Here is a 57,671-nt window from a genome sequence, read left to right as displayed (position 1 = left end):
ACAGCTAATTCATCGGCAATGAAAAACACCGCGAATGCCTGGGGCATCGCGGTGTTTTTCTTCACGCGGGCTTCTAGTGCCGGCGATGCTTGTGCTTATGTTTGTGCTTCTTGCCGGGGTGGCCGCTGCGTTTGCCGTCGCTGCCACCGGCGTATTCATTGGCCAGTGCGCCACCGGCGGCACCGCCCAGGCCGGCGCCGATGGTTGAGCCGGTACTACCACCCAACTGGCCGCCGAGCACCGAGCCGCCGGCTGCACCCAGGCCACCGCCGAGTGCGGCTTCGGTCTTGTTGCGGTCACTGGCGGTGATCACTCCGCCAGCGGCACCGCCCAGGCCAGCTCCGATGGCAGCGCCGGTGCTGCCGCCCACCTGTTGGCCAACGATATTTCCCAGCACACCGCCCAGACCGCTGCCGACCGCGACTTTGCCACTGTCGGCGAAGGCGAATGGGCTAAGGGCCGTCAGGGCCAGCGCAGAAAGAAATGTACGCATACTGCAAACCTCGAAAAAGTCCGGTGCGGACGGGTATTGGCGGTGCCCTCCCGTTGCCGGGCAGGCTACCGACGTAACCTTAGAGCCTGATTTTTCGAGAAATTCCGCACGCTAAGGGTTTTTATCGCGTTTAGAAGACGCGGCTGGCCTCGAAGCTGAGTTCGCCTTCACAGCGGCTGTTCTGCCCGCTGTAGGCAGTACAGGCCTCTTCGTCGAGGCTGGAGTCGGAATACGAGAGGTTGAGGTCGATACCCAGCCAGGGCCGCGACAGGCTCAGGCTCCAGTCGTTGAACAGACGCACCTGGCTTCCGTCATCCAGCGTCGTCGGGCTGTCGAGCAGGTGGTTGGCATAACGCAGGCGTACGGCCAGCCCCAGCGGGGTAAGCCGGCCGAAGTCGGCGAGCAGGGTGGCGTCGCGGCGGCTGGGTTCGTCGCTGAAGGCCAGACCAAGGTGCCGTTCACCCAGGGTCAGACCGGCGTACAGGTCCTGGCTGTCAAGGTGACTGTAGCCCGGATGGCTGTAGCGCATGGTGCCAAGTTCGACCCCAAGCTGTTCGCTCAAGGTGCTGCGGTAGCCCAGGTAGTGATTCAGTTCGGTACGTTTACCCGGCAGCACGCCAATGCTCGGTGACCATTGGCCCAGGTACCAGCCGCTGGGGTGGCTGAGGTCGAAACCGCCGTGCAGGCTGCTGCTGTGCTGGGGCTGCACCAACCCTTGCGCCATGCTGCGGCTGGGCGACGTGCCGAGGTTCAGTTGGTAAGGCCCAAGCTCGCGCTGCAGGGTGCTCGCCTCGACGGCGAAGGACAGCAGGCTGAGCAGGGCCAGGGGTGCAAGGCGCATGAGAAATCCAGTGGGTCGGCGCAGCCAGTCAGGCTGCGGCGAACGGTTTCGGGGTTCTGATGAGGCGATGCAGCCGATGGCTGATCAGGCGCGAGGGTAGCGCTGGGCTATGCAGGCAATGGGACATTAAACGACGAGCGGGCCTTGCCAGGCCTGGCTCTTGGGCCGGCGCCCAAGGACGCCGGTCCAAGCCATTTAGGCGATGCGTTGATCGTCCTGCGCGGCATGCACGCGGATGGCGATGAACTTGGAGGTGGGCGTGAAGCTGCGCGCGCCGTAGCTCTCCAGGGGTACCAGGGGGTTCGCTTCGGGGTAGTACGCCGCTGCCTGGCCCGCCGGAATATCGAACGCCAGCAGGGTGAAGCCGTAGACCTTGCGTTCCACTCCGTCATTCCACAGCGAGGTCAGGTCGACCTTCTGCCCCGGCTTGAAGCCCAGGCGGATGATGTCTGCCTCGTTGGCGAACAGCACCTGGCGTTGGCCGCGCACGCCGCGGTAGCGGTCGTCCAGGCCGTAGATGGTGGTGTTGTACTGGTCGTGGGAGCGCAGGGTCTGCAGGATCAGGTCCGGGGTCTGGCCGCTTTCGCGTACCTGGGGCGGTAACAGGTCGCCGAGCAGGGCATTGGCCTTGAAGCCGGCCTTGCCCGTGGCGGTCTTCCAGGTCCGCGCGCCCGCCGAGTTGCCCAGGTAGAACCCGCCCGGATGCTGCACACGCTGATTGAAGTCAGCGAAGCCGGGGATGGTGTCGGCGATCAGTTCGCGAATCTTGCTGTAATCGGCGATCAGCGCGTCCCAGTCCACCGGGTGGTTGCCCAGGGTGGCCTTGGCGATACCGGCAACGATGGCCGGTTCCGAGCGCATCTGCGCCGAAATCGGTTCGAGTTGACCAAAAGAGGCGTGGATCATGCTGAACGAATCTTCCACTGTCACCGCCTGTGGGCCGGTGGCCTGGTGGTCGATGTCGGTGCGGCCCAGGCACGGCAGGATCAGCGCGTCGGTGCCGGTGGTCAGGTGGCTGCGGTTGAGCTTGGTGCTGATCTGCACGGTCAGCGCGCAGCTCTGCAGGGCCTGGTGGGTACGCGGGCTGTCCGGCGTGGCTTGAGCGAAGTTGCCGCCCAGGCCGATAAACACCTTGGCCTCGCCGCGCACCATGGCGTTGATCGCCTCAATGGTGTTGTGGCCGTTGGCACGCGGCACGGCAAAGCTGAAGCGCTTTTCCATGGCATCGAGGAAGGCCACCGGCGGGCGATCATTGATGCCCATGGTGCGGTCGCCCTGCACGTTGCTGTGGCCGCGTACCGGGCACAGGCCCGCGCCCGGACGGCCGAGGTTGCCGCGCAGCAGTTGCAGATTGACGATTTCCTGAATGGTCGCCACCGAATGGTGGTGCTGGGTGATGCCCATGGCCCAGCAGATGATGACTTTTTCGGCACGCCGGTACATGCGCGCGGACTGTTCAATTTCAGTCAGGCTCAGGCCGGACTGGGCCACCAGGCTGTCCCAGCTGCTGGCGTCGAGCAGCGCCAGGTAGTCGTCCAGTCCGTCGGTGTGCTCGGCGATAAAGGCGTGGTCGAACACCGCCGGCTCGCCCTTGGCCTGGGCCTCGCGCTCCCACTGCAGGAGGAATTTGGCGATGCCGCGCAGGGCTGCCATGTCGCCACCCAGGGCAGGACGGAAGAACGCCGTGTTGAGCGGTTCGGAGCCGTTGGTGAGCATTTCCAGGGCGTGCTGCGGGTGCTGGAAGCGCTCCAGGCCGCGCTCTTTCAGCGGGTTGAAGCAGACCACCTGAGCGCCGCGTTTGACCGCTTCGCGCAGCGGTTCGAGCATGCGCGGGTGGTTGGTGCCGGGGTTCTGGCCAAGCACGAAGATCGCATCGGCGTGCTCGAAATCGTCGAAGGTCACGCTGCCCTTGCCGATGCCCACGCTTTGGCCGAGGGCAACGCCGCTGGCCTCGTGGCACATGTTCGAGCAGTCGGGGAAGTTGTTGGTGCCATAGGCACGCACGAACAACTGGTAGAGAAATGCGGCTTCGTTGCTGGCTCGGCCCGAGGTGTAGAACTCGGCCTGGTTAGGGCTTTCGAGACCCTTGAGGTGCTCGGCGATCAGGCTGAATGCGGCGTCCCAGCTGATTGGCAGGTAACGGTCGCTGGCGCTGTCGTAACGCATCGGCTCGGTCAGGCGGCCCTGGTATTCGAGCCAGTAGTCGCTCTGCTCGCGCAGTTGGCTGACGCTGTAGCGGGCGAAGAAGGCGGCATCCACGCGGCGCTTGGTGGCTTCCCAGTTGACCGCCTTGGCGCCGTTCTCGCAGAACTTGATGTGGCCGTCTTCCGGTGAGTCGCCCCAGGCACAACCTGGGCAGTCGAAGCCGCCATTCTGGTTGGTCTTGAGCAGCGCGCGCAGGTTCTTGAACGGCTGCTTACTGTCCAGCCAGAAATGCGCGACGCTGCGCAGCGCGCCCCAGCCGGCTGCGGCGCCACGGTAGGGTTTGTAGCGAGGGTTGACGGGTTGCAGGCTCATGGTCGTTGCTCTCTGGCAGGCGGCGCCGGGCTGTAGACCCGGGGGGCGCTGTGATGGGGCAGGTGGATCAGGTTGAGGTGATGCTGGCGCGCCCACTGTACGGTCAGGGCGGTGGGCGCGGACAGGCTGACCAGGGTGCCGATACGGGCACGCACGGCCTTGTGAATCAGTTCCAGGCTGCAGCGGCTGGTGACCACGGCAAAACCGGCAGACGCATGGCCGCTGCGCAGCAGCGCGCCGATCAGTTTGTCGAGGGCGTTATGCCGGCCGATGTCTTCGCGGCACAGCTCGATGGCGCCGTCGGCGTCGACGAACAGCGCCGCGTGCAGGGCACCGCTCTGGCGCGCCAGGCGCTGGGCTTCGTTGATGCGTTCGCGCAGGCCCTGCAGGTGCACGGCCGGTGGCAGCGGCGTCGGAGTCAGCGGCGTGAGGGTGGGCAGTGCCTGGTCCAGCGCCTCTACACCGCACAGGCCGCAACCGCTGGTGCCGGCCAGTTGCCGGCGCTGCTGCTTGAGTGCCCAGAACGCGCGGTTGCTGATCTGCACCTCGGCGCTGATGGCGGCACCAGCGCGGTGAATGACGATGTCATAAATCTCGTCGATGGACTGCACCAGGTCGCTGCTCAGGCTGAAGCCGGTGACAAAATCCTCAAGCGCGGAGGGCGAGACCATCATCACGGCATGGCTGATGCCGTTGTAGCTGATCGCCAGCGCACACTCTTCGGCCAGCACCGCTTCGGCAATGTCCGCCGGCTCATCCAGCTCGCGATAGGCGTAGCCGCTCACAGGCGGCGTTGGCAAGACCGCATCGACCGGGCTGAGGTGGGTGGCGCGTGGCATGGACGGTGTTCCCTGCGACGTATTGACTCATCAGATTAGGCGCCTGACGGGGGCGCGTCTAATCACTGTTGCCAATGTAGTCATCGATGCGCTCTATCGGCTGAGTTGCGCAGGGCTACTCAGCAGCAGGCTGGCCGCCTCGCTAAAGCAGGCTTCGGCCAGCGCTGAGCGTGGCGCACTACGGCGCATGATCAGGCCTAGAGGGGCGAGGGTGTGGGCGTCTTCGATCGGCGTCAGCGCCAGGTGCTCGGTAAAGTCCGCCAGGCCGCTGTTCAGCGGCATGATCGCGCAGCACAGGCCGGCGCTGGCGGCCTGCAGCAACTGGTGCACGGCATCGGTTTCCAGGCGCGGGCTGGGGGTCAGGCCGCGGGAGCGAAAGCTGTGGTCGATGGACTGGCGAAAGTGCATGCCGGCCGACAGCAGCCCCAGGGGCAGGTCGATCAGGCTTTCCCAGCGCAGTGCCGGGCTGGTGAACTGGAAGTGGCGGCGGTCATAGAGTAGGCCCATGCGCGTTTCGGCCAGCTCCAGGCTGTCGAAATGCTCGCGATCCAGTCGGTCGAGGTAGGACAGGCCGAGGTCCAGCTGATTGCGCGCGAGACGTTCGAGTACCTGCTCGCTGCTCAGGGCGAACAGTTGGAAACGCAGGTTCGGGTGTTGTTCGGCGAACAGCTGGACCAGGCGCATGGGGTCGAAGCCGGCCAGCGGCACCACGCCCAGGCGCAGGGTGCCGACCAGTTGCCCACGGCAGGCGGCGGCCTCGGCGTAGAGCCCATCATGGGCGGCCATCAGGCTGCGTGCCCAGGCCAGGATGCGCTCACCCTCTTCGCTGAACCCCTCGAAACGTTGACCGCGGCGTACCAGCTCCAGGCCCAGTTCTTCTTCGAGGTTGCGCAGGCGCATCGACAGGGTCGGCTGGGTGATATGGCAGCGCGCGGCCGCCTGGCCGAAGTGGCGGGTTTCGTCGAGGGCGATAAGGAACTTGAGCTGCTTGATGTCCATGATCACCTGTCGATAAAGAGGCGCGAGATGCGGCGGTGGGAAAGGCTCAGGGTGCGGGTGACAGGCCGTCGAGCAGGGCGCGGTAATCCTCTACCGCGGCGAACTCTTCGGTGTCCTTGGCACCTGCACGGCTATCCGGCTCACGCACGGCGAGCAGGTGGCCGACGCCGAAGTCGCGGGCGCTGCGCAGGATCGGCAGGCTGTCGTCGATAAACAGGCTGCGCGCCGGATCGAACGCCAGGTCTTGCTGCAGGGCATGCCAGAACTGCTGGTTTTCCTTGGGGTAGCCGTAGTCGTGGGAGCTGATCATGCGCTCGAAATAGGGCGCCAGTTCGATGCGCTCCAGTTTCAGCGACAGCGAATCGCGGTGCGCGTTGGTGATCATCACCACGCGCTTGCCGGCATCGCGCACGGCGGCGAGGAAGGTGTCGGCGTCGGGGCGCAGGGCGATCAGCTCGGCGACTTCGCGCTTGAGTTCGCGGATCGGCAGCGATAGCTCGCGGCTCCAGAAATCGGTGCAATACCAGGTCAATTGGCCGGCGTGCTCGCGAAACAGCGGCTGCAGTTCCGCCTCGGCCAGGGCCAGGCTGACGCCATGGTGCTCGGCATAACGACGGGGTAAATGATGCAGCCAGAAATGGTTGTCGAAATGCAGGTCGAGCAGGGTGCCGTCCATGTCCAGCAGGACGGTATCGATGGCATTCCAGGGTAGCAGCGGCATGGCGGACTCTTGAGCGGGTGCGAGATTTGTCACGATTGCGGGCCTTATATCGCACAATATCCTACGCAAATAATAGGACTAGCCGCGCTATGATAACCCGCTAAGTCTTGCCCGGGAGTCGCCCCATGCGTCAGAAGCCCACCGTGTTGGCCCGTGAGATCGTCGCCAGTAGCCGCCTGTTTTGTGTCGAGGAGCTGCAACTGCGCTTCAGCAATGGCGTGGAACGCACCTATGAACGCCTGGTTGGCCGTGGTGCCGGTTACGGTGCGGTGATGATCGTGGCGATGCGCGACGCTCAGCATGCGCTGCTGGTCGAGGAATACTGCGGCGGCACCGATGATTACCAGCTGTCGCTGCCCAAGGGCCTGATCGAGCCGGGGGAGGACGTGCTGCAGGCGGCCAACCGCGAGCTCAAGGAAGAAGCCGGCTTTGGCGCGCGGCAGCTGGAACACCTGGGCGAGTTGAGTTTGTCGCCGGGCTATATGAGCCAGAAAATCCAGGTGGTGTTGGCGCGTGACCTCTATGAGGAGCGGTTGCCGGGGGATGAACCCGAGCCGATGCGCGTCGACCAGGTCAACCTGAGCGAACTTTCGACCCTGATCCAACACCCGCTGTTCAGCGAAGGCCGCGCCCTGGCGGCGCTCTACCTGGCACGTGACCTGCTCACCGAACGCGGGGAGTTTCGCCCATGATGCATCCCTTGCTGCCGGCCGTGATCGGCCTGGTGCAACAGGCCGGTGAGGCGATTTTGCCGCACTGGCGAGCGGATGTGCATGTGCATGAAAAGGCCGATGCCTCGCCGGTTACGGCGGCGGATATGGCGGCCCATCACCTGCTCAATGACGGGTTGTTGGCCCTCGATGGACAGATTTCGGTGCTCTCCGAAGAGGCCGCCGATATCGCCCTGGCCGCTCGCGCCGGTTGGCAGCGTTGGTGGCTGGTCGATCCGCTGGACGGTACCAAGGAATTTATCGCTGGTAGCGAGGAGTTCACCGTCAACGTGGCGTTGATCGAGCGCGGGCGTGTGGTGTTTGGGGTGGTCGGTATACCGGCCACGGGCAGCTGTTACTACGGCGGTGCCGGGCTGGGTGCCGAGCGCCTGGATGCGGATCAGTCGGTGCGGCCGATCCAGGTGCGCGGTGCGCCTACCGAGGCGTTTACCGTGGTCGCCAGTCGGCGCCACAGCAGCCCGGCGCAGGAGCGTCTGCTGGCCGGCATGGCCGAGCGGTTTGGCGAGCTCGACTGCGTCAGCGTGGGCAGCTCCTTGAAGTTCTGCCAACTGGCTGAGGGCTTGGCCGACTGTTACCCGCGCCTGGCACCTACCTCGCAATGGGACACGGCGGCGGCCCAGGGCGTGCTCGAAGGGGCTGGCGGGGAAGTGCTGAACCTGGACGGCAGTACGCTGACCTATGAGGCCCGCGAGTCGTTGCTCAACCCCTCATTCCTGGCGTTACCCGGCACCGCCGCCTGGCGCGACGCGCTGATCGAGCTGGCGCGTGAGTTGGGTTGAGCACTAGTGTCGCAACACAGGTCATCTGTCGCTCTCTGTAGGAGCGAAGGGGGCGCCTAGCCTTTATTCGCGATAATCCTCGAAAGCGCTGAAATCGTCGCGGCTAAAGCCCCTCCCACAGTCTGTAGGGTGCGCTGTGTGCACCAGTCGTGCGCGCCGCCGCGAACGAAGCATTAGTCGAGCATGTCGCGGTAGCGCTGATCCTTGGCAAACACCAGCGGCTGGGCGAAGCCGGGCACCTGGATCTGCTCGGTGCCAATCTCGATGGCCTTGTCGTCGATCAGGTCGTTGCCGAAGTTGTAGATGATCTCCAGCTGACCCTGTAGCGCTTGCTGGTCGTAGGCGGCGGCAGCACAGCGGGTGGCGTCGCGGCGCTGCAGATAAGCATCGAAGGCTGCCTGGCCATGGCGTTTGCGCAGCATGCGTTCGGCCACATGGGGCGCCAGGATCACTGCGCTGGCGTTGTTACCGCCAAAACCCTTGGAGTTGATGATGCACAGGTCCAGCTGCTGCGGGTCGCGCTGGCGGTCTTCGGTGGCGATGCTCAGGTGGTCCTGGTGGACATCGGCGGCCACTTCATCAATGGTCTTGATGCCCGGGATGATGCCGTAGCGGAAGCTGCCCAATGCCGAGATCACCTGATCGCCACTGGCGGTGGCCAGGGAATGGCCGACAAAGGCCTTGGCGGCGGTCACCGGCCACTGCTCAATACCGAAGGTAGTGGCGATACGGTCGAGAATTTCCGACTCGGTGACGCGGTTGGCCGGCGTGCTGGAGCCGTGGGCATGGACGAAGCTGCGCTCGCGCACCGCTTCGGCGCCGAGCAGGTCGATGGCGCTGGCCACGGCCTTGGCCACCGTCAGGTAGTTGCCTGGGCCAGGTGCGGAAATGGACTTCTTGAAGCCGTCGGCGTTGATGAACACATCCGGCACCGCACCGTGGATGTCGGCGCCCAGTTGCAGGGCCAGTTCATCATCCATCAGCACCACGAACTGGCAGGCTTCGGCGAGGGTGAAACCGCAGTTCTGGCCGAACGGACGGCTGGCGCGGCGGAAGTCGACGTCGTCCTTGCCTTCGATCAGGCGCAGGCCTTCTTCGGTGGCCAGGGCACCCATGGCGCCGTAGCCCTCGATGCATTCCTGGTTGATCGGCGCTTCGCTGTTGCCGACGATCACCACCCGGGCCTTGCCGCTGGCGATCTGCTCAATACCTTTCTGCAGGTTGTAGAGAAAGGTGGCGCAGGCGCCGGTAACGCTGCCGGTGGTGCCGACGCTGCCGAGCACATAGGCGTTGATAAAGTCCGCCGGCATGGTGTTCAGACCCAGGGCCAGCTGCTTGGCGGTAACCCGGCCACCCTTGAGGCGCGACTGCATCAGGCCGCCGAAGCCGTTCTCATCGAGCTGGCTCATGATGCTACCGGCGAACACGGCGATCTCGTCCGGGGCGACCTGGTCGACGATCTGCTGCCAGGGCAGACCAACCGAGCGCAGGGCGTCAGTGACACCCACCACGGCCATCTGCAAACCGCGTGGGTGAAAGCGCGAGTTGTACAGCTCGCCCGGCTCGAAGCCAGTCGGCAACTGGCCGGCAGATTTAACCGGCAGGGCGCGGTAGCTGTCGACCTTGAATTCGCAGCTGTCATGCAGGGTGACGCGTACTTGCTGGGCATCCACGACCTCGACCGACCAGTTGGCCGGCAGCGGCTCGGGCAGTTGCCGGCGATTGGTCACAAAGCTCAAGGAAGCGCCGTTTTCGTTAGCGACCTGGATGGACTTGTGCCAATGGGCGGCGTCGACATCCAGGTGCTGCTTCTCGATGCGTCGCACCAGGGTGGAGGCCAGAATCTGCGCGGCGTAGCGGTCTTCGATCTGCGCCAGGTCGAGGGCCTGACCGGCTTCATCCAGATAAGCCCCGTTGACGGCGCGCAGCAGCTTCATCATCACCGCCAGGCCGGCCAGGGTTTCCTGACGGGCCTGGGCGTCCAGGGTCTCAAGCACGGTGCGGCGGAAGCCGTGGTGGAAGGAGCTACGGCCGGCTGCGTTGTAGCCGCCAAAACCAACGATCACGGGTAAGCGAGATTTCACGCACTAACTCCTTCATATACGGGGGCCGGGCTACGGACAAGCGCAGGTGACGCGGTAACTGCTTGTCGCTCGCCGTCCGACACCTGGCACAGAGATGTGGAACGGCCGAGGTTATGGCTCGACTGTTTCGAATGCCTATGCTGACGCGATTGATGACCCGTGAGTCACTGCTTCGACCAAGGTCGTGATGGTGTAAAGCCCTATGCCTGCTAGGGTTATGCCGTCATAACGCAATGCGTGGCGCGCCGCGCACGTACACAGCAGGTGCTGGAGAACAATAATGAACAGCGTCAATCCCTATGAATACGGCATGCCGCGCGATGCGGCAAATTTTCAGGCGCTCAGCCCGCTGAGCTTTCTCGAGCGCGCCGCCAGTGTCTACCCCGACCGCCTGGCGCTGATCAATGGCAGCCAGCGGCAGACCTGGGGGCAGAGCTACCAGCGCTGCATTCGCCTGGCCTCGGCCCTGGCCCAGCGTGGTTTCGGTGTGGGCGATACGGTGGCGGTGATCGCGCCGAACGGCCCGGCAATGTTCGAGGCGCACTTCGGCATCCCCATGTGCGGCGCGGTGATCAATGCGATCAATACCCGTCTGGATGCCGAGGCCATCGCTTTTATCCTGCAGCACGGCGAGGCCAAGGTGCTGCTGGTCGACAAGGAGTTCGGCGAACTGGTGCAGCGGGCCACCAGCCACTTGCCGAATCGGCCGCTGATCATCGGCATCGACGATCCTGAGTACCGCGATGGCCTGCTGATCGGCGAACTGGACTATGAGGCGCTGCTGGCCGAGGGCTATCCGAGCTACGCCTGGCAGCTGCCCGAGGATGAGTGGCAAGCCATTGCCCTGAACTACACCTCAGGCACCACCGGTAATCCCAAGGGCGTTGTCTACCACCACCGTGGCGCGCACCTCAATGCGCTGTCCAACGCCATGTGCTGGGACATGACACGCTTTCCGGTGTACCTGTGGACGTTGCCGATGTTCCACTGCAATGGCTGGTGCTTCCCCTGGGCGCTGGCCGCCTATGTCGGGGTCAACGTGTGCCTGCGCCATGTGCGGGCCGAGGCGATCTATCCGGCACTGGCCGAGCATGGCGTCGACCACTTCTGCGGTGCGCCCATCGTGCTGAATATGCTGGCCAATGCTGCTGCTGAGCTGAAGGCGCTGAAAACCCGCCCGGTCAAGGTGCTGACGGCCGGCGCCGCGCCGCCTGCCGCGGTGATCGAGGCCATGGAAGCCCTGGAGTTTCGCGTCACCCACGTCTACGGCCTGACCGAAACCTACGGCCCGAGTGTGGCCTGCGAGTGGAAGAGCGAGTGGGACAGCGAAGCACCAGAGCAGCGGGCGCGCCTGAAGTCCCGCCAGGGCGTGCGTGCGCCGCTGCTCGACGGCTTGATGGTCGCCGATCCGGACAGCCTGCAGCCGGTGCCCAAGGATGGTCAGACCATCGGCGAGATCATGATGCGCGGCAACGTGGTGATGAAGGGCTATCTGAAGAATCCCAGCGCCACCGCCGAAGCGTTCGCCGGCGGCTGGTTCCATTCCGGCGACCTGGCGGTCTGGCATGCCGATGGTTATGTGGAAATCAAGGACCGCTCCAAGGACATCATCATCTCCGGTGGTGAGAACATCTCCTCGATCGAGGTCGAGGACGTGCTCTATCGTCACCCGCTGATTCTGGAAGCGGCTGTGGTGGCCATGCCAAGTGCGAAGTGGGGCGAGAGTCCGTGCGCCTTCGTCACCCTCAAGCCTGAGGCCCTGCTGACCGAACAGGAGGTTATCGCCTTCTGCCAGCAGCGCATGGCGCGCTTCAAGGTGCCGGGGGCGGTGGTGTTTACGACCTTGCCCAAGACCTCCACCGGCAAGGTGCAGAAGTTCGTTCTGCGCGAGCAGGCGCGTGCTCTGGCCGAAGGTGGACAGGCTGTGGCCTGAGCGCATTGCCCATAAAAAAGGCTATGTCCCCGTTCTATGTTGCGGCGCTGCTGCTTTTAGTAGGAGCCGCGCCTCGCGGCGAATAGCGGCCATTCAGCGGTATAGCAGAGAGTCCAAAGGTTTCGCGCCGGGGCGACGCTCCCACGGGCGTTGCGCCTGCAACAGGCACTTGGGACAGAGCCATAAAAAAGCCCGGCGCTAAGGCCGGGCTTTTTTTGTGCGTGCAGCGGGGGGATCAGCTCACGCCTAGCCAGTTTGGCAGGGCCATGGACACCGCCGGCACGTAGGTGATGACCATCAGGAAGCTCAGCAGCAGCATCAGCCACGGCCAGGCAGCCTTGACCACGGCGGTCAGTGGCATGCCAGTCACCGCCGAGGTGACGAACAGGTTCAGCCCCACCGGTGGCGTGATCAATCCGATTTCCATGTTCACCACCATGATGATGCCCAGGTGGATCGGGTCGATGCCCAGTTGCACGGCAATCGGGAAGAGGATCGGCGCGAGGATCAGGATGATCGCCGACGGCTCCATAAAGGCACCGGCCACCAGCAGCACGATGTTCACCACCAGCAGGAACTGCCACGGCTGCAGGCCCATCTCGATCACCCAGGCGGTGATGGTCTGGGGGATCTGCTCAGTGGTCAGTACGTGGGCGAAGAGCATGGCGTTGGCGATGATGAACATCAGCATGATGGTCAGCTTGCCGGACTCCAGCAGCACCTTCGGGCACTCGCGGACGGTCATGTCCTTGTACACGAACAAGGCCACGAAGCCTGCGTACACAGCCGCTACGGCCGCAGCCTCGGTCGGAGTGAACATGCCGGTGTAGATACCGCCGAGGATGATCACCATCAACAGCAGGCCCCAGATCGCCTTGCGGGCGGCGCTCAGGAACTCGCGGAAGGTCGCGCGCGGCATGGCCGGCAGGTTCATCTTACGGGCGACTATGTAGATCGCCACCATCAGCGCCAGGCCAAGCAGCAGACCCGGCACCACGCCAGCCATAAACAGTTTGCCCACCGATTGCTCGGTCGCGGCGGCATAGACCACCATGACGATCGACGGCGGAATCAGGATGCCCAGGGTACCGGCGTTACACACGATGCCGGCGCCGAACGCCTGTGGGTAGCCCGAGCGCACCATGCCGGCAATGGCGATGGAGCCCACGGCCGCAACAGTGGCCGGCGACGAACCGGACAGGGCGGCGAACAGCATGCACGCCAGTACAGCGGAGATTGCCAGGCCGCCACGGATATGGCCGACACAGGCGTTGGCGAAGTCGATCAGGCGCTTGGCCACGCCACCGGTGGTCATAAACGCACCGGACAACAGGAAGAACGGGATCGCCAGCAGGGTGTAGTGTTCGGAGGTCTCAAACAGCTTGATCGCCAGCGAGCGTACCGAGTCCGGGCTGAACAGCATGATGGTGACCGAGCCGGCCAGGCCGAGCGAGGCGGCAATCGGCACACCGATAAACATCAGGGCGAACAGCAGTACGAACAGAAACAGAATGGTCATTACTTGCGCTCCTCGTGTTCATTCAGTTTCAGGGCATCGGCGGCTTCGTCAGCCAGGCCAAGACCGGTCTGCTGGTTGCGCAGGATGCGCACGAGGATTTCCAGGAAGCGAATAAATACCATGGCGTAACCGAATGGCACGATCAGGGTGATATGCCACTGCTTGATGCCGTAATGGCCCAGGTCTTCGGCGCCGATATCGGCGGTCAGCATGGTGCTCATCCAGTCGAAGCTGGCAACCGTGATCAGGCCGGCGTAGCCCAGGCAGCACAGGCAGGCAATGACGCCGATGATGCGCTGGGTGGGTTTGCTGGCCAGTTTGACCAGGGCGTCGACGCCGATATGGCCGGCAGTGCGCACGCCATAGGCCAGGCCGAAGAAGATCAGCCAGGCGAACAGGGCTTTGGTCAGGGCGTTGCTCCAGGTCATGGCTTGGGCCATATCGAGGATATGGTCGCCGATGGCCAGCAGGGCCTCGCTCTCGAAATAGTCACCCATTGCATAGAACAGGGTGTAGAAGTTGTTGAGGATGACATACACAAATGTCACCAGCGTCATGGCAGCGAGAAGGAAGGCGATAAAGCCTTCTTCGAAGTGCTCCCAGGCGCGCCGCAAGGCGTTCATCGATAAATTCTCCCGGTGAACCAAGAAAGACGTAGGGGCCAAGGGCGCAAGGCCCTGCCCACCATCAGGATGTGGGCTGTGCAGGCACAGTCCGGTGGGCCGCCAACGGCGTACCCACCCTACGATTCCTTTCGTTTACTGCTGGTTTGCGGCGTCTGCAGCTTTGATCAGGTCAGCGCCGATCTCAGCTTCGAACTTGCTCCACACCGGCTTCATGGCATCGCGCCATTCATTACGCTGCTCAGGGGTCAGGGTAATGATTTCGGTGGTTTTGGCGTCGATGATGCGCTGCTTGTCGCCGTCGTTCAGCGCGCCAGCCTGCTTGTTCACTTCAGCAGTCACTTCCACGATGATCTTGTCCAGCTCGCTGCGTACATCTTCAGGCAGGCCGTTCCAGAACTTGGTGTTGGTGATCAGCATGTAGTCCAGAACACCGTGGTTGGATTCGGTGATGAACTTCTGCACTTCGTGCATTTTCTGGCTGTAGATGTTCGAGTAGGGGTTCTCGGCACCGTTGACAACGCCAGTCTGCAGGCCCTGGTAAACCTCGGCGAAGCTCATTTTACGCGGGTTGGCGCGCACGGCCTTGAACTGCTCTTCCAGTACGGCAGAAGCCTGTACGCGGAACTTCAGACCACGGGCATCTTTCGGCTCGTACAGTGCCTTGTTGGCCGACAGCTGCTTGAGGCCGTTGTGCCAGTAAGCCAGACCGGTGATGTTCTTGTCTTCCATCGACTTCAGCAGGGCCTGACCTTCAGGGCTCTGCTGGAAACGGTCAACAGCAGCCATGTCCTGGAACAGGAACGGCAGGTCGAACACCTGGATTTGCTTGGTGTACTGCTCGAACTTGGCCAGCGATGGTGCGATCAGTTGCACGTCGCCGAGCAGCAGGGCTTCCATTTCCTTGCCGTCGCCAAACAGCGAGGAGTTCGGGTAGACCTCGACCTTGACCTTGTCGCCCAGACGCTCTTCAGCGAGCTTCTTGAACAGCACGGCACCTTGGCCTTTCGGCGTGTGGTCGGCAACGACGTGGGAGAATTTGATGACGATCGGGTCGGCCGCCTGGGCCATACCAGCGATGCTCAGCGACAGGGCGCAAGCCAGCGCCTTGGCAGTCAGTTTGAACATGCGATGCTTCCTCTTGTTGTGATTATGCGTTGGCGCAGGGCGCCGAATCGGGCGAACAAGAGCAAGTCTAGGCGGCCTGCCGAAAAACGGCGGGCGGAAACTGCGAGCGCCTTGACTTGTACTTGTTGGGGGTCGCCTGGCAGTCGATACAGCAACGCTCATGCCAGGTTGCCAGTAGGCCGGCCACTGTTGTCGATCAACCTATTAGACGGCCCTGGCAGTGCGGGCTGCGGCGTATTGGCGCAGCGCGGCAGGGGACACGATTAATGCGGGTTCCGTGCGAGCTTGATGCGGAGTGGCGATAGGTCGCCACTCAGTCGCTTTCTTCTGGCGGATTTCCGCCATAGTCGGCGAAGCTCAGGCCGTGTTTGCGCAATTTGTCATGCAGGGTTTTACGCGGCACGCCCAGGGCTTCGGCCAGGCTGCGCAGCGAGGTATGCGCGCGAGTCAACTCGGCGGCAATCAGGGCGCGCTCGAAGGCTTCGACCTGTTCGCTGAGGTTACCGCCCAGCGGTGCATTACTCAGGTGGCTGTCCAGGCTCAGTTCCAGGCCGAGATCGAGGCCCAGGGCGAAGCGCTCGGCGGCGTTCTGCAATTCGCGCACATTGCCTGGCCAGGGGTGACGCAGGAGCAGGGCGCGCTGCCCTGGCTGCAGTTCACGGGCTGGCAGGCCATGCCGGGTGCTGGCCGCAGCGGTGAAGTGCTGGAACAGCACCAGGGTGTCCTCGCCCCGTTCGCGTAGCGCGGGAATGCGCAGTGGCGCGACGTTGAGGCGGTAATACAGGTCGGCACGGAAGCGGCCCTGATCGGCGGCCTGGCGCAGGTCTTCCTTGGTCGCGGCGATCACGCGGATATCCAGTGGGATCAACTGATTGCCGCCCAGGCGCTCGACCACGCGTTCCTGCAGCAGGCGCAGCAGCTTGACCTGCACATCCAGGCTCATGCTTTCGATTTCATCGAGGAACAGCGTGCCGCCATTGGCGAACTCGAACTTGCCGATGCGGCGCTTTTGCGCGCCGGTGAAGGCGCCCGGCTCGTGGCCGAACAGCTCGCTTTCGACCACCGACTCGGCCAGCGCACCGGCGTTGATCGCGACAAAGGGGCCGTCGCGGCGGTTGGACAGATCATGCAGGGCGCGGGCGACCACCTCTTTGCCAGCGCCGGTCTCGCCGAGAATCAGTACGTCGGTGCTGATTCCGGCCAAAGCGCCGATCTGCTCGCGCAGGCGCTGCATGGGTGCGGATTGGCCGACCAGGCGCGCCGACAGTTCCTGACGGTCGGTCAGGGCCAGGCGCAGGCTGCGGTTGTCCAGCACCAGGCGGCGCAGGGCCAGGGCGCGACGCACGCTGTCGAGCAGGTCCTCGCTGGCGAAGGGTTTCTCAAGAAAGTCGTAGGCGCCGGCGCGCATGGCCTGCACCGCCAGCGGCACATCGCCGTGGCCGGTGATCAGCAGCACCGGTAAATCGGGGTCCTGTTCGTGCAGTTGCTGCAGCAGTTCCAGGCCGTCGACGCCGGGCATGCGGATGTCGCTGACCACCACGCCCGGCCAGTCACGCTCGATACGCCCGGCTACGTCCTGGGCATCGGCCAGGCTGGCGACCTTGAGCCCGGCGAGGTCCAGGGTCTGGCTGAGCGCCTGGCGCAGGTGGGGGTCGTCGTCGATCAGCAGCACGTGGGTGCGGGCATCGATAGCGGTCATTGGGCAAGGTCCTCGGATGGCTGCGTGTTGACGCCAGGGGCGCCGGCGCGCAGGCGCAGGGTAAGCAGGGCGCCGCCCTCGGGGTGATTGGCGAACAGCAGTTCGCCGCCCAGGGCGCGCATCAGAGCATCGCAGATCGCCAGGCCGAGGCCGAGGCCCTGGGCGCTGGTTTTGGTGGTGAAGAAGGGTTCGCGGGCGCGCATCAAGGCGTCCTGGCTGAAGCCTGGGCCGTTGTCGCGCAGGTGCAGGTCGACACCGTCGGCGGTCAGCTCGGTACTGATCCAGATGCGTCGTGGTTGGGGGCGCTCGGCCAGGGCGTCGAAGGCGTTGGCCAACAGGTTGCCGAGCACCTGGCGCAGGCGGGTTTCCCCGGCCTGGACCCAGAGATTGGCATCGGGCAGGTCGCGGATCAGCTCGACATCCAGAGTGCGGCGGCGCTTGACCAGCAGCGACAGCGCGTCATCGATGGCGGGCTGCAGGGCCACGCTCTCCGGCGCATGGCGGTCGCGACGGGCGAAGGCGCGCAGGTGGGCGATGATCGAGGCCATGCGCTCGGTCAGTTGGCTGATCAGCTTGAGGTTGCCGCGAGCGTCATCGGTGCGCCCATGGTCGAGCAACACGCCAGCGTTGTCGGCATAGCTGCGGATCGCTGCCAGGGGTTGGTTGAGCTCATGGCTGATGCTTGCGCTCATGGTACCGAGGGCCGAGAGTTTGCCAGCCTGAACCAGCTCATCCTGGGCGCGCACCAGCTCCTGCTGCGCGTGTTCACGCTCCAGCACTTCCTGTTTGAGGCGGCTGTTGAGCAGTTCCAGGTCCTGGGTGCGCGCCTGCACGCGCTGCTCCAGCTCTTGGCGCGCACGGGTGTCGAGTGCAATGCGTTCCAGGTAGTGACGCCGGCGCATCATCATCAGGCCGAGCAGCAACAGAAGCACCAGCAGGGCGCCGCCGCCGATGGCTACGGCGGTGCGTACCGGACGGTCGACCAGGGCGCGTGGGGCGAGGATGCTGACGGTCCAACCGGTTTCTTCGAGCGTGCGGTCCTGGCGGATCCAGGCGCTTTCTTCCAGGCGCAGCGGTGGTGGCGACTGGGTCGGGTAGGGGATGTTGGCGGCGATGGCGGCGCGCTCGGCGGCGTCCAGCGGGCGGCTGGCATGGAAGCGCCAGTCGCTGCGCGAGGTGAGGATCACCACGCCGTTGGCATCGGTCACCAGCAGTTGCTCGGGGGTGTTGCCCCACAGGGTTTCGGTGTGGTCAAGGTCGACCTTGACCACCAGCGCGCCGAGGTTGCGCTCGCCGTCGCGCACGGCTGCGGCGAAGTAATAGCCGCGCTTGCCTGACGTGGTGCCCAGGCCGAAGAAGCGCCCGACGCGCCCTGCGATGGCTTCGCGAAAATACGGGCGGAAGGCGAAATTGCGCGCCACGAAGCTGTCTTCCTGGTCCCAGTTGGAGGTGGCCAGAGTGTTGCCCGAAGGCGCCATCAGGTAAATGACGTCTGCCCCGGTCTGTTCGCGGATGCGCTGCAGCAGGCGATTGGCGCTGTTCAGCGCCTGGCCATCGTCGGGCGCTTCAAGCACGCGGCGCAGGTCGGGCAAGTCGCCGAGAATCTGCGGCAGAATTTCGTAGCGGCGCAGGGTGCCGAGCAGGTTGGCGACGTAGAGGTCGAGGGTCTGGCGGTTCTGCTCGGCCAGCACGCCGCTGTAGTAGCGCTGCGCGAGTTGTTGCAGGGGCCAGAGCAGTGGCGTCAGCAGCAGCGCGAGGATGACCAGGCTGCGCCAGCGTAGGCGTTTGGGAGTGCGGGTGGGTGAGGTCATGGAAACTGAGCGCCGGGGGAACCGGCGCATTATGCACGTTCGCTTTTTATCCGGCAGGAAAACCCGCCGGACTGGCGGTTGCTCACATCAGTCTGAGTGACTCAGACAGGCCGTCAGGCCCTCGCGCCAATGCGGCAACTGGATGCGCCAGTCGGCTTGCAGCTGGCTGCAGTCCAGGCGTGAGTTGAGCGGGCGCGGTGCTGCAGTCGGGTACTCGGCGCTGCTGATGGGCAGCAGGCGTGCGCAGGGCTGGCCGGCCTCGCGCAGCGTGTCGCCAATCGCTTCGGCAAAGCCGAACCATGAGGTCTCGCCCTGGGCGGTCAGGTGATGAATCCCCCAGCTGCCGGGCTGACCAGTCAACCATTGCTGGATCAACTCGGCGGTGGCCTGGGCGATGCTGCCGGCCCAGGTCGGCGCGCCGATCTGATCGCTGACCACGCTGACCTGCTCGCGGGTTTGCAGCAGGCGCTGCAGGGTCAGCAGGAAGTTGCGCCCATGGTTGGCGTAGACCCAACTGGTGCGCAGGATCAGGTGCGCACCGCCGACGCGGGCAATCGCCTGCTCGCCAGCGAGTTTGCTGCGACCATAGACGTTGAGTGGGTTGGGGGCGTCGGTCTCGCGGTAGGGGCGGTCAAGGCTGCCATCGAAGACGTAATCGGTGGAGTAGTGGATCAGCGGCGCATGCAGCTCGGCGGCCAGTTCGGCGAGTAGGCCGGGTGCTTCGGCGTTGATCGCAAAGGCCCGCTCCTGTTCGCTCTCAGCCAGATCGACGGCGGTATAGGCGGCTGCATTGATGATCAGCTGTGGGCGCAGCGCCTGCACCTGCTCGCGGATCTGCGCGCTGTTGCCCAGGTCGAGCTGGGCGCTGCCGCGCACTACCAGATCCGACATACCAGACAGGCAGCGTTGCAACTCACGGCTGACTTGGCCGTGCTCGCCGATCAGCAGGATGCTCATGGGAACAGCTCGGCAGCGGCCAGCGCAGCGCCTGCCTGGTCTTTGCCCGAGAGGATGGGTGCTGTTGTCAGCGGCCAGTCGATGGCCAGCTGCGGGTCGTCCCAGCGTATGCAGCGCTCGTGCTGCGGTGCATAGTAGTCAGTGGTCTTATAGAGGAACTCGGCGAACTCGCTGAGCACCAGAAAGCCGTGGGCGAAGCCTTCGGGAATCCACAGCTGACGTTTGTTCTCGGCAGACAGATGCACGCCGGCCCACTGGCCAAAGGTCGACGAGCTACGGCGAATATCCACCGCTATGTCGTATACCTCGCCCGCGGTGACCCGCACCAGCTTGCCCTGTGCTTGTTGCAGTTGGTAGTGCAGGCCGCGCAGGACACCGCGCTGCGAGCGCGAGTGGTTGTCTTGGACGAACTCGCGGTTCAGGCCGGTGGCCTCGGCAAAGGCGCGGGCGTTAAAACTCTCGTAGAAGAAACCACGTTCGTCGCCGAACAGCTGGGGTTCGAGGATCAGCACCTCCGGCAGTTCGCTGGCAATCACCTTCATGGATGCTCCTCCGAAAGCTTGTACAGGTATTGGCCGTAGCCGGTTTTGCCGAAGACCTCGGCCTGTTTAAGTAGCTGTTGCTTGCTGATCCAGCCATTGTTGAACGCAATTTCTTCAAGGCACGCAACTTTCAGGCCCTGGCGGTGTTCGATGGTCTGCACGTATTGCGAGGCATCCAGCAGGCTGTCGTGAGTGCCTGTATCGAGCCAGGCGAAGCCCCGACCGAAGCACTCAACATGTAGGTCGCCACGCTCAAGGTAGGCGTTGTTGATGTCAGTGATCTCGAGTTCGCCGCGTGGCGAGGGCTTGACCGCCTTGGCGATATTGATCACATCGTTGTCGTAAAAATACAGACCGGTGACGGCGTAGCTGGATTTCGCCTTGGCCGGTTTTTCCTCAATAGATATGGCCCGGCCGCTGGGGTCGAACTCGACCACGCCGAAGCGTTCTGGGTCCTTGACCCAATAGCCGAAAATCGTCGCACCGCTGGGTTCGGTGGCGGCGCGCCGGAGTTTCTCTGTGAAGTGCTGACCGTGAAAGATATTGTCGCCGAGGATGAGGCAGACAGGATCTTTACCGATGAATGACTCGCCGATCAGAAAGGCCTGGGCCAGACCTTCCGGTGCCGGTTGTTCGGCGTAAACGAAACGCACGCCGAACTGACTACCGTCACCGAGCATCTTCTGAAAGTTAGGCAGATCCACGGGTGTGGATATGATCAGAATGTCGCGGATGTCAGCGAGCATTAGCACTGAGATCGGGTAATAAATCATCGGCTTGTCGTAGATCGGTAATAGCTGCTTCGACACCCCCAGGGTGATCGGGTGCAGGCGACTGCCAGACCCGCCGGCGAGAATTATTCCTTTCATAAAGAAGCTCCCAGTCGTTCACGTTGATAGCTGCCGTCTTGCACGCGGCGGCACCAGTCGAGGTTGTCGAGATACCAACGTACGGTCTTGCGCAAGCCGCTGGCAAAGGTTTCCTCGGGTGCCCAGCCTAATTCGCGTGCGATCTTGCCAGCGTCGATTGCGTAACGCAGATCATGGCCGGGACGATCCTGTACGAATTTGATGAGATCCTTGTAGGTACCGATCTGTCGCGGTGCTAGCTCGTCAAGTAGCGCGCAGATGCTCTCTACTACATGCAGATTGGTCTGTTCGTTGTGCCCGCCAATGTTGTAAGTCTCGCTCACCCGGCCCTCTGTCACTACCTTGAGCAGGGCGCGGGCATGATCCTCTACATACAGCCAGTCGCGCACCTGCTGGCCGTTGCCATACACCGGTAGGGGCTTGCCATCCAGGGCGTTGAGGATCACAAGCGGGATAAGCTTCTCCGGGAAATGATAGGGGCCATAATTGTTCGAGCAATTGGTCAGCAGTACCGGCAGGCCATAGGTACGGTGCCAGGCGCGAACCAGATGGTCGGAGGCAGCCTTGCTCGCCGAATATGGCGAGCTGGGTGCATAGGGCGTGCTTTCGGTAAAGAGGTCGTCAACGCCATGCAGATCGCCATATACCTCGTCAGTGGAAATATGGTGGAAGCGAAAGGCCTGCTTGCGCGCTTCACTCAGCGCTAGCCAGTAGGCGCGAGTAGCTTCCAGCAAGGCATAGGTGCCGACAATGTTGGTTTGGATAAAGGCTGCGGGGCCATCGATGGAACGATCTACATGCGACTCGGCCGCCAGATGCATGATCGCGTCCGGCTGGAACTCGGCCAGTGCCTGACCTACCAGCACACTGTCGCTGATATCGGCTTGGAGGAAGCTGTAGCGCGGATTGTTCGCGACGCCAGTCAGCGATTCGAGATTGCCGGCGTAGGTGAGCTTGTCCAGGTTTAGTACGTGGTGCTGGGTGTCGTTGAGTAGGTGACGAATCAGCGCCGAGCCGATAAATCCAGCCCCGCCGGTAATGAGAATACGCATTGGTTTATGCTCGTTTTAATGGGGCAGGTCTGTTGATGTGTCTTCAAACCATCTGCTTAGCAGCAGGTATTCGGGTCGTAGTTATTATTGGTGTGACAGGTGGTGGCTGATGGTGTCGTGATACTGCTTTGCTCGTGGCCTAGTTGCGCTGTCGGTTCGGAAAATCTCGTTGAGGCGTGGTTTGACATCGTCTAGATACAATAAGTGTTTTCTGAGCCTGCATAAACCCATGTGAAACAGCTTCAAGGTGTTTTTCGACTGGTTTCCGCCTGGCTTAGCAATTTTTCAGGTAAGCGCGTTAGCATCTGGCGCGGAGTGGCTTTGAGGGTATTTGATACTTCCAATACTATGCTCGAGTTTTTCTGCAACCGGCTTGATCATCAACAATTACTGGTTTATCAGAATGTTCGGCGTCCTGCGAGCTACTTTTGGATGCGTTCTTCGGTGGGGATTGGCCAATAAGTGCGCAGTTGATAGGTTCTTAAAGGTGCTGTGAAGCCAGTAGAAGTGTAGATATATTAGTGGCCAGCCATTTAAAGTTCCAAGGCTAACAATTAAGCCAAAAAATGGTCGCCAGAAAAACGACTTGGGTGCCTGGTTAATGATGTTCCAAATAACGTACGCCACGCTACCTAGGTGGTGCAATCCGCACGGGAAAAATGTACGTCAGCACAAGCGCTATAAGAACTCTGGATGTGAGCAGGCTCTGAGACAGGGTTGCATCGGGGATCTGTGGTTCACTGTAAAAACACTACAAGCGAAAAGGGCGCTCCAGTCGGAGCGCCCTTTTCGTGTGGTACTGCTGATAGGCCGTTGGCTGAGCCTTGAAATGCAAGTGATTTTTCAACGGCACTGCTAGTTTTTGGCATAGCCAAGCTTATGGGACAGTCGTTGTAGTATTACTCGAGGCCTTTGGATGGGGATCCATAATCCAAGCTTGGTCATGACGTGATGTGCGCTTTTCAGTGCGTTGTGTAGGGGGTCAAGCTTGAAATCATCGCCATCTTTGCCGAAAACATGACTACCCACCAACATTGCTTAAGAGAAGCGCACTGACATTGCTGCACAGCGTCCGTCGGCCCTGGCTCTTTAGTTTTCGCCCTGCTTTAGATAGCGGCAACCGAATGTTGATGCTCGGCACCAGGCAACGATTTTGATGCGCGCCGGCGGCGACTCACCAATCCGGCAAGCCCGAGTGCCGATAACATCAAGACCGCAGCGCCTGGAAGCGGCACGGCTGAGACGGCGATCAGGTTCTGCGAGGTATTCTTATCGTTCAAAATACTGTCATAGAAGTAGCTGATTTTGTAATTGCCGGTGTTCACACCGTCAAGCTTCAGCCATTCGCGGGCCAGGGCTTGGGCGTTGCCAAAGCCGCTTGCTTGAAACGTCCCATTGTTAAGGCTGTAGCCTCCGCCAGTGTCGGTAACAATTTCCCAGATCGCTAACTGGAAGGCTGCCGAGGTTTTCGTATCTGTCACTTGGGCGTAGCGCTGATTGACCAGCTTCTGCAGGTCGTCACTACGATTGAGCTGGCTGGGACTGCCAACCGTGTAATCAAATTTGTTGCTGATCGCAGTAAACACATCCACGCACCAAGCAATCAGTGACTGACCGGTACCTTTGTCCAGCATGTTGAAACCGCCGGCAGATGCTGATTGGGTTTCAAGCCCCCAGGAGCCGGGGTTCCACCAGGTCGAGGGGGTGAAGTCGGCCTTGATCTTTCCGTTGAGGAAGCCGTAGGCCGCGCCTTGGTATTGCAGTGTTGTCGTTGCGGCCAGGGCACTATGGCTAGCGGTGGCTAACCCGCAAAACAGGATAGCGACAAGCGTCCTAGAAACTCGTATTTTCATGGCCGTGCACCGAAAGGTGATGTGGGTGGGTGATGTTATAGTGATATTATCTCTCGCCGCCGGGTCTCGTAAAGACCCTAGTAAATTTAGGTTGGCGGCCCCACTCTCCGCCCAAGGCGCGCGGCGGTGTGCGCGGAAAATTAATCAATCAGGAAGGATCTCCTTATGGCCGGCAAGATAGGGCGGATGTCTATTTTTTTTGCAGTCGCCGTTCTTCTGGCCGTCGTCGCCTATTTTGGCGGCTTGGTCGAGCTGACTAGCCGCTGGAGCAAGCAAGAGGAATACAGTCACGGCTTTTTCATTCCGCTCATAAGCCTGTGGTTGCTCTGGCAGCGCCGCGATGCATTGCGCGAGAGTGTCGGCCCGCCGTCTTGGGTTGGGCTGCTGCTCTTGCTGGTCTCGACTGGCATGTTGCTGATGGGGGAGCTGACCGCGATCTTCATCATTGTGCAGTACGGGTTTCTGTTTTGCCTGTTGGCCTTGTTGCTTTGTTTGGGTGGTCGCCCGCTGCTTCGAGTGACAGCGCTGCCTTTACTCCTGCTTGTGTTCGCCATTCCCTTGCCTCATTTCGTTGACTCCCAGCTTTCTTGGCGCCTGCAGTTACTGTCATCAGAAATCGGTGTGTGGGTGCTTAGAGTCCTCGATATCTCGGTCTTTCTCGAAGGCAACGTTATTGATCTCGGTATCTACCGGCTGCAGGTCGTTGAGGCCTGTAGTGGCTTACGCTACCTCTACCCGTTACTGAGCATCGGCTTCTTGATGGCCTATATGTTTCGCGGGCCGCTATGGCAGAAAGGGTTGCTGTTTCTGTCCACTATCCCGGTGACTGTGTTGACGAACAGCTTGCGCATTGCTGCGGTCGGTGTGCTGGTCGAGCGCTGGGGCATAGGCATGGCAGATGGTTTTCTGCATTATTTTGAAGGCTGGATCATCTTTATGGCATGCCTGATGATCTTGCTCGCCGAGGTATGGGTATTCGAGCGACTGGGGGCCCGAAGGGGCGTGCTGGATGTCCTGAACTTCCCCGTTATCCATGGTGGTGGTGCGCGGCCTGGACCGACAATTATTCGTCACCCGCTGTTTTTTGCGCTGCCAATCCTTGTACTCGCCAGTCTGGCCGTAAATGGCGTTAGCGATCGTGAGGAGCTACGTCTGGATCGCCTCCCGCTCACGGTTTTTCCATTGCTCTTGGATGAGTGGCAAGCGAGCGAGAGTCGAATGGACGTTGAGGTCGAAAATAGCTTGGGGCTGGATGACTATGTCATCGCGGATTACCGGCGTGGTGAGACGGATGTGGTTAATTTTTATGTGGCCTTTTACGGTTCTCAGCGTAAGGGCGTCTCGCCACACTCACCACAAGTCTGTATTCCGGGTGGCGGTTGGCTTATCACAGGGCTGAGTCGTGTGCCCGTGCTGCTGGCGAACTCGAGTGATGGGGCTTTTGAAGTGAATCGCGTCATCATTGAGCGCGGAGGGCAGCGTCAGCTTGTTTATTATTGGTTTGAGCAGCGTGGCCGGCGGATTGCCAACGAGTACTGGATGAAATGGTATTTGTTAGTGGATGCCTTAGTTCGCAATCGTAGCGATGGGGCTTTGGTGCGTGTAACTACAGCAATCCGGCCTTTTGAGGCGCCTGCTGACGCGGATCAACGCCTACAAGATTTCATGAAACTCGCTGTGCCGCGACTGGCGGCTCATGTGCCGCATTGATCTCCGGGGTTGGATTATTAAATGAAGATACATAAGCTCAACGCTGGCAATAACATTCGGGGCGCCCTGCTGGCAGTCTTCTTTGTTGGCTTGACGGCGTGCTCCTCACCAGAAGAGAAGGCCACTAAGTACTACGAAAGGGGCGTAGCACTGATGGAGCAAGGTGATTTGCTCAAGGCGCGGATTGAGTTACAGAACGCGCTACAAATCAGGCCGGATCTCACTGCAGCATGGTTCGCGTTGGCTCAGATTGCCGAACAGCAGGGCGACTGGGAAAAACTGTTCGGGTTGCTCAATAAAGTGGCTGATTATGATCCTCAGCACCTTGAGACCCAGATAAAACTGGGTCGCATGCTGCTGGCTGCCGGTCGATTAGATAGGGCGCTGGCCGCCAGTGACTTTACCCTCGGTATAGCACCCAATAATGCTGAAGTACTGGGTCTGCGTGCTGGTGTCCTCTACAAGCTCGACGATAAGGCTGGAGCTGTTGCCCAGGCAAATGCAGCGTTAAAGATAAGCCCGAACAATATTGATGCGCTGGTGGTACTTGCGACTGAGCGGCTGGCGGCCAATGACGCGGAAAAAGCCATTGAATATCTGGACCGAGGCTTAAAGGTCAACGATAAAAATATTGCACTGCAGCTCATCAAGGTACAAGCACTCGAGGCGATGTCGCAAACAGACTCATCCGAGGCAATTTTCCGCAAATTGATTGCGCTCTATCCTGAGACACGAGCCCTGCGCCACTCTTTGGCGGAATTTTATTTGGTCCATGGGCGCGCTGATGCGGCTGAGGCCGAGTATCGAGCCATTGCGGCGGAAAATCCGGATGATGTTGAGGCCAGTCTTGATGTTGTGCGCTTTATTGGCACCATCAAGGGTCGGGATGCTGCACTTCAGCATCTGCAGGAAATGATTTCTGCCGACACTGGCAATAATGAACTCAGCTTTGCGCTAGCATCGATGCAGCAGTCTCAGGGCGATCAGCGTGCGGCCGAAGCGATATTTCGCACTATCATTTCAAGATCTGGCGATACACCAGATGCGATCAAAGCTAAGGGCTTACTGGCTGGGGATTTGCTCCTGAATGGTGATAAGCCAGCCGCACAGGCCCTCATTAATGAAGTGCTCGCTGGAGACCAGCGCAATGAGCAGGGTTTGCTTCTCAGAGCAAGCCTATTCATGGATGACCGCCAGTACGATGAGGCGATTGCTGATTTACGCAGCATTCTACGAGACTCGCCCAACTCTCCTCGTGCATTATTAATGTTGGCCAAAGCCTATGAGCTCACTGGCGCCACTGAGCTTGCTCAGGAAAATTATCTGAAGGCCTATGAGGTCGGTAAGCCGGTGGTGCAGTTCGGCATGGCTTATGCTGAGTTTCTTTTGCAGCGGGGCCAAATGCCTCGTGCCGAGATTGTCGCATCAGAGATATTAGAGGAAGCGCCAGGCCACGTGCCGGCGATGAAAGTACTTGCGCAGGCTCGGATCAATCAGGGCAATTGGTCTGGAGCGCAAGCAGTGGCCGATCAGATGAGTCAGTTGTCAGGTCAGGAATTGGTCGCTGATGAGATTCGCGGAACCATCTTTGCCGCCCGCCAAGATTACTCTGAAAGCATTGCTGCTTTTCGGCGTGTTTACGATGCAGCACCGGCAGAAGTCCAGCCCATGGTGGCCTTAGTGCGCTCCTACGTACTGGCCGGCAGGGTGAACGAGGCAAAGGATTTTCTGCGTTCGGTCATTCAGGCTGATCCGAACAATGTTAGTGCACTTTTGCTCTTGGGCGAGCTGCATGTCACCGATAAGGATGATGTCGCCGCAATTGAGGTCTTTCAGCAGGTTATAAGTATTCAACCGGCACAAGCAGCGGGATATATAAACTTGGCTAACGCGAACATGCGTGCTGACCGTATCTCTGAAGCGGAGGAAAATATTAAGCAGGGCTTACTGGCATCGCCGGGTAATTTTGAGTTGCTGATGGTCCAAGCTGGAATCTTCGAAGTGTCTGGGCGTTTTAATGATGCCATAGCTGCTTATGAGGCGCTGCACAAGGACTATCCCGGTTCCGATGTTGCGGTCAACAATCTTGCAAGCCTATTGAGTGACCACACTACCGAACAGGCCAACTGGGTTCGTGCATACGAACTGGCGCTTCGCTTCAGGCGTAGTGATGTGCCTTATTTTAAGGATACCCTCGGCTGGGCCAGCTATCGGTTAGGGAAGTTTGAGGAAGGTGTGGTGCTGATCAAGGATGCAGTCCGCCAGTTACCTGAGCAACCAGTTTTCCGCTATCACCTCGGTATGAGTTATGCGGCATTGAATAAAAAAGAGCAGGCCCGAGAAGAACTCGAAAAGGCGCTTGAGTTGAGTCAGGCGAATAGCCCCCAAGACGTTGAGCGGATTCGCGAGGCACTGCAAGGGCTGTAATATGCGTAAGGCAATTTATTATGTATGAAGCGTTCTACGGACTCCGAGAAAAGCCATTTTCCATCCAGCCAGATCCTGGGTTTTTGTTTATGGGGAAAAGGCACAGTATGGCGTACGCCATGCTTGAGTATAGCGTTGTCAATAGGGCAGGTTTCACGGTCATCAGTGGGGATATAGGTTGCGGTAAGACGACGTTGATACGCAATCTGCTTAATAACCTTGATGGGCAGGCTCTGGTTGGGCTTGTGAGCAATACTCACCAAGAAGTGACCAGCCTGCTGGAGTGGGTCGTGCTCGCTTTTGGTCTGCCGTATGAGGGGCTATCGACAGTGGCCCTATACGACACGTTTCAGAAGTTTTTGGTGCGGCAGTATGGTTCGGGTAAGCGCGTATTGTTGATTGTCGATGAGGCGCAAAATCTAAGTGTCAGTGCGCTTGAGTCTCTGCGCATGCTGTCAAACATAAATGCAGACAAAGACCAGCTTCTGCAGATAATTCTTGTTGGCCAGCCTCAGTTAAAGGAGGTCTTGCGACGTCCAGAGCTTCGGCAGTTAGCGCAACGAGTATCGTCGCATTTTTTTATTCCCCCCCTTGAGACAGGGGAAGTTGCTGCCTACATTCAGCACCGGCTGATGGTTTCGGGGCGAATGGAGCCGCTGTTTACTTCAGCTGCAAACGTGCGAATTGCCCACTTTAGCCGTGGAGTACCGCGGAGCATCAATATTCTGTGTGATACCGCCCTGGTATATGGTTTTTCGGAAGGGCTGGCTCGAATCGATGTCGGCATTATTGAGGATGTTGTGGCAGATCAAGGTGAGTTTGGCGTGTTTTCGATGGACCAAGGCTGAATGTGGTTTGAGGGCGTGACTGCAACCTGCTGCGCGTTATTAAAGACGACAGCTACCCAGAGCAGCCTGGGTGGCTTTTCACTGTGCACGAGATATGCCTGAGATGCTGGCTAGAGATCAGACTCAGGTTATCGAATCCTTGGGGTGGGAGGCGGACATTTAGAGGCTTCAACCTGAGGCGCTTAGCGCGCAGAGCCATCTGCGGGGTATAGGCCTCAAGATCTCTACACCATCACATCCCTGGTGTCTGGTTTCGTACAGTTTGATAATTGACGTGATTTGAGCGTCGCTGCGGGGTGCTGGTTGGCTTGTATATTGCTTGTCTTGGGCGCTGGGTCGTCTGTGGGGTCCAGGCGTTGATTCTATGAGGTAAGTGTGAGTGGTGTTCGTCTATGAGGTGTTCGTATGGGCGTGCCATCAGTGTGTTGGATATGATGGAGGCTGAATTACCTCAATCTGATCAATTAACTTATAACGCTATTTGTTCACCTGCTTTTGGGGTGATGAGAGTTCCTGTGTTCCAATACATGGCGGTGTCATCATGACGTTTCAGCCCGGCGGTCGGCGATCAATACTTCAGCGTCGAAGCAGTACCAGTAACTCTATTCAGGCGGGTCTTGATGGTTTGGCCGTGACTGGTGTTACTTGGTGGTTGGTCGACTATCATATAGGTTATTTAACTCCGGCATATGTCATCATGCTTATGATGTTGCTCGGGGCTTTGGCTGTTGTTTATGATCATTATGCAATCTATCGAAGTAATGTCGGGCTTACCCTAAAGGCCTTCAAGTTGTTTAAGGCGTGGACCGCTACGTTTGCTTTTTTGGTTGCCATGGCTTTTCTTACCAAACAAAGTGAGCAGTATTCACGTTTGTTGGTTGGGCAGTTGTACTGTATTGGATTTTTTGTTCAGCTTTTGTTGCATGTTGCGATGCGTGAAGTGCAGAAAAAGTTTTTGAATAACCCCACGCAGTTAGAGAACTCCCTCATCATAGGCTCGGGGCGGTTGGCTAACTTTCTACATCAGAAAATCAGTAATAATCCATGGCTTGGTGAGCGAATAGTCGGATGCGTTCTGATTAACAATGATGACCAGAATGTGGCCTCTGCGGAAGTTTCACGAGATTTATCGATGCTGGGGAATATTTCTGATCTCGATGACTTGATCAAGAAATACTCTATTCGTACCGTGTACTTTGTTACTCCCCTGGATGCTTCCGAGGTTATTGAGGAGGTCTATCTCAAGTTGCTGAGTAAGCACATTGCGGTTAATTGGGTGCCTGATATTTTCTCGCTGCGCTTGATTAATCACAGTGTCCGTGAAATTGCAGGCATCCCTGTGCTAACCCTATCTGAAACTCCGCTCATGGGGATGCGCCTTTTCCTGAAGAATCTTGAAGACAGGCTGTTGGCGTCTCTTGCGTTGATTTTCATTGCTCCTTTGTTACTGGCCGTGGCGATTGCCATAAAAATCGATAGTCCGGGGCCGGTGTTCTTCCGGCAAGAACGCATGGGCTGGAGTGGTGGTATTTTTCGCATCTGGAAGTTCCGCAGTATGGTCGTTCATCAAGCTGAGGGTGGCATTGTTAAGCAGGCAGAGAAAAATGACCCCCGCGTGACCCGCGTAGGCGCTTTTATTCGTCGGACGAGTCTCGATGAGCTACCGCAGTTATTCAACGTGCTTATGGGTGAAATGTCGCTGGTTGGGCCTCGGCCACATGCCATTCAGCATGATGCTGAGTACTCGGACGGAATCGTTGATTACTTTGCGCGTCACAAGATTAAGCCGGGTATAACGGGCTTGGCTCAAGTCCGTGGTTTTCGTGGTGAAACAAAAGACTTAGAGCAAATGATGCAGCGTGTTGAGTCAGATATCGAATACATTAATAACTGGTCGCTCTGGCTTGATTTTGTCATCCTTCTGCGTACTGTCTTTGCCTTCACTGGCAAGCATGCGTATTAATTTTTACTTGCTCAAGAGTGTGTCTTTTAGATCAATCTACGTTAGGTTCCATACGAAAACTACAGCCTTAGGCACCGCAGCGTGCAGGCCAGTATGAGCATGGCGGCAAAACTTCTTGCCAGCTTGTCATCGCGAGTGCCGATCCTGCGATCCTCTTTTAGCTAGCCGAACATTTGCTCAATGATGTTCCGTTGTCGGTATTTCGGGTGGTCGAACAGTCGGGGCAGCCCGGCTTGGGCTTGCGCTTCATGGTTCGCGGTGGAATCACAGGCTGCGTCCGGTAACTGCTCGGCATCGTAGCCCCTTTTCTGCGTGCGACCAGCGGCAGCGCTGCGAGACCGGCCTTGTTTGCCGGGGATGCGTATCTGATCCAAGAGTGCTTGAGCATCCGAGATGTCGCTGACCTCACCCGGCGACAGCAGAAAACGTGGAGGGACGCCGTTGGCATCGCAAATCATATTGATCTTTGTGGTCAGACCATTTCGGCTGCGCCCCAGCGCATGGTCTATCGGTTCTTCTGGCTCCCTTTTTCCCGGTGCCAGCAGAGGCTCGGGTTGCTCGTACCGCCGTGGAGTCGATCATCCAGGTATCCAGATCGATCAGGCCTCCCTGATTCAGGCGAATGTGCAGCCGATCAAGCAGTTGGTCGAACGTGCCGTCGTCTTTCCAATCATGAAAGCGCTGACCCACAGCCGACCATGGGCTGAAGCGCCCCGGCAGATCGCGCCAGGCAGCACCTGAGCACAAGATCCAGAAGATGCCATTGAGCGTCAGTCGGTCATCACTGCGAGGTCGCCCCATTTTTTGTTCGGGGGGAACCAAATCGGCGATCAGCTAGGAAGCTGCATCTGGGAGTTTGTAGCGCTCTGCCATGCGTGCCTCCAGCCTGTCATGGCGTCGACTTTAACCGTTCGGAATTGTCGTACAGAACCTAGGAAAGGCCGCATTGGAGATTTTTTGTGGCGGCGGCTTTCTGACGATTTTTGGCTGTAATTTATTTAATTTTATCGTCGTGACGGGCTGTTGACGTGGTGGCGTTGTGCCTATACGATCGCCCCAAATAAGGAATGTTTCCTTACATCTCGGTGGTTAAACCCGTGCACAGGGAGTGTGTGATGCGCCTAGTGCTTTTGACCAAATCAGCCTTGACAGCCATGTTGTTGCTTTTAGGCGGAGCGTCGATTTCTTGCGTCCAGGCCGCTGGCTTGTCGCTTGAGGTTGAGAATCCAGGCAGTACTGCCCAAGGGGCCGGATCTTTGTGGGGTGTGCCCTCTAGCATTGAATCGGCCCAGGTGCATCTACCTGAGATTGGTGCATTTGTTTTTCTAGCCAGTCCTTCTCTCGAGCCTGATGGGGCGAGTGTGAATGACGGTGCTGCTGGTAAATTACTGCTGCGTGATCGTCTAGGCGCAGCGGATAAATCGGCCGGTCTTCTCGGATATTGGGCCAGTACTGGCTCATTCGATGGCTTGATTACGGCGCTTGTTGAAGGTCGTTTTAGGGTTGGTTTGCATGCTCAGGCCATTGGATTGACAGGTCAGTCTGTTGCCTTAGCCAATGCCGCTCAACCGAGTGCTGTGCCGCTTTCTGCTGCGGCATGGTTATTTGCTTCCGCGTTGTTTGGTTTCATTGTAGTTGCCAGCCGACGGAAGGTGTAAACAACAATGGCTTTTAAACGTTCGCGGTATGAGAGGTATTTATGAAAATGATTCGAAAACTGGGCTTGGCGGCAGTATTGCTAGCCTCTGCACAAGTGGCCACGGCTGCAACTGTTCCAAACATGGGCTTTGAAAGCGGCATTGCTCCTTGGGCTGGTACAGGGACAGTTGGCAACAATGCTTCGCTGGCATATGAAGGCAGTTCGTACGGCCAGTTGGTAGGCAATCAAACTCTGTTCCAGATAGTAAATCTGGCAGCTGGGCAGACGTATGAGTTCATGTGGCGTTTTATTTCGGGAGAAACAATGCCGAATAACGACACTTCATTTGTAGTCACCGACCAAGGTTACAATTTGCTGGCAAATGTGGCGACTTTGAATGCCGTCGGCGATACCGGTTGGCAGTACTTCAGCTGGGTGCCTCAACAGGCCTACAATGGTCCGCTGGTGTTTGGCGTGAGCAACATCCTTAACGGTAATGTTGATTCAACGCTTCTGCTTGACGCCGCCGTGCCTCTGCCAGGTGCTGCCCTGTTGTTCGGCTCTGCCTTGCTAGGTGCCGGTATGATGCGTCGCCGTAAACTGGCTGCTGCCAAGAAGTCCGAGATGGTTGCTGCTTAATCGTAGCGATGGCTGGACGAAGGGGGGGGGGCGACCTCCCCTTTTTTTATTCTTGATGATAATAAGCTACTGAATCGGAGACATCTCGATGTTGCGTTTGTTTTTGCTTACGTTCGTTATGCTGGCTGTCAGTAGTGGATTTGCCAGTGCTGAGGAAAAAGTTGCGCCCTACCTGCTTAATCCAGGTGATGTCGTTCTGGTATCCGTTTGGCGTGAAGAAAGCTTGCAGCTGGAAGTGCGTGTGCTTCCTGATGGCAGCGTTACCTTCCCCTTGGCGGGCCGCGTTCAGGTTGCCGGGCTTGATTCTACTGCTGCTGCAGAAAATATCTCAGTTCGACTCGAGGAGTATTTGCCTGATCCCAGTGTCAGTGTTGTTGTCACCGGCATCGAAGGCAATCGTGTTTATGTACTGGGTAAAGTAACTAGGCCTGGTCCGGTGGTGTTGACGGGGCCAACGTCTGTGTTGCAGGCACTTAGTCTTTCGGGCGGGCTCGACAAGTTTGCCGATGAGGGTGCGATAAAAATTATACGTCACAGCGGTCAGGGCCAGGAAATCCTGCCGATTGATTACAAAGACCTGATTTCTGGGCGTGATATGGCCACCAATATCCAGCTCCAGGCCGGTGATACTCTGGTTGTGCCCTAACCTTGCGCGATATATCAGAGATGATGTCGCGACGAGCAGCGCGAATGATGACGGCTTCCCTGGTGTTGCTGTCTTCAGGCGTTGTCCATGCGGCCAGCTGGCAGACCACCGTTGCGCTGCCTATGACCACCGAGCACGACACCAACCCCCGGCTTGATGCCGAGGATGAGAAAGGTGTAACCCGCACAACCATTGCGCCGGATTACACCCTCATAGGTGCTTTTGGCCTGGACGAGCTCCGTTTTGGCATCGGCCTCAATCTCGAGCGATCCTCCGACCAATCCATTGCCCTGGACCGTGAAGATCCCAAGTTGCTATTGGGGTGGCAGCGTGAGACCGAGAGGGGTGGTTTTGGTCTTACTGCGAAATATGATGAGAGCTCGACACTCTTCAGCGAGCTTGAAGAGACCGGTGTGGTCACTGGTGATGGTACGCGCAAGAAATATAATTTGGCCGGAAACTGGCGTGCCGCCATCAGTGAGCGCAGCACACTGGCTAGCGATGCCGACTACACACGTGTCAGGTACGATGTTGATTCGCTAACCAGCTATGACGAGCTATCCACCAAGTTCAGTTGGAGCTATGGGTGGAGCGAGCTTCTCGAGCCCTATGCAGAAGTCTCGCTCAGTCGCTATGAGCCGGTGGGCGGGACCGTAACGGCATCCTCAACCCGGTATGGCCCCATGAGCGGTCTGCGGTTCACTATCTCTGAGCAGCTTCAAGGTGTGTTGCGGGCAGGTGTTAATCAGGTTTCAGGTGACGAAGGCGGCCCCAGCTGGCAGGGCGGTTTTGAGTTGAGCTATATCGGTGAGCGTTTTGATACAAGTATCGACGTCGGTCGTAGTACCATTACCAGCGGGGAGGGCGGCTTTACCGAGGTGAGCCAGCTGCGCGCTAGCTGGAGTTACGCAGTTAGCGAGACTCTGCGAGCGGGTCTTGATGCTTCATTGCAAGATAATAAAAGCACCGCGCCCAATACCATGCGTCAAATCAATCTATGGGCCAGCCAAGAGCTTTCGCCTTTCTGGGTTGCGCGTCTTTCCCTAACGTACAGACAACGTCAGCAAGATGAGCGCCCAGATGCCAGCGCCAACGTACTTGGGGTGACCCTGATTTATAATCACCCCGATTTTTGAATTCCAGCTGTGTGATTATTATGAACTCTGAATACGAAATGTCGCTCAACGATTACCTTGCTGTAATCAAGCGTCGAGCCCTGCTTCTGGGCCTGAGTTTTGCGGTCATACTCGGTGTGAGCTTGGTAGTTGCCGTTACTATTCCGCCTGTGTTCCAGTCAACGGGCACTATTCTCGTTGAATCTCAGCAGATTTCCGCAGATTTAGTCGCGGCGAGCAATACTGCCTATGCTGACGAGCGCATCGAGATCATTCGCCAGCGTGTGATGACCCGTGAACACCTGCTGCGTATCATCGACAAATACAAGCTCTTCAGTAGTGATGGTAAGTCGCTGACGGTTTCAGAGAAGATCGATGAAATGCGTACTTCGATACGAGTTTCTCTGGTCAATGCGGAGGTCAAGGGGCGCGGCTTGGCTACCATTGCCTTTCGAGTTTCCTTCGAGCATCAGCGGCCTGATATTGCGAACAAGGTTGCGAATGAACTGGTTACGTTGTTTCTTGACGAGAACATCAAGCAGCGGACCGAACGTGCAAGTGAAACCACGGAGTTTCTGACCCGTGAGGCAGACAAGCTCAGGGTAGAGCTAGAAAGATTGGAAAATCAGCTTGCTGCTTTCAAGCAAGACAACGGTAACGCTCTGCCAGAACATCAAGAACTGCGCATGAACATGTTGTCACGCACAGAGGCGGAATTGAAAGAAGTTGATCGGGACTACAAGACGGCACAGGAAGAACTGCGGTTTCTGGATCTGGAGTTGTCCGCCGCAAACGCTGGCTTAACAGCCAAGACAGGGTCGGCCTACCCGACTGCAAATGCGTCGCCAAATTTGGCCAGTCTGAAAGCCGAGTACACCCAGCTTCTCTCCCTATATAAAGAAGCGCACCCTGATGTGCGGGCGCTCAAACGTCAAATTGATGCGCTCGAAGCATCCGGCAGCGACGGTGAGAGCGCCTTATCGCAGAGCGATTTGGAGGTTGCCAGAGTTCAGGCCAAAATAGCGGCCGCTAACGCTCGCGTTGTGTCACTTGCCGCACAGAGGCAAGCTTTGCTTGCCAAGATAGAAGGCTACGAGCGCCAAATTTTGCAGACGCCACAAATTGAGCGCGGCCTAGTCACACTGATGCGTGACCACGAGAATGCTCGCAAGAAATATGAAGAAATTCGCACGAAGCAAATGGGTGCGCAGATCTCTGAAAACCTCGAGCAGGAAAACAAGGCTGAGCGTTTTGTACTTCTCGAACCACCGCTAATGCCAGAAAGGCCGGTCAAACCCAATCGTAAGAAAATTGCAGCACTAGGTTTTTTCCTCGCCCTGGCAGGTTCGGGCGGGATGGTCGTTTTTCTGGAAACCTTGAACCAGCGTGTCCGCGGCGCTGATGCCCTGACCAGCGTGCTGGGTAAGCGTATATTAGTCTCGATTCCATACATCTTTACTCAAGCTGAACTGAAACGCCGCAGAAGGTGGCTGGCGATCATGATCGTTTCTGCGATCTTGGTAGTTGTGACCTCACTGGTGCTACTGCATCTCCTATACATGCCGCTGGACCTTCTGGTATTTAAAGCTCTGGCCCGGTTTGAGTAAGGCAAATAGCAATGGAACGAATTAAGCAAGCCATCGAAAAAGCCAAGAAGCAAGCCTCCTCAGGTTTTATAGCCAAGCCACAAGCCTCGTCTGCAGTCGCGCAGCCTCTTGCTGAGCTTGGTGCGCTCAATTATGTGCAGACCAAGGTTATTTCCTTGCGTGCGGAACTCCTTGAGCGAAATCGGATTGTTGCCTACAACAAAAACTCGAACATGAGTTGGTCTTTCGATTTGCTGCGTACGCAAGTGTTGAAAATCATGGAAGAAAATGGCTGGCGTACTCTTGCGATTACTTCCCCCACTCCCGAAGCCGGGAAAACGGTAGTGGCCATTAACTTGGCAATGAGCATCGCTCACCACACGACTAAAACAGCGTTATTGGTTGACTTCGACCTTCGCCGTCCCAAGGTGGGTGCTTACCTTGGCCTGCCGATGGAGCAGTCACTAAACGACTTGCTGTCGGGCGAAGCAGAATTACAAGATGTTCTGGTCAATCCATCCTTACCGCGTTTTGTGGTGTTACCGACACGCAAGTCAGTTTCGCACTCCACTGAAGTGCTTTCTTCGGTAGCTGTTGGTAATTTGATCACTGATCTGCGTGAGCGCTACGACTCACGTATTGTTATTTTTGACCTGCCGCCGTTGCTGAGCTGCGATGACGCAATAGCAGTGTTGCCGAAAATCGACTGCGTCCTCCTGGTCGTCGCCAATGGCATGAACAGCAAGAAAGAAATCGAGGACTGTCTACACCATCTGCCAGCGGCTAATTTGATTGGTACGGTACTCAATAAGATCGAAATTGAGCCGCGTACATACAGTTATTAATAGTCGCGACTGGCCAGGGTCTCCCGCTGGTTACGGAGATACCGATACAGGGCCGATAAGGGAGAATGTGCGGGCTTCACGCCGCGCACGTTACTCGCTCGGATTGTTAGTCCAGGGGTATTGTTGCTCCCAAGCCCAGGCGTGCATCACTATTTGCTCAATCGATGCATATTGTGGCTGCCAACCAAGCACGGCAGTGGCTCTGCGTGCGTCAGCGACAAGACGCGGAGGGTCACCTGCGCGCCGCGGAGCATCGCTGACGGTGATAGCTCGACCGGTGACGCGGCGTGCTGTATCTATCACTTCCTGTACCGAAAATCCCTGACCATTACCTAGGTTGAATGCACTGCTTTCACCTCCGGCCATTAGATAGTCCACTGCAAGGGCATGCGCCTTTACAAGATCGGCAACGTGAATGTAATCACGGATACAGGTTCCGTCGGGGGTATCGTAGTCGCGGCCGAATACGGTGATTGCTGGCCGACGGCAAGATGCTGCCTGGAGTATCAGTGGAATTAGATGAGTCTCCGGCTCATGACGCTCCCCTAACAAGCCTTCAGGGTCAGCTCCTGCGGCGTTAAAGTAGCGCAAGCATACCGACTTGAGCCCGTATGCCCGGTCGAAGTCCTCCAGCATTTGCTCCACCATCCATTTGCTACGACCGTAGGGGTTGATCGCAGCTTTAGGGTGTTCCTCGTCAATAGGCATATAGACCGGATCGCCATAGACGGCTGCAGTCGACGAGAAGATGAAGTTCTTGATTTGCGCTCGCGCCATGGCCTGGAGAAGGGTCAGGGTCGCGGAGAAATTGTTCGCGTAGTACTTGGCCGGTTCGCTAACGGATTCGCCGACCTGAATAAACGAAGCGAAGTGAAATACTGCATCGAAATGGTGCGCAGCGAATAAGGCATCAAGCGCTGCTGCATCGGCTATATCCAGCTCTTCCAGTATGCCGCCGAGCAGCGCGGCCCGGTATCCCGTGGAGAAGTTGTCCGCTACTACCACTAGGTGATTAGCATCAAGCAGATGCTTGACCATGTGAGAGCCGATATAGCCCGCACCGCCAACAACCAGAAACTTCATCTGCATCTCCTGCAAATCGGTACTGTTTCAGCGCGGGTTGAGATTCGCGCAAGCGTAAAAGTTTAAGGTTATGTCCGAGTGTTATCTTGTACTGCCAGGAGTACTTTCTTATCTGCCACGCCCTGTGGCGAATATGCTGCGGTGTCGCTGTTGTAGCTCAATGGCTTAGATCGCACAGACTTGGTGCTGGATGAAAATTTATGCAGGTGCTGCGTTAAGGCCTGCAGAGTGTTCGCACAAGCCACAGTCTATGCCATGCGAGACTGTGAATTATCTCAAAAATAGCCAGTTTGACATCTGTCTATCGTCAAGTTTTATTGTGTAGCGTCCGTCACTGTAGGTCACGGGCAATTCCTTCATTTGTGCAAGTATGCCAGGAGTAAACAGCTTCAAGCCTTCGGGGGCTTGTAAAGTCAGTGTCCCCTCAAGTGGTTCTACATAGAAGGGTGTCTTTTTTCCATCCCTGGGAACAGCGCGGGTACCCAGTGAGATTAGCAAATTCCTTGACTGGCCTACAGGCGTGCTGTCCATGCTTTGTACCGCAACACTGGCGTTTGGAGTATTCACTTGGATATTGAGCGCGCCAAGTACAATCGATTCCCCACCAATCCAGCCTGTCGCAGCCAGGGTACGAGCTGTATTGATTGTATAGATACCTTTTCGCCAGTTGCGTTTCAGTTCGCCCGTATCTGTGGTTGACTCGCTTGCGCCGGCATTGAGCAGTGACTGGCGGGGGTCATTTATTACTTGTGCCTGGGAGGAAAACGTACTCTGTTCAAGCCACGGCAGTTCCGTGGTGTAGGGCATCGCAATTTGCAGCTTACCTTTCTCGACGGCTGTGCGCAGTGCAACTGAGTTCTTGGGTGTGATCTGCTGATTGAATAAGGTGGATGTCGTCGGTGCAAATACGTAGGTTGTCAGCGCCTCGCGAATATCGCCACGGCGGTACATGAGTGCTGCAGCAGGAAGGGTTGCTAGCAGGGCCGGATCGTTGTAAGCGTGCCAGTTTGAGGCCGATATCCGGCGCTCAGTCAACCTTTCCTGACTGTACGCATATTGCATCATGGCATCCCAGCCTTGATGGCTGGCCATACCCGCCATGTAGAGCGGCAGCGTGTGGCGATCCGGCGTCGGGAAGGGTTCGGCGTTCCACTCAGTCACTGTCAGTGGTTTGCCTGCCACTTGGCCTGCGGCAATCCAATGCAACATACCGTCACTAGAGAGTGGGTTCTTTTCCAGTTGACCTGCACCGCCATAGCTGTGCACATCGATTACGTCGCCTGCCGTAAGGGCTGGAAGAGAGCTCAGTCCATTGCCGCCCCACGTGCTGGTGGTCGCAATTGGGACTTTTACGCCCAGTTCACGCAGGTGTTGAATCATGTCCACGTTGAAGCGTTGTTCCAGATCGTTTAGGAATAGCTTCGATGGCCCATGTTCCCAGGCGCGCCAAATTTTATTTTTGGGTAGATTGTGCTGGCGGGCAAAGTTCTCTGCTTCGCTCATATAAATCGCGTTGTGATCAGGCACCTTCTTGTCTGGCAAAAGAGCATTGCCAAAGTGGTGGGTAATGTCGTTCTCGTTGGTGATCAATACAGCGGCGATCGCTGGATCATCCTTGTAGGTAAGGCCGGTATGTGGGTTCACATGAGTTAGATAAGCCTCGGCAAAACGCTTCATTGCTTGCTGAATGGTGATATTGACGTAGGCGTAGCCCTTGAGGCTTGCCTCATCCTTACCTTTGCGTATCTCATCGAAGCCGTAGATGTTGTCACCGTCCTTGAGTGTTCGTCCTACATGCAGGTCAAGCCAGACATAAATACCCTCATCTTTCAGGCACTTTATCCACCAATCAAGTTTTGCCTGTGCCTCGGCGCTCACTTGCTGGGTATTGCTTATGAACTTTTTGTCGCCAAAAATATTTGGGTTTACCCAGGCAGAATCATGGTGGTGCAAGCGCACAAGATTGAAGCCCAGCGCCGAAAGGCGGCGGGCTTGCTGTTTAATTGCATCATCCGGGGTGCCGAATAACGTGTAAGCCGACAGATTTGTGCCCCAGAAACGCGCGGGAGTATTGTCGGCAAATAGCAGCTGTTCGCCCGATGCCTTGACAAAGCCACGTTTGCCAGCAGGTTTTTCTTGTTCGTTGAGGAAGGAAAGATCCACCGGGGAGGTTTTCCAGTCGACTTTATCGCTGGGCCAGGTTTTAGGGTCGACTAAACCAAAACGCTCGGCTGAGGTTGGGCCAAGGGCTATGTCGCCGTCAATGGTCAAAGTGACCTGGAAGTTCTTGACGCCCGGTGTGATGGCGCCTTCGATGAAAAATGCACGCAGCTGAGTTTTGTTGCCCTTCTCAAAATACGTTTTGGCCAGGGCGGGCTCAACATGCATTGTGATTTGTCTATCAGGCGTTTTCCCCCAGGACCAACCGCGGTTATCGGGTAGCAATACCGGATCGCCCATTTCGCTGCCAAGGGTGGCCAGGTCGAATTTGAAAATGATGCCGCCACCGATCACGTCTTGCTTTGCACTTCTAGCGTCTAGGCTGACGTCCCAGACTAAGGTCTGTTGATTTTCCTTCTGAATATTGGCGGATAGCTTGAAGTCCAACGCTTTGTTTTCGCCGGCCAAGGTATAGCGATAAGGTGCCGCTACCTTGAACTCGGTAGGCATATAGGCCCAGGCCCAGTTGCTTCCCCAGAAATTGAGGGAGGCCGAAATGGCGGGGTTTCCGCCTTGCATCAGCAGCGGTAAGCCGCTGCGCTCATCCACGCTGGCGACCCAGTCTGATGCCCAGCCAGCAGATGGGGAAAGGCCCAGGGGCACAAGGAACAAGAAGGTCTTGATGCGGCGCAGAAGAGTATTCATGGACGTCACCTGGTTGAAAAGTGGGCACTCCCAGGCTTGCGGCCTGGCCGGTGCGCAGATGAAGCTAAGTGGCAATCGGGGTTGTCACATGAAGGGGTTTAAGGCTCCGCACCATCTGAATATAGGCAACGCCAAGCCCTGCCAGAGACCAATACACCACAGGGATCGCTGAAATGCTGCTTACAGTTGTAATTGTGAGTAGCACCCCTAGCAGGGTAGCCAATAATGCGCGGCCAAGCCGCAAGGTTTCATCGTCTTTATCCTGAAAGGTGCGCAGAGACTTGCGAATGCCAAGCACAATGGTTGCAAAGAAACCGGCGAAAAGTGCCAGGCCAAGCAATCCACTCTCCAATGTCACTCTGAGGTAGGTGTTAACGATGTCGATGATGCCTTGCCCCTGAATCATTGATCGCATTTCAGGTGTGTTGAGGAAATCGACAGAGCCGAGCAAGGGGTTGCGCTGTATGACAATCACCGCATTATCGAACAAGCGCTCGCGGTAGGTGATGTTGCCTTTCTCGAGTGTGCCGATGTAAGGCAGTAAATCGATCAGCTTGTTGCCGCCCGGGATAATGCTCAGCAGGGGGAGCGAGAGTAGTGCCGCAAGCCCCAACAGCATCAAGCGTTTGGCTGCGTTGCGGCCAGTGGCAATAAACACCATGATCATCGCGGCTGCGCCGACCCAAGGGCCGCGCGACAGTGGTGCAAATAAACCCGCGGCCAGCAACAGGGCGCCGAGGCGTTGCTGCAACCGGCTGCGCACGCTGGAGTGCAAGAACAGATAGAAGCCTATCGCCACGCTGATTATGTAGCCGAGCACAATGGCTTGCCCCGTGCTGGCGCTTGCTCGTAGTGAGCCGCCGCGGCCCAGGTAATTGGACATGCCCCCGCGCATGCCCATGGCATCGATCAACGAGTTATACAGCAGCCAGTGGCGGGTATATTCGAATACGCCAATCAGTGCCAGCACCATGGCCGCCAAGGCAAATGCCAGCATGGCGTCCTTGAACTCGCTGAGTTGCTTGAGTGCTCGGCTGGCTACGTAATAGGGCAAAAATACATCGGTGAACAGGTACAGCGTCTGACGTAAGGTGTCAGTGAGTGTGGTTTCGCGCAGGTGCAGCAGGGCGCTCAACAGCAGGTGCAGTGCCAGCAGTTTGTCTGGCCAGGTACGGCCAAACGGCAGTGTGCCTGCTCGCCTGGCTAACGCTACAAAAGCGGGCAACAAAATCAACAGTGCAAGCAGGCGTAAATGATCAAGTATGAAGAAATAGTTGATCAGGCCGAATCCGGGAACCGGCACGGGTGCAGGTGGTATGAGGAATAAAAGTATGAAGAACAGGGCCAAAGGGTTGCGTTCACGGCGCTGGGCGATGGTCAGCACAACCACCGTAATCAATGCATAGAGCCAAAAGCTGTGTGAAATAAAAGCCAGAACTGAGAGTGCTAACCAAAGGTTACGTCGACGTTTGAAGTCGCTGTTTGGGATCAGATCAGCAGCTGGGCTGCGTGCAAAGGCAAAAACGATGCAGGCCAGAACCAGAATGACGATGAGTGCGCGTAAGTGCTCAGGCATGGGGTATCGAAAAAACCTGGGTTATGGGTGGGTGAAGATGTATGTCCTAATGGCCAGTATGGTAACTTGCTAGCCACTGAATCAGGGAACGATGTTATGGCTTCCGGTGATATATCACCATCTATGAACCTTCGCAGACGGGCGTTATCTGCAAGCGTTTGGAATTTGGGTGCCCTTGTAACCTCCCAGGCTATGCGCTTGGGGGGCAATCTCGTCATGGCTCGCCTGCTGATGCCGGAAATGTTTGGCGTCATGGTCATCGCCACCACTGTTGCGGTGGTTCTGGCCTTGCTGTCCGACATGGGCTTGCGCCAGAACATTATCCAAAGCCCTCGCGGCAGTGATCCGGTGTTTCTCAATACCGCCTGGACGGTACAGATTCTGCGCGGTTTTGTGCTTTTCGCGCTGTCGCTGCTGGTTGCTAGCTTTGCTTGGTATGCGCAAGTTATCAACCTATCGCCTGCGGGGTCGACCTATGCGGCGCCTGAGTTGCCTCTGGTATTAGCGGTCACCGGTTTTACCGCAGTGATGACCGGGTTCCAGTCGACCAAGCTGGCCTTGGCCTTTCGCACCTTCCAGCAGCGTAAGGTGGTGCTCGCTGAGTTTGCCTCGCAGCTTGTCGGGCTGCTGGTTATGCTTGTTATGGGTTATTTTACCCGCTCGATCTGGTCGCTGGTGGCTGCCGGTTTGGCGGCTACCATGGTCAGCACAACGCTCAGTCATGTCTGGTTTCATGGGCCAGCCAACCGGTTGCAATGGGACAGTTCGGCACTTAAGGAGCTGATCGCTTTCGGGCGCTGGGTGTTGCTGTCGTCGGCGGTAGGAGTGCTGGCCGCCCATGGCGATCGTATTTGGTTTGGCGGTAGCATGTCGGCCGCCGAGCTGGGCGTTTACTCCATTGCCGTGCTGCTACTGGGGGCCATCGAAATTGCCGTGCGTCGATTGGCTGCGGCAGTGGCGCTACCGGCCTTGAGTGAGCTGGCAAGAGGTGGCGATGCGGTGCGACTGCGCGCTTTGTATTACCGCTTCCGGCTGTTTATCGATCTTGCTTTGCTATTTGCCTGTGGCCTGCTATTGACGCTTAGCCCGCTGATTATCAGTTGGCTGTACGATGCGCGTTATGCCGATGCGGGCAATAAGCTGGCCATTCTGTCGCTCTCTCTTTTTACCTTGCGCTTCACGCTTGCTCATCAAGCGTGGCTTGCCCTGGGCTTAACCAAATACCTGGCTGTGGATAACCTCATTCGCTTCGTTTCGCTATGGACGTTGCTCCCGTTGCTGCTGGCGTTGGGCGGCACGACTTATGCATTGTGGGGTGTTGCCCTGTATTCGCTCCCTACACTTTTTTTTGTTGTGTATATAAATCGCCGCTTGGGTCTATTCGATGTGCGGCGCGAGCTTGTTGTATTGCCGATGTTGCCGCTGGGCGCTTTGCTCGGAGCGTTGCTGATGAGGTTTTTAGAATATATTTGACGCCTGTGTCTGTGGCTTTTGGATGCAGAAGTGAGCGGCCATTGATGAGTGTTTAATGGCGCTCTAAGTAAATTTATATTCTCGTGCTTTTGTAATTAAATGCATATGGAGCTTTGGTTTATGCAAGCTATTGATAAAAGAAAAACTGGCATTGGGCGTAGAGGCTTTCTTCGAGTGCTGGCTCTTCTGGGCGTGGGGGCGGCGACGTGGGGGCTTCACAAGATTATTGAGTTACCTGCGGATGAGCGTTCGGATTTCGTCGTTGTCAATGGATGGGTGTTGCCAGCCCAGTATTTTCGGCGGGCACCAAGATGATTAGAGATTACCAGTCTCAGAAAGAACTCCTTGAGCTTTACGACGTCTGCATTGTAGGTGGTGGGCCTGCGGGTATTACGCTGGCGTTGCGTTTGGCCGGGAATGGCTGGCGTGTAGCCCTCGTCGAGGGCGGCGGTCATGAATACTCGGCGCGTTCTCAAGCACTTTATCAATCCACCTCTTCGGGGCTCAATGCATATGTCGATGCAATGCGCCTGCGCTTTCTTGGAGGGACCTCTAACCACTGGACCGGTCGTTGTCGGCCCTTTGAGCGGTCTGATTTCGCCATGCCGACTGCTGGTGGCCTACCCGGTTGGCCAATAGCCTTTTCCGAAATTGAGCATTACTTGGCGCAAGCCATGGATATTTTGGACTTGCCTGCCAAGTCTGATTTCAAGGCTATTAATGAGGCTCTGCCCGGCGGTGATTTTGATGCTGACCGTTTCTTGCTCAGCCCGCCGACACGATTTGCCCAGAAGTACGACCAAGCGTTGCGTGATACCGAAGGACTGGATGTATTTATTAATTGCAATTGTGTTGATCTGGACTTTGCTAGCGAGACGGGTGAGATAGCGGCTGTAGTGGTGTCTGATTACGATCTGCGACGAGGGAATATCAAGGCTAGGCATTATGTGCTGGCTGCGGGTGCAATCGAGAATGCGAGACAGCTACTGAATAGTGAGTCTTTGCTTGCTGCAGGGGTTACCAGTCAGGACGGTATTACGGGTAGCTGTTTTATGGAGCACCTGAATATTGATATTGGGACTTTTATTCTGGCCGGTGACTTGGGTACGTCGCGACGTCAATATTTCACCACGGATGCCTTTATCGAGAAGCACCAGGTTGGTAAAGGGAATATGACTTTTTCGTTGCTTGCTGAGGTTAAATCTTATGGCCGCACAGCTGCGATAAAAGATTTTTTCAAGAATATAGCGTGTGAAATCGGTGTTGCCGATAAAGTTGATTTTATTGCAAAGTTCAATTGCCCGGGTGATGGGTTGATTAGCACGTTAATTGAGCAGGTGCCTAACCAGAAAAGTCGTGTCTCATTACTTGATGAGCGTGATGGGTTAGGGGTGCGCAAAGCAAACCTGCACTGGGAGCTTAGCCCCGAAGATCGAAAGACTATTAAAACGCTCGGGCTTGAAGTCGCGAAACGGTTTTCCGAAGCGGGTCTTGGTTTCGTCAAATTACATGAAAATATCTATGACATCGATCTGCCGCTTGAGGTTAACCCCCATGCCCATCACATGGGGACTACACGAATGGCAGAAACTGCTGAATATGGCGTAGTCGACAAGAATTGCAAAGTATTCGGTGTGGATAATTTGTATGTGGCTGGAAGCAGTATTTTTGCTACAGGCGGTGCCTGTAATCCTACTATGCCTATCCTGCAACTTGCCTTGAGACTGGCCGATCATCTTGATGAGCGTATGAAGGTTTAGTAAGCAGAGACACCTGAATGCAGCTGACATGGGTAGGTGCATGGTGACAATTTGTATTTTGCTTTATGGCATAAGGATTGCTATTTGAATCTTCTACGTGAGCGGTATGTCTGGCCGTAAAGAGTGATTGTCACTGTTGTCGGTTTTTGTAAAGCGCTGGTCTTTCGAGGCAAACAGAATGATTGGGGTGGTTAGGCGGGCAGTGGCGTTTATCGCCAGACGAACCGGGCGTGGACGCTCGCTATATAAGCGGCTGTGTAGCCCCAGCGCTTTCGAGTGGGCCGAGTACTTGGCCCGTTGGGGCGGGTTACACTCTGTGGGCCAAAGCGTGCGAATTAGCCTTGGCTGTAATATTACCGATCCCACCTTGGTGCGGATCGGCAGCAATGTGACCTTGGCTGATTGTACGTTGCTTGGGCATGACGGCGTGATCCGTATACTCAATGCCCGCTTTGATAAAAAACTTGATTCAGTCGGCCCCATCGATATACGCGACAACTGCTTTATCGGCTATGGGGCTATTGTCATGCCGCGTGTCAATATAGGCCCGGATTCCATTGTTTCAGCGGGAGCAGTAGTCACCAAGGATGTGCCGCCGGGCGTGGTGGTTGGTGGTAATCCGGCAAAAGTCATTTGCACGACCGAAGAGTTGGTGGCGCGAATGGAAGCGCGTGCTGAAACCTATCCGTGGATTGAGCTGATCCGGCAACGCGAAGGTGCTTATGACCCGCGCATAGAGCCGATGCTTAAGGTCATGCGCTCGACATTCTTCTTCGGCGAAAAGACATAACGAGACAGTGATGTTGCGGAATTAATATTTTCGCGAACATAAAAAGAAATCTGAGGGAAATATTTATTCATTAAACTGTTGGTTGTCATCAGCCCATGACTGTGCGCCAGGCTTGGTAAGCGCCTATTTTCGATTGTCCGAGAAATTGTCCAGCAAGGCAGGATATCAGTGCGGTGGTAGTCGGCAATTGCTCAGGCGACGACTCGGCGGAATTTCTTCAGCAGGGCCTGGCGCAAATGTATCTGCGCGTTCCAGCGACTTTTATGCCGTCGGTGCGCAATGGCGATTTTGCCTGCGGTAATAATGAGTTTTGGGGGGTGTTGATTTGAAGTCTACTATTGAGGCTTTCTTAAAAAATTTTGTTGGTGAGCGTGTACTGTTTGCGCCGAACCCAGGTAATGCGGGTGATTCAGTAATCGCTTGTGCAGAATATCAGTTACTTGATCGACTCGGAATTGACTATAGTGTTGTTCCTTTGGATATTGATCCGTCTAAAACCAAAGGTGCAGTGATTTTCTATGGTGGCGGTGGTAATTTAGTCGCTCCTTATCCGAATGCTAGGAATTTTATCTCTCGGCACCATGAGCATGCGAAGCGCCTTGTTATTCTCCCCCATACCATCGTCGGTTATTCGGAGTTGGTTTCGGCATTAGGTTCGAATGTGGATATCATTTGCAGGGAGCAGGTTTCATATGATTATGTTTCGCGGTTTGTAAGTTCTGCAAAAGTACACTTGATGGATGATGTTGCTTTATCTCTTGATGTTTCGGCGTTATTAACTTCTGCAGGAATTTCCGAAAGTGCCTGGCTGAATAGGCCATTAAGGACTGCAAAACGCTTTGTCAGAGTTTTGCTCCATAGATTTAAAAATGCAAGTCAGCGTAATACGCTCAATTCATTTAGGGGAGACGTTGAGGGTACTGGAAGGGCCGATGCATTGGCTAATTTTGATGTCTCTCAGATGCTCGCGGCAGATAGTATGTCAGTTTTAGATTCTGTAATTGCGACGCGGTCTTTTATTGGCTTTGTCAGTCAATTCGATGTGGTGCGTACAGATAGATTGCATGTATGTATTGTTTCGTTACTGCTCAATAAAGAAGTGCATTTTTTCGATAATTCTTATGGGAAGAATCGTGCGGTCTATGAGTTTTCCATGGCTGGCCGGTATCCTAATATAAGCTGGTGTGATTGATTGCTTTTGGTTGTCGTGATTGTTGATGATGTGTAGTTAAAGCTGTACGAAGTCATTCGCGCGAGCACACTAAAAAGTGCGAGGTTTTTTATGAGGCTGTTAGTTGTCATTGTTAATTACCGTACGCCAGGCTTGGCGTTGGACTGTTTGCGCTCGCTGGAGAAGATTGTTCACCCGGGGCTGGATGTCAGTGCGGTGGTGATTGACAACTGTTCCGGCGACGACTCGGCGGAAGTTCTTCAGCAGGGCCTGGCGAACATGCAGCTGCGCGTTCCGGCGACTTTTATGCAGTCGGCGCGCAATGGTGGTTTTGCCTACGGCAATAACGAAGTGTTACGCCAATACTTCTTGCCGCTTGCTGATGTTTCTGCCGATGTGGTGTGGCTATTGAACCCTGATACTTATTTGAAGAACGAAAGTATTTTGCCACTGTTGGAGTTTATGCAGACGAACCCACTGGTCGGCATTATTGGTTCAAAAGTTGAGGACGAGGATGGCACGGTGCGCCGTAGTGCCTTCAGGAAACCGAGTATTTTCTCTGAAGTGGATTCGGCTCTGGCTTTCGGTCCGGTTTCGCGACTGCTGCAGCGTTTTCAGGTGGCGCCAGCTCCTAGCCCGGTTGCTATGCCGGTCGACTGGGTCAGCGGAGCCAGTCTTTTTATACGGGCCGATGTTGTGCGACGCGTCGGCCTTATGGACGAAAACTACTTTATGTACTTCGAGGAAACTGATTACTGCTTGGCCGCCCAGGCTCAAGGCTTTCAGGTTTGGTACTGGCCGGACTTTAGCGTGGTGCATCTGGTCGGCCAGGCGTCCGGGGTGACGGGGTCTACCCGCATGCTCAAACGCAGGCCCAAGTACTGGTTCGATTCCAGGGCGTATTTTTTCCGTAAGAATTTTGGAGGTCTTTACCTGCATATGGCGAACCTGGCTTGGCTGTTGAGCTATCCGCTCGGCCGGCTATGGCAGTGCTTACGGCGCAAGCCCTGTGAGGATCCTCCTCGTTTATGGTGGGACTTCTTGCGCTATTACTACCTGTGAGGCGGGGCACTATGGCCGACTCATCAAAGGTTCGACCCGAGTCTGATGTTCTGCTCGGTACGCGCAATTGCAATCCACCTGGGATCGGTTTTCTGGCGCTGATCAAGGAGGATTTCATCACCCATGAGCGTGATTTGTTCAGTCAGGGTTTTTGGGCCCTGGTCGTGCAGCGTTTTGGTAACTGGCGCATGGGTATTGCTAATCGCTGGCTACGCATGCCGTTCTCGCTGCTCTACAAGGTGCTGGAGAAGTTGGTTGAATGGCTTTGCGGCATCAGCCTCAAGTACACCGTGGTGGTTGGTCGTCGTGTGCGCATCTGGCATCACGGTGGCATGGTGTTGGGCGCTCTGGTCATTGGCGATGATGTGCATATCCGACAAAACACCACCTTTGGCGTCAAACATCGTGGCGATCCTAGGTGGCTGAAGCCCGTCATCGGCAGTCGCTGTGACATTGGCGCCGGAGCGGTAATCGTAGGCGGTATCGAAGTTGGCGATGACAGTTTTATCGGAGCTAACGCAGTACTGGCTCAGTCTGTGCCTGCAAACTCTGTGGTGCTTGCTGTCAAGCCGCAGATAACCGTGAAAAGCCAGTGATGGAACTCAGAAAATCGCCGCAGCGCAACAGTGAGCGTGTATCAAGCTGTGCACTGAAACTAACTCAGGAATGCTGATGAATCATCCACTGGACTATTTCGAACGAATTTTTATCATCAATCTGCCTGCGCGTACGGATCGCCAAGCTGAGATGGCCACTCAGTTGAAAGGTATAGGGCTGAGCCTTGATGATGCCAATATCGAGCTCTTTCCAGCTGTGCGGCCAGATTCGCCTGACGGGTTTCCCAGCATTGGTGCAAGGGGCTGCTTTATGAGCCATCTGGGTGTTTTACGTACGGCGCAGCGGCTGGGGTTGCAGCGCGTGGCGATTTTCGAGGACGACTTGGACTTTGCCGCGAATTTCAATGTGCGGATTGCGTCTGTTATCGAACGGCTGGCAAGTACCAATTGGTCAATGTTCTATGGCGGTTACCACATGGCGCAGCCTTCTCGCGGCCTGGCCCATGACGGGATAGTCGAGAGTCAACCGGATGAGCTGATCGGGACGACCCATTTCGTGGTTTTTCAGGGCGAGGCGATCTCGGCGGCCGTGCACTACTTGGAGCAAATACTCAGTCGGCCTGCGGGAGATCCCGACGGTGGCCCTATGCACGTTGATGGTGCTTATAACTGGTTCAGGCGTGCTAACCCGCAGTTCAAGACGTTATTGATTACGCCAGAGCTTGGCTTCCAGCGTGCGTCACGCACAGACATCCATGACCTGCGTTGGTATGACACTATGCCGCTAGTGCGCCACGGCGCGGCCTATTTACGGCTGTTGAAAAACGCGCTGATGCGGCGCTGAGTGAAGATCATGACTACAGGCGTCGGCGTAGTTGTTATCGGTCGTAATGAGGGCGGACGCCTTGAACGCTGCCTGGCGTCATTGCTCGGTACAGCTGACAAGGTTGTATATGTCGACTCCGGCTCAACTGACGGTTCCGTGCAAATGGCACAAGGGCTTGGGGTTGAGGTTGTCGCGCTGGATATGAGACTGCCCTTCACGGCTGCGCGTGCGCGCAATGAAGGTTTCCAGTGTTTGCAGCGACTGCTGCCAGAAATCGAGTACGTGCAGTTTGTCGATGGTGATTGCGAGGTAGCCGCTGATTGGCTGGCCAAGGCTCAAGCGTTTCTACAAGAGCATCCCTCGGTTGCTGTGGTCTGTGGTCGGCGTCGTGAGCGGTTTCCGCAACGCTCTATTTACAATTATTTATGTGACCTTGAATGGGACACCCCCATCGGTGAGGCGAAAGCCTGTGGGGGCGATGCGCTGATGCGGGCCGATGCCTTCACGGCTGAGGCCGGTTTCCGCGCCGATCTGATCGCCGGAGAAGAGCCGGAGTTATGCGTGCGGCTACGTGCGGCCGGCTGGAAAGTCTGGCGCTTGGACGCTGAAATGACATTGCATGATGCCGCTATGACAAGCTTTGGCCAGTGGTGGCGGCGCACGCTGCGCGGTGGTCACGCGTTTGCCGAGGGGGCATTTCTGCATGGCGCCTCACCTGAGCGGCACTGGCTGCGTGAGTCTCGGCGTGCCTGGCTATGGGGGTTGGGCATACCTGTGGGCGTTGTACTTGCCTGCCTGATCTTGGGTTGGTTGGGGCTGATTCTGCTGCTGGTCTACCCGTTGCAGGTTGCGCGACTCGCCTTGCGGGGAGAGGGGAGCGCTCGCGAGAACTGGTTGCCGGCGCTGTTTCTGGTGCTGGGCAAGTTTCCGGAGATGCTCGGTCAGGTCAAGTTTCTGTTGAGTCGGGTTGGTGCTGGCAAGACAACGCTGATCGAATATAAATAGGTGAACTGAGTGTCTGTGCCATCGGCTGAAATTCCTGACATGTTGCGTGAGCACAAGGCGCTGTTTGCCTGGGCGCCCTCGCGGGCATTGCTCGCGAGCATCCGCGCCTACCAGCAGCATCGTGGTTCGCATAACCCACTGTCGTTATTGCTGCAGAAGTGGGCGGTGCTTCGTCATCGCTTCTGGAGTGTCATCACCGGGGCGGATATTCCTATCACCTCGCAGATAGCGGGTGGCTTGTTGCTACCCCATGCCAACGGTGTGGTTATCCACCCGGATGCGAAAATCGGCCCCAATTGTCTGATCTTCCAACAGGTTACGATCGGGACGCGCGGTTCTGGCGCAGCCCCGCAGATAGGTGGCCATGTGGATATTGGCGCAGGGGCAAAAATATTAGGGCCGATAAGGATTGGCAATCATGTGGTGATTGGTGCCAATGCTGTGGTGCTGGTCGATGTACCGGATAATTGTATGGCGGTAGGCGTTCCTGCTGTTGTTAAACCTCGACCTTGTCAGGAAGATTGAATCGATGCGTATTGCCTACTTTATCAATCAATACCCCAAGGTTAGCCATAGCTTTATTCGCAGAGAGATTCTCGCGCTGGAGCGCAACGGTTTTGAGGTGCAGCGCATCGCCTTGCGCGGCTGGGATGACGGGCTGGTGGATGACGAAGACCTGCGCGAACGCGGGCGCACGCGCTATGTGTTGCAGGAGGGCTTAAGTGGCCTGCTGCGGCCGGTTTTCCAAACGCTGCGTGAGCAGCCGCGACGGTTCTTTTCGGCTCTCCTGCTGGCGTTGCGCATGGGCCGGCGCGCCGACCGCGCCTGGCCATACCACCTGGTCTATTTGGCTGAGGCCTGTCGCCTGTTGCCCTGGTTGCGCGAGTTTGGTGCAACCCATGTACATGCTCATTTCGGTACCAATTCCGCTGAAGTGGTGATGCTGGCCGAAGCTTTGGGAGGGCCGGCCTACAGCTTTACCGTGCATGGCCCGGAAGAGTTCGATAAACCGCAATTCATTCATTTGGGCGAGAAGGTGCGCCGGGCGGCCTTCGTTGTGGCGATTAGCTCCTATGGGCGTAGTCAGCTGTTTCGCTGGGTGGAGCATGCGCACTGGTCAAAGGTGAAGGTGGTGCATTGCGGGCTGGAGCGCACGTTTCACGATGTGCCACCGGTCCCCATGGCCACTGCGCCGCGCCTGGTATGCGTGGGCCGCTTGTGCGAGCAGAAGGGGCAACTGTTGTTGATCCAGGCCGCGGGCTTGCTGGCTGAGCAGGGGCATGAGTTTGAGATCGTGCTGGCCGGTGATGGCGAGATGCGTGCCGAGATCGAGGCATTGATCAAGCGTTACGGCTTGCAGGCGCGCGTGCGTATCACCGGTTGGATCAGCAGCGAGCAGGTACGCTCGGAAATCCTCGCGGCGCGGGCCCTGGTGCTACCGAGCTTTGCCGAAGGCTTGCCAGTGGTGATCATGGAGGCGATGGCGTTGCGCCGGCCGGTGCTGACCACCTATGTCGCGGGTATTCCGGAGCTGGTTTGCCACGGTGAGAATGGCTGGTTGTTCCCCGCTGGATCGGTTGAAGCGTTGGCCGTGGCGTTGGCGGATTGCCTAGCGCAATCTGCTGAGACATTGACGCGCATGGGCGAGGCGGCTTATCAGCGGGTGCTGGAGAGGCATGATATCGATACCGAGGCCGCCAAGTTGGCCGTGTTGTTCGAGGCGCAAGCATGATGGTTTTTCTCAATTGGTTATTGAGTGCACTGCTGATCGTCATCTTTTTGCCGGTATTGGTGCTGTTCCTGCAAGTGGTTCTTGCCTACCTGCCTGCGCGGTCGAAGCCTTCATCGCCGCTATTACGCCCGCGAGTGGCCGTGTTGGTGCCCGCGCACAATGAGTCTTCGGTTATTACCGCAACGCTGAATAGCCTTTTGCCGCAGTTGCGTGAGGGCGACCGCCTGCTGGTGGTGGCGGATAACTGTACGGATGACACCGCCGTGTTGGTCAGGGCGGCGGGAGCGGAGGTAGCCGAGCGCAGTAATGAACAGCAGCGCGGTAAGGGCTATGCGCTGGATTTTGGCGTGCGCTATCTGGCAGCGGATGCGCCTGAAGTGTTGATTATTGTCGATGCCGATTGTCAGGTGCGTGAGGGGTCGATTGACTGTCTGGCAAGTCGCTGTATCCAGTCCGGGCGGCCGACCCAGGCGCTGTATCTGATGCATGCGCCGCAAGGTTCCGGCTTGAAAGTTCGCATTGCCGAATTCGCCTGGTGCGTGAAGAATCTGCTGCGTCCGACCGGCTGGGTGCGCCTCGGCTGGCCTTGCCAACTGATGGGCTCGGGTATGGCCTTTGTCTGGCGCGATCTGGCGCTGATCGACCTGGCCAGCGGCCACATAGTTGAAGATTTGAAGATGGGCTTGGACTTTTGCCGCAACGGCAAGCCGCCACTGTTCTGCCCCGATGCCAACGTCAGCAGTTATTTTCCGCGCAGCGAGGAGGGCTTGAGCAGCCAACGTACGCGCTGGGAGCATGGTCACCTCGGGGTGATCCTCAGCGATGCGCCCAAATTGCTTGTCGAGTCGCTTGGGCGGCGTAACTGGAAGCTGTTGGGCATGACCCTCGATTTGCTGGTTCCACCGCTGGCTTTATTGACCCTGGTGGCTGTTGCGCTATTCGTCCTGGCCTGGCTGCTGTTTGGCCTGAGCGGTCTGCTGGCGCCGGCGATGATTGCAACGGTCGGGGTGGCAATGTTGGGCAGCACCATCCTGCTGGCGTGGTCTCGTTGCGGGCGCGAGATTATTTCGTTCATGTCTCTGCTGTATGCGCCCTTTTACGCCGCGAAAAAAATCCCCCTGTACCTGGGCTTTCTGCTCAAGCGCCAGGTTGATTGGGTTCGTTCGAAACGGGATGAGCACTGATGGATTCTTTGCCTTGGCAGCAACGCTGGCGCGCGCTTGTCGACAAACTCCGGGTGGTCGGCGATCCCGAGGATGAACAACGTTTGATTGAATTTTTGTCGAAACCGAAGGCGCCGACAGTGCTGGGCTTCGTCAATGCCCATGCCATGAACTTAGTGGCGGGTAGCCGCGATTATTACAACGCCCTCGCGGCTGCTGATGTGCTGTTGCGAGACGGTTCCGGTATGACCATCCTGTTTCGCCGGCTTGGCTTAACGCCGGGACTAAATATGAATGGGACCGATTTTATTCCCAAATTACTGGCGGCCTATAAGGGGCGCCGTGTGGCCTTTTGGGGCACCGAAGAGCCCTTTCTGATGAGCGCTGTGCAGTGTAGCGAAACCATGTTTGCGGTAAATGTGGTTTCTGCCGAGCATGGTTTTGCTGAGGTGGAACACTACCTCGACTTAGCGCAGCAACTGCAGCCAGAGTTGATCGTGCTGGGTATGGGCATGCCTAAGCAGGAAGTTGTTGCCGCTAGACTGGCTGTCAGTGGCGCGCCGTGCCTGATTGTGTGCGGGGGCGCGATTTTGGATTTCCTCGGCGGTAAAGTCACCCGGGCTCCACAGTGGCTGCGCCGTCTTGGTTGTGAGTGGGTATTTCGCCTGCTGCGCGAGCCGAAGCGATTATTTCAGCGCTATATATTGGGCAACCCCATATTCTTGTTCCGCACACTGATCTATCTGGATAAGTCTGTTTAGTACCTGGCCGGCCTCAATGGTCGGCCGTGTTATGACAGTGCTGAGCTGTTTAAAGTATGAACTTGCTTAAGTCCTGGCGTCGGTCATTGTGTATCACCATGAGCATATAGGTTATTTTTGTTTTTAATATAGGCTTTCTGTGAGCAATAGCATGAGAGTTTCACACTTAGATTCTCTAAGGGGAGTGGCCTGTATTCTCCTTGTGGTATTCCATATTATTGGCAGTGATTCGGACGTGGGTTTAGGTCTGCCATCGGACTCGCCGTGGTCAAGTTTCAATGTGCTATTTGAGAATCTACGGATGCCGCTTTTTGCATTTCTTGGCGGTGTGGTTTTTTCTTTTAGGGGTTTAAATAAAGGCGAAGAGCGTGTGCTTCTGGTGGGTAAAGTTAAACGCTTATATTTTCCGCTTATCTGTGTTGGTGGAGCGTTTTTATTCGTTCAGGCCAATAGTGGTTACTCCCATGTGCAAGTCGAAGCGCCAGGGATTGGTTACTACTTATCTATTCTCTACTATGCACGCTTTCATTATTGGTTTATCCATGCAATATTCTTGGTTTTTTTGTTTTTGGTCTTCCTGTCGTTGACGGTAGGGGTTAATCGAAAGACGTTGCTCTATTCTTTTTTTGCCTCGGTATTTTTATCTTTTTATATACCTAAAAGCATCCAGTTTTTCTCGTTTTCGGGGTTTATATACCTACTGCCTTATTTCTTACTGGGCAGCCTGCTGCGTCTTTATGGCTTTGAACTGTCGAAGCGTTTGAAGGTTGTATTAATCTGCTCGTTATTGCTTGGGCTGGTCGGTAAATATTATATGCAGTCAAATTTTGGAGGCGTAGGAAGAATCAGTTTTTGTGGGTATCTGATCGGCCTTTCCGGTTGTGCGACCTTGTATTACTCAAGGCTGAAATCCAGTTTTCTTGCGTACATTGGGTGTTATTCATATACGATATTTTTGTTTCATGTGTTCTTTCTTGCCGCGACCAGAGTAGCTCTGCATTATATTGGCGTTGAGAGTATTGCTGTGCATGTGGTGACTGCTTTATTTGTTACGCTTGCCGCGTGCATCGGGGTCCATAAATTATTTGAACGCTATTTTATTTTGTCTTGGTGCTTTTTAGGGCAGCGACCAGTGTTAAGAAAAGTGCCTTAAATGGATATGCTTTCTGGGATTTAAGAGGGGCTGAAAAAGGCTCTCTGATTATTTTATATACACACGTCCTGCTTCCTGAGTCGTACGGTGAAATCACTATCTTCACAGATACTTGGGGCCCTGCGTCACGGGCGCAGGCTCGTGGCTGTAAAAATACGAAGTTTGGGTGTGTCGCTGAACAGCCAGTTCTTGCAGCCGTTGACGATGGGGCGGATGGCGTTCTCGGCGCTGTTGTTGTCGATGGGCAGGTTTGCGCCTTCGATCCAGCGCTCCAGTTTCTCACCAGGTAGTTCACGGCCAGGCTCAGGGTGGTCTTGCCGGCAACCTGCGGTTGGGTTTTGTCCATGATCAAGCAATGGCTGTCTGCGGTGTTGGCGAACGCTCAGGCGCTCGGCGTCGCTGGCGTCTTGCAGGTCTCGCTTGATGCCCGCTTTTGCGGGCACGGCGTTGTAGCAGTGCAAGCCTACTGCCTCCAGTGATGTCCGGCTCTCGGTTGTCACACCCCAATAATTAGCGCTGTCATGACAGGCGAAAAGCCACTATGCTTCTTCGCATGCTTGATGGTGTGCGTGGTGGTTCTATTCGCCGTATTAAGGCAATTCTGCAGGTAACAAAGGACTGGTTCATGCAAGAGCAACGCTACCTCCCAGCTTTACGAGCGCACATCGATTATCTGATCAGTAAGGGGTGGGTTATCGCCATGCGCGACCCGCTCAAATTACAGTTCCGAGATGAAACCTGCGTAGTCATGCACGGCATGCTGATCGGCGAAGATTAGCCTTGGCACTCTGCCTAGCGCTGCAGCTCCCTGAGAGATAAGTGGCTCAGTATCTTCAAAACAATAAATGGAAGTCAGCATCCAAAGATAAGCGCGCTATGGGCTGGTGGAGTTTATGGAGCACATTATCAATGTGGCAGGCCGTATTAAAGTAGCGTAAGCGCTCCATAAACCCCGTCCTGGCGGACGGAGTTTGTTTTCAGGAAGCAGAGGCAGGCGCTGGAGAGCAGTTCCACGGTAGCAGCGCTTCGTAGTCCTCAACGCTGCTGGCGGTCGGTAGACGATCAAGCACATGGCGCAGCCAAGCGTAGGGTTCTTGCCCGTTGGCCTTGGCGGTTTCGATCAGGCTGTAGATCTGGGCGCTGGCGGTGGCACCTTTGGGCGTATCGCTGAACAGCCAGTTCTTGCGGCCGATGACAAACGGGCGGATGGCGTTTTCGGCGCGGTTGTTATCGATGGGCAGGTGCCCGCCTTCGACGTAGCGCTCCAGGCGGCTCCAGTTGTTTGC

General features: G+C 57.0%; 49 protein-coding genes and 1 pseudogene. 27 read left to right on the top strand and 23 right to left on the bottom strand.

Annotated elements, in window-relative coordinates:
* Positions 1-73: 73 nt before the first annotated feature.
* The 6 genes from BMW49_RS17260 to yrfG all read right to left on the bottom strand — a co-directional run bounded on the left by BMW49_RS17260 (position 74) and on the right by yrfG (position 6,410).
* The gene (locus BMW49_RS17260) at positions 74-493 is read right to left on the bottom strand and encodes a glycine zipper domain-containing protein (protein ID WP_069518748.1); all 420 of its coding nucleotides are present in this window, start codon (positions 491-493) and stop codon (positions 74-76) included.
* A gap of 130 nt (positions 494-623) precedes the next feature.
* Entirely contained in the window at positions 624-1,334 is a 711-nt protein-coding gene (locus BMW49_RS17255) for a TorF family putative porin (RefSeq protein ID WP_069518746.1), read from the bottom strand.
* Between the two features lie 195 nt (positions 1,335-1,529).
* Complete coding sequence (locus tag BMW49_RS17250; protein ID WP_069518742.1) at positions 1,530-3,851, bottom strand: FdhF/YdeP family oxidoreductase; 2,322 nt, start codon at positions 3,849-3,851, stop codon at positions 1,530-1,532.
* The gene (gene fdhD / locus BMW49_RS17245; RefSeq protein ID WP_069518740.1) at positions 3,848-4,690 is read right to left on the bottom strand and encodes a formate dehydrogenase accessory sulfurtransferase FdhD; all 843 of its coding nucleotides are present in this window, start codon (positions 4,688-4,690) and stop codon (positions 3,848-3,850) included. The genes BMW49_RS17250 and fdhD overlap by 4 nt, the downstream gene beginning before the upstream one ends.
* Before the next feature lie 93 nt (positions 4,691-4,783).
* Positions 4,784-5,689: a LysR family transcriptional regulator gene (locus BMW49_RS17240; RefSeq protein WP_069518738.1), complete on the bottom strand. Its 906-nt coding sequence runs from the start codon at positions 5,687-5,689 to the stop codon at positions 4,784-4,786.
* A gap of 46 nt (positions 5,690-5,735) precedes the next feature.
* Positions 5,736-6,410, bottom strand: coding sequence for a GMP/IMP nucleotidase (yrfG, locus tag BMW49_RS17235; protein WP_069518735.1), 675 nt, complete (start codon positions 6,408-6,410; stop codon positions 5,736-5,738).
* Between the two features lie 125 nt (positions 6,411-6,535).
* Here yrfG and nudE point away from each other — a divergent pair, with 125 nt between their 5' ends.
* Together nudE and cysQ are read left to right on the top strand one after the other, a co-directional pair.
* The gene (gene nudE / locus BMW49_RS17230; protein WP_069518733.1) at positions 6,536-7,102 is read left to right on the top strand and encodes an ADP compounds hydrolase NudE; all 567 of its coding nucleotides are present in this window, start codon (positions 6,536-6,538) and stop codon (positions 7,100-7,102) included.
* Positions 7,099-7,920 carry a 3'(2'),5'-bisphosphate nucleotidase CysQ gene (gene cysQ / locus BMW49_RS17225; RefSeq protein ID WP_069518731.1) on the top strand — a complete coding sequence of 274 codons (822 nt, stop codon included), beginning with the start codon at positions 7,099-7,101 and terminating at the stop codon, positions 7,918-7,920. The genes nudE and cysQ overlap by 4 nt, the downstream gene beginning before the upstream one ends.
* Before the next feature lie 173 nt (positions 7,921-8,093).
* Here the strand turns inward: cysQ and BMW49_RS17220 are convergent, their stop codons facing one another.
* The gene (locus BMW49_RS17220; RefSeq protein ID WP_069518729.1) at positions 8,094-10,004 is read right to left on the bottom strand and encodes a beta-ketoacyl synthase; all 1,911 of its coding nucleotides are present in this window, start codon (positions 10,002-10,004) and stop codon (positions 8,094-8,096) included.
* Positions 10,005-10,284: 280 nt separating this feature from the next.
* On the opposite strand from BMW49_RS17220, the gene BMW49_RS17215 reads away from it, so the two are divergent.
* Positions 10,285-11,937 (top strand): acyl-CoA synthetase, encoded by a 1,653-nt coding sequence (locus tag BMW49_RS17215; protein WP_069518727.1) that lies wholly within the window; start codon positions 10,285-10,287, stop codon positions 11,935-11,937.
* A gap of 235 nt (positions 11,938-12,172) precedes the next feature.
* Here the strand turns inward: BMW49_RS17215 and dctM are convergent, their stop codons facing one another.
* The 10 genes from dctM to BMW49_RS17165 form a co-directional block, all read right to left on the bottom strand.
* Positions 12,173-13,456 carry a C4-dicarboxylate TRAP transporter large permease protein DctM gene (gene dctM, locus BMW49_RS17210; RefSeq protein WP_069518724.1) on the bottom strand — a complete coding sequence of 428 codons (1,284 nt, stop codon included), beginning with the start codon at positions 13,454-13,456 and terminating at the stop codon, positions 12,173-12,175.
* Positions 13,456-14,079, bottom strand: coding sequence for a TRAP transporter small permease (locus BMW49_RS17205; RefSeq protein WP_069518722.1), 624 nt, complete (start codon positions 14,077-14,079; stop codon positions 13,456-13,458). The genes dctM and BMW49_RS17205 overlap by 1 nt, the downstream gene beginning before the upstream one ends.
* Before the next feature lie 135 nt (positions 14,080-14,214).
* Complete coding sequence (gene dctP, locus BMW49_RS17200) at positions 14,215-15,207, bottom strand: C4-dicarboxylate TRAP substrate-binding protein DctP (protein WP_069518720.1); 993 nt, start codon at positions 15,205-15,207, stop codon at positions 14,215-14,217.
* Between the two features lie 313 nt (positions 15,208-15,520).
* The gene (locus tag BMW49_RS17195; RefSeq protein ID WP_069518717.1) at positions 15,521-16,906 is read right to left on the bottom strand and encodes a sigma-54-dependent transcriptional regulator; all 1,386 of its coding nucleotides are present in this window, start codon (positions 16,904-16,906) and stop codon (positions 15,521-15,523) included.
* Positions 16,903-18,717, bottom strand: a complete 1,815-nt coding sequence (locus tag BMW49_RS17190; RefSeq protein WP_069518714.1) for a sensor histidine kinase — start codon at positions 18,715-18,717, stop codon at positions 16,903-16,905. The genes BMW49_RS17195 and BMW49_RS17190 overlap by 4 nt, the downstream gene beginning before the upstream one ends.
* A gap of 87 nt (positions 18,718-18,804) precedes the next feature.
* On the bottom strand, positions 18,805-19,674 hold the full coding sequence (rfbD, locus tag BMW49_RS17185) for a dTDP-4-dehydrorhamnose reductase (RefSeq protein WP_069518711.1): 870 nt from the start codon (positions 19,672-19,674) through the stop codon (positions 18,805-18,807).
* A complete protein-coding gene (gene rfbC, locus BMW49_RS17180; protein WP_069518708.1) occupies positions 19,671-20,216 on the bottom strand; it encodes a dTDP-4-dehydrorhamnose 3,5-epimerase in 546 nt (181 codons plus the stop codon). Before rfbC ends, rfbD begins: the two co-directional genes overlap by 4 nt.
* Entirely contained in the window at positions 20,213-21,085 is an 873-nt protein-coding gene (gene rfbA / locus BMW49_RS17175; protein ID WP_069518706.1) for a glucose-1-phosphate thymidylyltransferase RfbA, read from the bottom strand. Before rfbA ends, rfbC begins: the two co-directional genes overlap by 4 nt.
* Positions 21,082-22,137 (bottom strand): dTDP-glucose 4,6-dehydratase, encoded by a 1,056-nt coding sequence (gene rfbB / locus BMW49_RS17170; protein WP_069518704.1) that lies wholly within the window; start codon positions 22,135-22,137, stop codon positions 21,082-21,084. The genes rfbA and rfbB overlap by 4 nt, the downstream gene beginning before the upstream one ends.
* A 1,106-nt stretch (positions 22,138-23,243) precedes the next feature.
* Complete coding sequence (locus BMW49_RS17165) at positions 23,244-23,990, bottom strand: VPLPA-CTERM sorting domain-containing protein (protein WP_139133821.1); 747 nt, start codon at positions 23,988-23,990, stop codon at positions 23,244-23,246.
* Between the two features lie 165 nt (positions 23,991-24,155).
* Here BMW49_RS17165 and xrtD point away from each other — a divergent pair, with 165 nt between their 5' ends.
* From xrtD to BMW49_RS17145, 4 genes are all read left to right on the top strand, one after another.
* Positions 24,156-25,700, top strand: a complete 1,545-nt coding sequence (gene xrtD, locus BMW49_RS17160; RefSeq protein WP_069518700.1) for a VPLPA-CTERM-specific exosortase XrtD — start codon at positions 24,156-24,158, stop codon at positions 25,698-25,700.
* A gap of 21 nt (positions 25,701-25,721) precedes the next feature.
* The gene (locus tag BMW49_RS17155) at positions 25,722-28,127 is read left to right on the top strand and encodes a tetratricopeptide repeat protein (protein WP_069518698.1); all 2,406 of its coding nucleotides are present in this window, start codon (positions 25,722-25,724) and stop codon (positions 28,125-28,127) included.
* 20 nt (positions 28,128-28,147) lie between these two features.
* On the top strand, positions 28,148-28,975 hold the full coding sequence (locus BMW49_RS17150; protein ID WP_069518697.1) for an ExeA family protein: 828 nt from the start codon (positions 28,148-28,150) through the stop codon (positions 28,973-28,975).
* A 541-nt stretch (positions 28,976-29,516) separates the two neighbouring features.
* Positions 29,517-30,938 carry an undecaprenyl-phosphate glucose phosphotransferase gene (locus BMW49_RS17145; RefSeq protein WP_069518695.1) on the top strand — a complete coding sequence of 474 codons (1,422 nt, stop codon included), beginning with the start codon at positions 29,517-29,519 and terminating at the stop codon, positions 30,936-30,938.
* Between the two features lie 59 nt (positions 30,939-30,997).
* On the opposite strand, the pseudogene BMW49_RS17140 reads toward BMW49_RS17145, so the two are convergent.
* Positions 30,998-31,772: pseudogene (locus BMW49_RS17140) on the bottom strand (IS5 family transposase).
* A 281-nt stretch (positions 31,773-32,053) separates the two neighbouring features.
* On the opposite strand from BMW49_RS17140, the gene BMW49_RS24610 reads away from it, so the two are divergent.
* The 6 genes from BMW49_RS24610 to BMW49_RS17115 all read left to right on the top strand — a co-directional run bounded on the left by BMW49_RS24610 (position 32,054) and on the right by BMW49_RS17115 (position 37,408).
* A complete protein-coding gene (locus BMW49_RS24610; RefSeq protein ID WP_139133820.1) occupies positions 32,054-32,596 on the top strand; it encodes a hypothetical protein in 543 nt (180 codons plus the stop codon).
* A 41-nt stretch (positions 32,597-32,637) separates the two neighbouring features.
* The gene (locus BMW49_RS24605) at positions 32,638-33,216 is read left to right on the top strand and encodes a hypothetical protein (protein ID WP_139133819.1); all 579 of its coding nucleotides are present in this window, start codon (positions 32,638-32,640) and stop codon (positions 33,214-33,216) included.
* Positions 33,217-33,304: 88 nt separating this feature from the next.
* The gene (locus BMW49_RS17130; RefSeq protein ID WP_069518691.1) at positions 33,305-33,862 is read left to right on the top strand and encodes a polysaccharide biosynthesis/export family protein; all 558 of its coding nucleotides are present in this window, start codon (positions 33,305-33,307) and stop codon (positions 33,860-33,862) included.
* 44 nt (positions 33,863-33,906) lie between these two features.
* Positions 33,907-34,998, top strand: a complete 1,092-nt coding sequence (locus BMW49_RS17125; RefSeq protein WP_244168369.1) for a hypothetical protein — start codon at positions 33,907-33,909, stop codon at positions 34,996-34,998.
* Positions 34,999-35,018: 20 nt separating this feature from the next.
* On the top strand, positions 35,019-36,584 hold the full coding sequence (locus tag BMW49_RS17120; protein WP_069518879.1) for a GumC family protein: 1,566 nt from the start codon (positions 35,019-35,021) through the stop codon (positions 36,582-36,584).
* An 11-nt stretch (positions 36,585-36,595) separates the two neighbouring features.
* Complete coding sequence (locus tag BMW49_RS17115; RefSeq protein ID WP_069518688.1) at positions 36,596-37,408, top strand: CpsD/CapB family tyrosine-protein kinase; 813 nt, start codon at positions 36,596-36,598, stop codon at positions 37,406-37,408.
* A gap of 90 nt (positions 37,409-37,498) precedes the next feature.
* Here the strand turns inward: BMW49_RS17115 and galE are convergent, their stop codons facing one another.
* The 3 genes from galE to BMW49_RS17100 all read right to left on the bottom strand — a co-directional run bounded on the left by galE (position 37,499) and on the right by BMW49_RS17100 (position 42,932).
* Positions 37,499-38,491, bottom strand: a complete 993-nt coding sequence (gene galE, locus BMW49_RS17110; protein WP_069518686.1) for a UDP-glucose 4-epimerase GalE — start codon at positions 38,489-38,491, stop codon at positions 37,499-37,501.
* Between the two features lie 270 nt (positions 38,492-38,761).
* Positions 38,762-41,356 carry a glycosyl hydrolase family 5 gene (locus BMW49_RS17105; protein WP_069518684.1) on the bottom strand — a complete coding sequence of 865 codons (2,595 nt, stop codon included), beginning with the start codon at positions 41,354-41,356 and terminating at the stop codon, positions 38,762-38,764.
* A 64-nt stretch (positions 41,357-41,420) separates the two neighbouring features.
* Positions 41,421-42,932 carry an O-antigen ligase family protein gene (locus tag BMW49_RS17100; protein WP_069518682.1) on the bottom strand — a complete coding sequence of 504 codons (1,512 nt, stop codon included), beginning with the start codon at positions 42,930-42,932 and terminating at the stop codon, positions 41,421-41,423.
* Positions 42,933-43,028: 96 nt separating this feature from the next.
* Between BMW49_RS17100 and BMW49_RS17095 the strand changes: the two genes are divergently transcribed.
* From BMW49_RS17095 to BMW49_RS17030, 13 genes are all read left to right on the top strand, one after another.
* A complete protein-coding gene (locus BMW49_RS17095) occupies positions 43,029-44,405 on the top strand; it encodes an oligosaccharide flippase family protein (RefSeq protein ID WP_069518680.1) in 1,377 nt (458 codons plus the stop codon).
* Between the two features lie 311 nt (positions 44,406-44,716).
* Entirely contained in the window at positions 44,717-46,165 is a 1,449-nt protein-coding gene (locus BMW49_RS17085) for an FAD-dependent oxidoreductase (RefSeq protein WP_069518877.1), read from the top strand.
* A 178-nt stretch (positions 46,166-46,343) separates the two neighbouring features.
* Positions 46,344-46,955: an acyltransferase gene (locus BMW49_RS17080; protein ID WP_069518678.1), complete on the top strand. Its 612-nt coding sequence runs from the start codon at positions 46,344-46,346 to the stop codon at positions 46,953-46,955.
* Between the two features lie 325 nt (positions 46,956-47,280).
* Positions 47,281-48,147 carry a polysaccharide pyruvyl transferase family protein gene (locus BMW49_RS17075; RefSeq protein WP_167362815.1) on the top strand — a complete coding sequence of 289 codons (867 nt, stop codon included), beginning with the start codon at positions 47,281-47,283 and terminating at the stop codon, positions 48,145-48,147.
* A 90-nt stretch (positions 48,148-48,237) separates the two neighbouring features.
* Positions 48,238-49,188 carry a glycosyltransferase family 2 protein gene (locus BMW49_RS17070; protein WP_069518676.1) on the top strand — a complete coding sequence of 317 codons (951 nt, stop codon included), beginning with the start codon at positions 48,238-48,240 and terminating at the stop codon, positions 49,186-49,188.
* A gap of 11 nt (positions 49,189-49,199) precedes the next feature.
* Positions 49,200-49,784, top strand: a complete 585-nt coding sequence (locus tag BMW49_RS17065) for a serine O-acetyltransferase (RefSeq protein WP_083251731.1) — start codon at positions 49,200-49,202, stop codon at positions 49,782-49,784.
* Between the two features lie 76 nt (positions 49,785-49,860).
* Positions 49,861-50,589, top strand: coding sequence for a glycosyltransferase family 25 protein (locus BMW49_RS17060; protein ID WP_083251730.1), 729 nt, complete (start codon positions 49,861-49,863; stop codon positions 50,587-50,589).
* 9 nt (positions 50,590-50,598) lie between these two features.
* The gene (locus BMW49_RS17055) at positions 50,599-51,576 is read left to right on the top strand and encodes a glycosyltransferase family 2 protein (protein WP_069518871.1); all 978 of its coding nucleotides are present in this window, start codon (positions 50,599-50,601) and stop codon (positions 51,574-51,576) included.
* A 9-nt stretch (positions 51,577-51,585) separates the two neighbouring features.
* Positions 51,586-52,101, top strand: coding sequence for a serine O-acetyltransferase (locus BMW49_RS17050; RefSeq protein ID WP_244168368.1), 516 nt, complete (start codon positions 51,586-51,588; stop codon positions 52,099-52,101).
* 4 nt (positions 52,102-52,105) lie between these two features.
* Positions 52,106-53,308, top strand: a complete 1,203-nt coding sequence (locus tag BMW49_RS17045) for a glycosyltransferase (RefSeq protein WP_069518672.1) — start codon at positions 52,106-52,108, stop codon at positions 53,306-53,308.
* The gene (locus tag BMW49_RS17040; RefSeq protein ID WP_069518669.1) at positions 53,305-54,492 is read left to right on the top strand and encodes a glycosyltransferase family 2 protein; all 1,188 of its coding nucleotides are present in this window, start codon (positions 53,305-53,307) and stop codon (positions 54,490-54,492) included. The genes BMW49_RS17045 and BMW49_RS17040 overlap by 4 nt, the downstream gene beginning before the upstream one ends.
* Positions 54,492-55,232 carry a WecB/TagA/CpsF family glycosyltransferase gene (locus BMW49_RS17035; RefSeq protein WP_069518667.1) on the top strand — a complete coding sequence of 247 codons (741 nt, stop codon included), beginning with the start codon at positions 54,492-54,494 and terminating at the stop codon, positions 55,230-55,232. Before BMW49_RS17040 ends, BMW49_RS17035 begins: the two co-directional genes overlap by 1 nt.
* Before the next feature lie 151 nt (positions 55,233-55,383).
* Positions 55,384-56,385, top strand: a complete 1,002-nt coding sequence (locus BMW49_RS17030; protein WP_083251729.1) for an acyltransferase family protein — start codon at positions 55,384-55,386, stop codon at positions 56,383-56,385.
* Positions 56,386-56,510: 125 nt separating this feature from the next.
* Here the strand turns inward: BMW49_RS17030 and BMW49_RS17025 are convergent, their stop codons facing one another.
* Positions 56,511-56,846 carry an IS66 family transposase gene (locus BMW49_RS17025; RefSeq protein ID WP_069518665.1) on the bottom strand — a complete coding sequence of 112 codons (336 nt, stop codon included), beginning with the start codon at positions 56,844-56,846 and terminating at the stop codon, positions 56,511-56,513.
* Positions 56,847-56,926: 80 nt separating this feature from the next.
* Between BMW49_RS17025 and BMW49_RS17020 the strand changes: the two genes are divergently transcribed.
* Complete coding sequence (locus BMW49_RS17020; protein ID WP_069518663.1) at positions 56,927-57,163, top strand: hypothetical protein; 237 nt, start codon at positions 56,927-56,929, stop codon at positions 57,161-57,163.
* 199 nt (positions 57,164-57,362) lie between these two features.
* Here the strand turns inward: BMW49_RS17020 and BMW49_RS17015 are convergent.
* Positions 57,363-57,671: transposase domain-containing protein (locus BMW49_RS17015; RefSeq protein WP_139205705.1), on the bottom strand; the 309-nt coding region annotated here is incomplete at its 5' end.

Origin of the sequence: Pseudomonas cuatrocienegasensis (assembly GCF_900110925.1) — a bacterium.
Lineage (GTDB): Bacteria > Pseudomonadota > Gammaproteobacteria > Pseudomonadales > Pseudomonadaceae > Aquipseudomonas > Aquipseudomonas cuatrocienegasensis.
This window is presented reverse-complemented; position numbering and strand designations above follow the sequence as displayed.

Bases quoted from the DNA above. Each gene is read 5' to 3' on its own strand.
- BMW49_RS17120 (WP_069518879.1), top strand. From the start codon at position 35,019: ATGAACTCTGAATACGAAATGTCGCTCAACGATTACCTTGCTGTAATC.
- rfbA (WP_069518706.1), bottom strand. From the start codon at position 21,085: ATGAAAGGAATAATTCTCGCCGGCGGGTCTGGCAGTCGCCTGCACCCG.
- yrfG (WP_069518735.1), bottom strand. From the start codon at position 6,410: ATGCCGCTGCTACCCTGGAATGCCATCGATACCGTCCTGCTGGACATG.
- BMW49_RS17080 (WP_069518678.1), top strand. From the start codon at position 46,344: ATGATTGGGGTGGTTAGGCGGGCAGTGGCGTTTATCGCCAGACGAACC.
- fdhD (WP_069518740.1), bottom strand. From the start codon at position 4,690: ATGCCACGCGCCACCCACCTCAGCCCGGTCGATGCGGTCTTGCCAACG.
- BMW49_RS17150 (WP_069518697.1), top strand. From the start codon at position 28,148: ATGTATGAAGCGTTCTACGGACTCCGAGAAAAGCCATTTTCCATCCAG.
- BMW49_RS17020 (WP_069518663.1), top strand. From the start codon at position 56,927: ATGCTTCTTCGCATGCTTGATGGTGTGCGTGGTGGTTCTATTCGCCGT.
- BMW49_RS17100 (WP_069518682.1), bottom strand. From the start codon at position 42,932: ATGCCTGAGCACTTACGCGCACTCATCGTCATTCTGGTTCTGGCCTGC.
- BMW49_RS17105 (WP_069518684.1), bottom strand. From the start codon at position 41,356: ATGAATACTCTTCTGCGCCGCATCAAGACCTTCTTGTTCCTTGTGCCC.
- BMW49_RS17030 (WP_083251729.1), top strand. From the start codon at position 55,384: ATGAGAGTTTCACACTTAGATTCTCTAAGGGGAGTGGCCTGTATTCTC.
- BMW49_RS17205 (WP_069518722.1), bottom strand. From the start codon at position 14,079: ATGAACGCCTTGCGGCGCGCCTGGGAGCACTTCGAAGAAGGCTTTATC.
- BMW49_RS17165 (WP_139133821.1), bottom strand. From the start codon at position 23,990: ATGAAAATACGAGTTTCTAGGACGCTTGTCGCTATCCTGTTTTGCGGG.
- BMW49_RS17260 (WP_069518748.1), bottom strand. From the start codon at position 493: ATGCGTACATTTCTTTCTGCGCTGGCCCTGACGGCCCTTAGCCCATTC.
- BMW49_RS17040 (WP_069518669.1), top strand. From the start codon at position 53,305: ATGATGGTTTTTCTCAATTGGTTATTGAGTGCACTGCTGATCGTCATC.
- BMW49_RS17240 (WP_069518738.1), bottom strand. From the start codon at position 5,689: ATGGACATCAAGCAGCTCAAGTTCCTTATCGCCCTCGACGAAACCCGC.
- BMW49_RS24605 (WP_139133819.1), top strand. From the start codon at position 32,638: ATGAAAATGATTCGAAAACTGGGCTTGGCGGCAGTATTGCTAGCCTCT.
- BMW49_RS17115 (WP_069518688.1), top strand. From the start codon at position 36,596: ATGGAACGAATTAAGCAAGCCATCGAAAAAGCCAAGAAGCAAGCCTCC.
- dctP (WP_069518720.1), bottom strand. From the start codon at position 15,207: ATGTTCAAACTGACTGCCAAGGCGCTGGCTTGCGCCCTGTCGCTGAGC.
- galE (WP_069518686.1), bottom strand. From the start codon at position 38,491: ATGAAGTTTCTGGTTGTTGGCGGTGCGGGCTATATCGGCTCTCACATG.
- rfbD (WP_069518711.1), bottom strand. From the start codon at position 19,674: ATGAGCATCCTGCTGATCGGCGAGCACGGCCAAGTCAGCCGTGAGTTG.
- BMW49_RS17085 (WP_069518877.1), top strand. From the start codon at position 44,717: ATGATTAGAGATTACCAGTCTCAGAAAGAACTCCTTGAGCTTTACGAC.
- BMW49_RS17195 (WP_069518717.1), bottom strand. From the start codon at position 16,906: ATGACCGCTATCGATGCCCGCACCCACGTGCTGCTGATCGACGACGAC.
- BMW49_RS17065 (WP_083251731.1), top strand. From the start codon at position 49,200: ATGGCCGACTCATCAAAGGTTCGACCCGAGTCTGATGTTCTGCTCGGT.
- BMW49_RS17130 (WP_069518691.1), top strand. From the start codon at position 33,305: ATGTTGCGTTTGTTTTTGCTTACGTTCGTTATGCTGGCTGTCAGTAGT.
- BMW49_RS17095 (WP_069518680.1), top strand. From the start codon at position 43,029: ATGGCTTCCGGTGATATATCACCATCTATGAACCTTCGCAGACGGGCG.
- BMW49_RS17055 (WP_069518871.1), top strand. From the start codon at position 50,599: ATGACTACAGGCGTCGGCGTAGTTGTTATCGGTCGTAATGAGGGCGGA.
- xrtD (WP_069518700.1), top strand. From the start codon at position 24,156: ATGGCCGGCAAGATAGGGCGGATGTCTATTTTTTTTGCAGTCGCCGTT.
- rfbB (WP_069518704.1), bottom strand. From the start codon at position 22,137: ATGCGTATTCTCATTACCGGCGGGGCTGGATTTATCGGCTCGGCGCTG.
- BMW49_RS24610 (WP_139133820.1), top strand. From the start codon at position 32,054: ATGCGCCTAGTGCTTTTGACCAAATCAGCCTTGACAGCCATGTTGTTG.
- nudE (WP_069518733.1), top strand. From the start codon at position 6,536: ATGCGTCAGAAGCCCACCGTGTTGGCCCGTGAGATCGTCGCCAGTAGC.
- BMW49_RS17155 (WP_069518698.1), top strand. From the start codon at position 25,722: ATGAAGATACATAAGCTCAACGCTGGCAATAACATTCGGGGCGCCCTG.
- BMW49_RS17045 (WP_069518672.1), top strand. From the start codon at position 52,106: ATGCGTATTGCCTACTTTATCAATCAATACCCCAAGGTTAGCCATAGC.
- BMW49_RS17125 (WP_244168369.1), top strand. From the start codon at position 33,907: ATGATGACGGCTTCCCTGGTGTTGCTGTCTTCAGGCGTTGTCCATGCG.
- BMW49_RS17035 (WP_069518667.1), top strand. From the start codon at position 54,492: ATGGATTCTTTGCCTTGGCAGCAACGCTGGCGCGCGCTTGTCGACAAA.
- dctM (WP_069518724.1), bottom strand. From the start codon at position 13,456: ATGACCATTCTGTTTCTGTTCGTACTGCTGTTCGCCCTGATGTTTATC.
- BMW49_RS17070 (WP_069518676.1), top strand. From the start codon at position 48,238: ATGAGGCTGTTAGTTGTCATTGTTAATTACCGTACGCCAGGCTTGGCG.
- BMW49_RS17255 (WP_069518746.1), bottom strand. From the start codon at position 1,334: ATGCGCCTTGCACCCCTGGCCCTGCTCAGCCTGCTGTCCTTCGCCGTC.
- BMW49_RS17060 (WP_083251730.1), top strand. From the start codon at position 49,861: ATGAATCATCCACTGGACTATTTCGAACGAATTTTTATCATCAATCTG.
- BMW49_RS17215 (WP_069518727.1), top strand. From the start codon at position 10,285: ATGAACAGCGTCAATCCCTATGAATACGGCATGCCGCGCGATGCGGCA.
- cysQ (WP_069518731.1), top strand. From the start codon at position 7,099: ATGATGCATCCCTTGCTGCCGGCCGTGATCGGCCTGGTGCAACAGGCC.
- BMW49_RS17145 (WP_069518695.1), top strand. From the start codon at position 29,517: ATGACGTTTCAGCCCGGCGGTCGGCGATCAATACTTCAGCGTCGAAGC.
- BMW49_RS17250 (WP_069518742.1), bottom strand. From the start codon at position 3,851: ATGAGCCTGCAACCCGTCAACCCTCGCTACAAACCCTACCGTGGCGCC.
- BMW49_RS17190 (WP_069518714.1), bottom strand. From the start codon at position 18,717: ATGACCTCACCCACCCGCACTCCCAAACGCCTACGCTGGCGCAGCCTG.
- rfbC (WP_069518708.1), bottom strand. From the start codon at position 20,216: ATGAAGGTGATTGCCAGCGAACTGCCGGAGGTGCTGATCCTCGAACCC.